The 57,671-nt window shown below is 65.4% G+C and carries 30 protein-coding genes (1 of these 30 cut by a window edge); 3 read left to right on the top strand and 27 right to left on the bottom strand.

Annotated elements, in window-relative coordinates; translation table 11 throughout:
• Nucleotides 1-347 precede the first annotated feature (347 nt).
• From RPB_RS11265 to RPB_RS11240, 6 genes are all read right to left on the bottom strand, one after another.
• Entirely contained in the window at nucleotides 348-1,682 is a 1,335-nt protein-coding gene (locus tag RPB_RS11265) for an HlyD family type I secretion periplasmic adaptor subunit (protein WP_011441135.1), read from the bottom strand.
• Between the two features lie 10 nt (nucleotides 1,683-1,692).
• Nucleotides 1,693-3,849 carry a type I secretion system permease/ATPase gene (locus RPB_RS11260; protein WP_011441134.1) on the bottom strand — a complete coding sequence of 719 codons (2,157 nt, stop codon included), beginning with the start codon at nucleotides 3,847-3,849 and terminating at the stop codon, nucleotides 1,693-1,695.
• A gap of 223 nt (nucleotides 3,850-4,072) precedes the next feature.
• The gene (locus tag RPB_RS11255) at nucleotides 4,073-5,647 is read right to left on the bottom strand and encodes a TolC family outer membrane protein (RefSeq protein ID WP_011441133.1); all 1,575 of its coding nucleotides are present in this window, start codon (nucleotides 5,645-5,647) and stop codon (nucleotides 4,073-4,075) included.
• A 312-nt stretch (nucleotides 5,648-5,959) separates the two neighbouring features.
• Nucleotides 5,960-7,516 (bottom strand): efflux transporter outer membrane subunit, encoded by a 1,557-nt coding sequence (locus RPB_RS11250; protein WP_011441132.1) that lies wholly within the window; start codon nucleotides 7,514-7,516, stop codon nucleotides 5,960-5,962.
• The gene (locus RPB_RS11245) at nucleotides 7,513-10,659 is read right to left on the bottom strand and encodes an efflux RND transporter permease subunit (RefSeq protein WP_011441131.1); all 3,147 of its coding nucleotides are present in this window, start codon (nucleotides 10,657-10,659) and stop codon (nucleotides 7,513-7,515) included. Before RPB_RS11245 ends, RPB_RS11250 begins: the two co-directional genes overlap by 4 nt.
• A gap of 1 nt (nucleotide 10,660) precedes the next feature.
• Nucleotides 10,661-11,956 (bottom strand): efflux RND transporter periplasmic adaptor subunit, encoded by a 1,296-nt coding sequence (locus RPB_RS11240; protein ID WP_011441130.1) that lies wholly within the window; start codon nucleotides 11,954-11,956, stop codon nucleotides 10,661-10,663.
• Between the two features lie 98 nt (nucleotides 11,957-12,054).
• On the opposite strand from RPB_RS11240, the gene RPB_RS11235 reads away from it, so the two are divergent.
• From RPB_RS11235 to RPB_RS11225, 3 genes are all read left to right on the top strand, one after another.
• The gene (locus RPB_RS11235) at nucleotides 12,055-12,741 is read left to right on the top strand and encodes a TetR/AcrR family transcriptional regulator (protein ID WP_011441129.1); all 687 of its coding nucleotides are present in this window, start codon (nucleotides 12,055-12,057) and stop codon (nucleotides 12,739-12,741) included.
• Nucleotides 12,742-12,948: 207 nt separating this feature from the next.
• A complete protein-coding gene (locus tag RPB_RS11230) occupies nucleotides 12,949-14,163 on the top strand; it encodes an efflux RND transporter periplasmic adaptor subunit (RefSeq protein WP_011441128.1) in 1,215 nt (404 codons plus the stop codon).
• Nucleotides 14,164-14,166: 3 nt separating this feature from the next.
• Nucleotides 14,167-16,131 carry a MacB family efflux pump subunit gene (locus RPB_RS11225; RefSeq protein ID WP_011441127.1) on the top strand — a complete coding sequence of 655 codons (1,965 nt, stop codon included), beginning with the start codon at nucleotides 14,167-14,169 and terminating at the stop codon, nucleotides 16,129-16,131.
• Nucleotides 16,132-16,413: 282 nt separating this feature from the next.
• Here the strand turns inward: RPB_RS11225 and RPB_RS11220 are convergent, their stop codons facing one another.
• From RPB_RS11220 to RPB_RS11120, 21 genes are all read right to left on the bottom strand, one after another.
• Entirely contained in the window at nucleotides 16,414-28,440 is a 12,027-nt protein-coding gene (locus RPB_RS11220) for a filamentous haemagglutinin family protein (protein WP_198135169.1), read from the bottom strand.
• Nucleotides 28,441-28,676: 236 nt separating this feature from the next.
• A complete protein-coding gene (locus RPB_RS11215; protein ID WP_011441125.1) occupies nucleotides 28,677-29,660 on the bottom strand; it encodes a FecR family protein in 984 nt (327 codons plus the stop codon).
• A 20-nt stretch (nucleotides 29,661-29,680) separates the two neighbouring features.
• Nucleotides 29,681-30,226, bottom strand: a complete 546-nt coding sequence (locus tag RPB_RS11210) for an RNA polymerase sigma factor (protein WP_011441124.1) — start codon at nucleotides 30,224-30,226, stop codon at nucleotides 29,681-29,683.
• The gene (locus tag RPB_RS11205) at nucleotides 30,223-30,837 is read right to left on the bottom strand and encodes an STN domain-containing protein (RefSeq protein WP_080507773.1); all 615 of its coding nucleotides are present in this window, start codon (nucleotides 30,835-30,837) and stop codon (nucleotides 30,223-30,225) included. Before RPB_RS11205 ends, RPB_RS11210 begins: the two co-directional genes overlap by 4 nt.
• Before the next feature lie 231 nt (nucleotides 30,838-31,068).
• Nucleotides 31,069-31,569 carry a hypothetical protein gene (locus tag RPB_RS25060; protein ID WP_011441122.1) on the bottom strand — a complete coding sequence of 167 codons (501 nt, stop codon included), beginning with the start codon at nucleotides 31,567-31,569 and terminating at the stop codon, nucleotides 31,069-31,071.
• A 5-nt stretch (nucleotides 31,570-31,574) separates the two neighbouring features.
• Entirely contained in the window at nucleotides 31,575-32,366 is a 792-nt protein-coding gene (locus RPB_RS11195) for a transglycosylase SLT domain-containing protein (RefSeq protein ID WP_011441121.1), read from the bottom strand.
• A complete protein-coding gene (locus tag RPB_RS11190; protein WP_157038809.1) occupies nucleotides 32,363-32,830 on the bottom strand; it encodes a hypothetical protein in 468 nt (155 codons plus the stop codon). Before RPB_RS11190 ends, RPB_RS11195 begins: the two co-directional genes overlap by 4 nt.
• 43 nt (nucleotides 32,831-32,873) lie before the next feature.
• Nucleotides 32,874-33,386, bottom strand: coding sequence for a YbjN domain-containing protein (locus RPB_RS11185; RefSeq protein WP_011441119.1), 513 nt, complete (start codon nucleotides 33,384-33,386; stop codon nucleotides 32,874-32,876).
• 60 nt (nucleotides 33,387-33,446) lie between these two features.
• On the bottom strand, nucleotides 33,447-34,499 hold the full coding sequence (locus RPB_RS11180; protein ID WP_011441118.1) for a peptidylprolyl isomerase: 1,053 nt from the start codon (nucleotides 34,497-34,499) through the stop codon (nucleotides 33,447-33,449).
• On the bottom strand, nucleotides 34,496-35,089 hold the full coding sequence (locus tag RPB_RS11175; protein ID WP_011441117.1) for a hypothetical protein: 594 nt from the start codon (nucleotides 35,087-35,089) through the stop codon (nucleotides 34,496-34,498). Before RPB_RS11175 ends, RPB_RS11180 begins: the two co-directional genes overlap by 4 nt.
• A gap of 2 nt (nucleotides 35,090-35,091) precedes the next feature.
• Nucleotides 35,092-36,963 (bottom strand): putative porin, encoded by a 1,872-nt coding sequence (locus RPB_RS11170; protein WP_011441116.1) that lies wholly within the window; start codon nucleotides 36,961-36,963, stop codon nucleotides 35,092-35,094.
• A 39-nt stretch (nucleotides 36,964-37,002) separates the two neighbouring features.
• Nucleotides 37,003-37,746: a TonB C-terminal domain-containing protein gene (locus RPB_RS11165; RefSeq protein ID WP_011441115.1), complete on the bottom strand. Its 744-nt coding sequence runs from the start codon at nucleotides 37,744-37,746 to the stop codon at nucleotides 37,003-37,005.
• Nucleotides 37,743-38,216 (bottom strand): hypothetical protein, encoded by a 474-nt coding sequence (locus tag RPB_RS11160; protein WP_245258345.1) that lies wholly within the window; start codon nucleotides 38,214-38,216, stop codon nucleotides 37,743-37,745. Before RPB_RS11160 ends, RPB_RS11165 begins: the two co-directional genes overlap by 4 nt.
• A 16-nt stretch (nucleotides 38,217-38,232) precedes the next feature.
• Nucleotides 38,233-38,637 carry an ExbD/TolR family protein gene (locus RPB_RS11155; RefSeq protein ID WP_011441113.1) on the bottom strand — a complete coding sequence of 135 codons (405 nt, stop codon included), beginning with the start codon at nucleotides 38,635-38,637 and terminating at the stop codon, nucleotides 38,233-38,235.
• Between the two features lie 4 nt (nucleotides 38,638-38,641).
• Nucleotides 38,642-40,657 carry a DUF2341 domain-containing protein gene (locus RPB_RS11150; RefSeq protein WP_011441112.1) on the bottom strand — a complete coding sequence of 672 codons (2,016 nt, stop codon included), beginning with the start codon at nucleotides 40,655-40,657 and terminating at the stop codon, nucleotides 38,642-38,644.
• Nucleotides 40,657-42,384, bottom strand: a complete 1,728-nt coding sequence (locus tag RPB_RS11145) for a ShlB/FhaC/HecB family hemolysin secretion/activation protein (RefSeq protein WP_011441111.1) — start codon at nucleotides 42,382-42,384, stop codon at nucleotides 40,657-40,659. Before RPB_RS11145 ends, RPB_RS11150 begins: the two co-directional genes overlap by 1 nt.
• Before the next feature lie 236 nt (nucleotides 42,385-42,620).
• Entirely contained in the window at nucleotides 42,621-43,607 is a 987-nt protein-coding gene (locus RPB_RS11140; protein ID WP_245258344.1) for a FecR family protein, read from the bottom strand.
• A 228-nt stretch (nucleotides 43,608-43,835) separates the two neighbouring features.
• The gene (locus tag RPB_RS24130; protein WP_011441109.1) at nucleotides 43,836-44,387 is read right to left on the bottom strand and encodes an RNA polymerase sigma factor; all 552 of its coding nucleotides are present in this window, start codon (nucleotides 44,385-44,387) and stop codon (nucleotides 43,836-43,838) included.
• A 113-nt stretch (nucleotides 44,388-44,500) separates the two neighbouring features.
• Nucleotides 44,501-45,208, bottom strand: coding sequence for an energy transducer TonB (locus RPB_RS11130; RefSeq protein ID WP_011441108.1), 708 nt, complete (start codon nucleotides 45,206-45,208; stop codon nucleotides 44,501-44,503).
• 21 nt (nucleotides 45,209-45,229) lie between these two features.
• Nucleotides 45,230-45,892 carry an STN domain-containing protein gene (locus RPB_RS11125; protein WP_245258343.1) on the bottom strand — a complete coding sequence of 221 codons (663 nt, stop codon included), beginning with the start codon at nucleotides 45,890-45,892 and terminating at the stop codon, nucleotides 45,230-45,232.
• A 472-nt stretch (nucleotides 45,893-46,364) separates the two neighbouring features.
• On the bottom strand, nucleotides 46,365-57,671 hold the 3' portion of the coding sequence (locus RPB_RS11120; RefSeq protein ID WP_011441106.1) for a filamentous haemagglutinin family protein. Its footprint extends 786 nt past the window's final position; 11,307 of the gene's 12,093 nt are visible here — the last part of the coding sequence; its start codon lies off the right edge, out of view — the gene reads right to left on this strand; the stop codon is at nucleotides 46,365-46,367.

Genomic DNA, 57,671 nt, shown 5'->3' with positions numbered 1-57,671 from the left:
TCGGATGACGGCCTTTTGGTTCGGGCGTCCGCCGGCGACGTACCGCCGAGCAGGGTCCCAACCGAGAGGGCAAGCGCAAGCCCCAGCGCGCGCGGGAAAACCCGCGGCTGATCGATCCGCAACATACCTGACGCCCCGTTTTGTCCGGAGCGTCGGCCGACGTCATCGCGTCGATCCCCGTCCCGGATCTGGTGGGATCAGGAATAAGGCCGGCACCGCTTCAACGCGGTTAAACCACGGCAAGGAATTGCGCCGAGTTGGGAACGCAACTAATCGCGTACCACCCGATCGCGTCGAATTTTACCGATTCAGGATTTGTTGACGATGCCGTCGCCGCCTGCGCTGCCTCAGCGTTCGCGGAGCGCTTCGTCTCGCAGGGTGCGCGCCGGCTTGATCAGATAGTCCAGCACCGACTTCTTGCCGGTGAGAATCTCGACCGTGGCCACCATGCCCGGAATGATCGGCAGCGGCTGTTCATTGGTGCCGAGATGGTTCTTCTCGGTCCGCACCATCACCCGGTAAAACGTCTCGCCGCGCTCGTTCTTGTCACCCTTTTCGTCGGTGATGGTGTCGGCGCTGATCCGCTCGACGCGGCCGTGCAGCGATCCGTAGACCGATGAATCGTAGGCGCTCAGCTTCACCACCGCCTCGTGATCGGGGCGAATGAAGGCGATGTCCTGCGGGCGGATGCGGCCTTCGACCAGCAGCGTGTCGTCGAGCGGCACGATTTCCATCAGACTCGCGCCGGGGGCGACGACGGCACCGATCGTGGTGATATTCAGCTTGTTGACGACGCCATGCACCGGCGAGCGCAGCTCGGTGCGGCGGACGCGATCCTTCGCCGACTTGATGTTCTCGTCCAGCACGGCGAGATCGCCGCGGGATTTGGCGAGATCGTCCTCGGCCTGGGCGCGGAACGCCGTGGTGATGTTGAGCCGGCGCGACCGCGCCTCCTGAACCGCCGCCTGGGTCTTGATGATGGTCGCCTGCACCACCGCGAGTTGGCCGCGCATGTCGGTGGCCTGCCGATCGGCTCGCAGCATCTCGATCTCCGGCACCACCTTCTGATCGTAGAGCTTGCGGGTCAGCGCGATCTCGCGGTTGAGCAGGGTCAGCGTCTCGGAGAAGCGTTTCTCGCTGGCGCGCAGCTCGTCGATCTCCTTGGTCTTCTGGATCTCCTGCTGCTGGACGACGTCGATATCCTGCGCCAACTTGCGGTTGTGCGCCTCGAACACCAGACGCTCGGCTTCGACCGCGCGCGGCGCGACCTGCATCAGTTCGGCGGGAAACACGACGCTGGCGCGGCCCTCGGTCTCGGCCTCGAGCCGCAGGACACGCGCCCCCATCGCGCCACGACGTTCGCGGATCTCGCCGAACTGTGCCGCGAAGTTGGTGTCCTCGATGCGCGCCAGCGGCTGATCCTTGTCGACGATCGCACCTTCTTGAACCAGCAGTTCGGCGATGATGCCGCCTTCGAGCGACTGGACCACTTGGGTTTGCCGCGACGGCACCACCTTGCCGTTGCCGCGCTTGACCTCGTCGAGCACGGCGAAATGCGCCCAGGCCAAGAAGGTGAAGAACAGCGCCAAAGATGCAGACAGCAACATCCGCGCCGTTTTCGGCGTGCGTAGCTCGACGGCTGCGCGGACGTCGTTGGAAAAGGCGAAATCGGTTTGCGCCATTTTTTCGCCCTCAGATTCGCCCGGCAGCGGCCGGAGCCGCGGCCGGTTGCGGACGCAGCTTCGTCAAGATCTGCTCGGTCGGTCCGTCGGCGACGATCTTGCCCTGGTCGAACACCAGGATCCGATCGACCAGCGACAGCAGTGACGGCCGATGGGTCGAGACGATGATGGTCATCTCGCCGTGCGCGAGCTTTTTCAGTCGCTCGAGGAATTCGCCTTCGCTTCGGACGTCGAAATGCGCGGTCGGTTCGTCGAGGAACAACACACGCGGCTTGCGGATCAGCACCCGCGCCAGACCGATCGCCTGCTTTTGGCCACCGGACAGGCTACGGCCGCCCTCGGCGATCATCATGTCGTAACCCTGCGGGTGACCGGCGATGAAGGTCTCGACGCCGGCCAGCCGGGCGGCTTCGAGCACTTCCGCGTCGGTCGCGCCGGAGCGGCCCAACGTGATGTTGTCGCGCAGCTTGCCGTAGAACAGATCGGTGTCCTGCAGCACGAAGCCGATGCCGGCGCGCAGGTCGGCCGGGTCGTACTGACGGATGTCGATGCCGTCGATCAGGATGGTGCCTTCGCTCGGCGGATAGAATGCGGTCGCGAGCCGACCGACCGTGGTCTTGCCGGAGCCGACGCGGCCGATGATGCCGATCTTCTCGCCCGGCCGGATCTGGAACGAGACGTTGTCGAGCGCCTTGGCCTGGCTGTTGGGGTACGAGAAGCTGACGTTCTTGAATTGGATCGCGCCCTGCTTGATCTCCCGGGCGACGTAGATCTTCTCGGGCGGCCGCTCGCGCTCCAGCGACATCAGCCGGTCGATCGAACGCAGCGCGGAGCTCGTCTGCGTGGCGCGGGTCATCACCCCGGCGATTCCCGCGATCGGACCGAGCACACGGCCGGCCAGCATGTTGGCCGCGACCAGCGCACCGACCGACAGCTTGCCGTCGAGGATCAGGAACACGCCCACCACCACCAGCAACAGGCTGCAGAGCTGGCTTGCGACGCTCGCCGCCGTCATCGCCAGCGACGCCCAGAACTGCACGTCCTCGCTCGAACGCGCGGTCGCCGCGACCGAACGTTCCCAAACCGTCTGCACCCGTCCCTCACCGGCCACCGCACGCACGGTCTCGATGCCGTTCAGCGACTCGACCAGAATGCCGTGGCGCGCCGCCGACTCCGCCTGCATCCGCCGCATCGCACGATCCAGCGGGCGCTGGATCAGCAATCCGATGATGATCATCACCGGCAGCATCGCCAGCGGAATCCAGCCGAGCGGTCCGGCGATCATGAACAGCACCGCGATGAACAGGATCGCGAACAGCATGTCGGTGGCGGACACCACGGTGCCGGATGTGAAGAACTCGCGCACCGAATCGAAGTCGCGCATCTGGTTGGCGAGGATGCCGACCGAGGGCGGCCGCTTATCCATCTTCAGCGCCATCACGTGCTCGAAGATCCGCGCCGCCAGAACCACGTCGACCTTCTTGCCGGTCATGTCGATGATGCGGCTGCGCACCACCTTGAGCAGGAAGTCGAATGCGATCGCGAGGGCGAGCCCGATGCCTAGCGCGACCAGCGACGGGATCGCGCCGTTCGGGATCACCCGGTCGTACACGCTCATCGTGAACAGCGGCGCCGCCAGCGCCAGAATGTTGACGATGAAGGCGGCGATCGCGACATGGGCGTAGTTGGCGCCGAACCGGCTGACGACCGACCAGAACCAATGCGACTTCGGCAGATCGCCGCTCGCCACCGCGCGCGGATCGGCCACGGTCGCCGGCCGCACGAAATACGCGAAGCCGGAATATTGCGCGGCGACCGCATCGAGGCGCTCGGCAGCCTCGGCATCGCCGCGCGAGGGGTCGACCACGACCAGACGCCCGGCGTCGTCGATGCTCAGCAGAATCCGGGTCGAGCCGTCGTGCAGCATCAGCACGCAGGGCAGCACCAGCGCCGGAATGTCGTGCAGCGGACGCTCTTCGAGCTGGGCCTCGAGTCCGGCTCGCTGCGCCGCGCGCTCGTAGAGCCCGACAGTGAGGACGCCGCGTTCGAGCGGCAGGCCGGACAACAGCGCGCTTCGGCTGAGCGCGCGGCCGTGATGCGCGGCGAGATACAGCAGACTGTCACTCAACGGGTCCGGGTGCGGCGCCGGCGCACTCGGAGGCGTCACGGGCGCTGCTCCAGTGAGATCGAAGTTCGAGGACTGAATGTTCACCGACGCCTCGGATGTCAGAGGGCCCGCCCCAAAGGCCCTCGCCAGCACAATCGCTATTTACCTGTATTAGCGGAAAATTGAGGTTTGCACCCCGTCTCGATCGCCCGGCGCGTGTCGAACTGGCGTTAGGGTAAATCGCGGGGTTTTCGCGTCCAGCAGGCCTGCGGCCTGCTGGCCCTTACTTGGCGCCGGCCTGCGCGCTGCGACCGTAGGTTCCGGCTGCAACGAACAGCGCGCTACTCTCGGCGACCTCATGAGACGCCCAGCGATCGTCGAAATTGATCACGGTCGGCAATTTCGGCGGGCCGTTGAAAAAGAACCCGAACAGCGGCACCGGCGGCACAGTGCTGAGCGGTTCCGGACCGGGCGACGGGGGCGCAAGCCGGATGGGCGCGAGCTTGTAGCCGATGAACCCGCTCGGATGCACGTCGACCAACTCGGTCTCCGGCGGATGACCGGTCTTCAGATAGTTCAGCATCTGCCCCATCGTGGCGAGAAGCTGATAGTCGGCGAACACCGCAACTCCGCGCGCCGAAACCAGCGACACATTGGCGTTGAAATACTGGTTCTGCGAGTTGAGCAGATCGATCAGCGTGCGCTGGCCGAGCTCGTATTCCTTATTGTAGGCGATGAAGGTCCGGCGCGCGGCCTCGACGTCGCGAACGAGCGCTGCGACGCGGTCGTTGGTGATGGTCCGCGCGGCCCAGGCCTTGTCGATCGATTCCAGCGCATCGCGCTGCAGCCGAGCCTGACGCTGCTGCTCCTCGATCATCCGCTGTGCAGCTTCTTCACGCTTCCAGCTGCTCTGGCCGCCGTTGAAGATATCCCAGGACGCCACCAGCTTGCCGCTGACCTGGTCGTACTGATTGTTGTAGAGGATCGACTCCTTGCCGCGCGAGGCGCGGCCTTCCAGCGACAGCGTCGGAAGGAACGCGCCGGTTGTGGCATCGAAGCCGCGCTTGGCCGCGACCACGTCGGCGCCCGCGGCGCGCAGCGTCGGATTGAACTTGTAGGCGATGTCGAGCGATGCGGCCTTGTTCTTAGGCAGATCCGCGAGACGGCCGGGGAAGCGCAGATTGTACGGCTCGAGGCCGACGACCTTGCGGAACTTGGCGCGCGCCGTCTCGAGGCTGAGATGGAACTCCGCCGCCACGGCCTGCGCTGCAGCGACGCGTTCTTCCGCTTGCTGCGTGTCGCCCTCGCCGGCCCGACCACCCTCGAAGCGCGCCAACACGTTCTTGCGCAATTCGAGATGGACCTTGAGATTCTGTTCGGCGAGTCCAACCAGCCGCGTGTAGCGCGCCACATCGATATAAGCTTCGGCGGCATCGAGCCCGATCAGTTCGGTGCGCTCCAACACCCGGAACGCCGCGGCGTCGACGCGAGCCGCCTGCCGCCAGACTTCGTTGATCGAGGCAAACCCATCGAACAGCAGCTGCCGAACCACGACACCGGCCTGACGTCCGCGCAGATAGACGTCGTTGTTGAGCGGCGCTGGAGACACGTATTGCTTCAGCATCTCCGGGCCAGCGCTGGCTTCGAGCCGAACCTGCGGTAGCAAGGTCCCCTGACTCTGCCGCAACTCGGCCTCCGTCGCGCGACGGTTGGCTGCCGCCTCGCCGACGCCGGGGTTGGTTTTCACCGCCTGGTTGATGGCGTCCAAAATCGTGAACGGCTCCGCCGCAAGAGCGGCGGGGCTCGAAACCAGCCCGACGACGGTTGCAAAAATGGCAATCTGAGCGCTTTTCAACATGGAGTAAGTGCTAACAAGCTTGGAACCCACACGCAATGGATGCGGCGGGGATGAGGCGAAATGAGGTCGAGGTGTGGCAAAAGCGCGACTCGCCCCTTCAAGCCATTGAGAGACATTATGAATTCAGAGCTCAAGGTGGATTGTGAAGGCGCTTTTATTCACCTTTGACGGGAAAAATGAGATCCCTGTTGGCCTCCAGCGCCGGGCTGTGACCATCTTCGCATCCGAACGGAACGCTCCTCCGCGGATCCCTTGACCCGAATCGCGTACTTAAAGGGCCAACACCGACTCAGCCCGCAGATCGCCTCGCCGTCAGCGGAGCCGCGCCCCGGCCAGATGCGGGCCGGTGTTGAGATCCACAACCTCGGGGACCGAGCTGTCGATCATGCCGTCCCAGCCGCCGCCGAGCCCCTTGGCGAGAGCGATGTAGCTGGTCGCGACCGAGACCCTGGTGTCGAGCAGCGAATCTTCAGCCGTGTAGAGCGAGCGTTCGGCGTCGAGAACGTCGAGGAAGCTCGACGACCCGGTTTCGTACAGCGAGCGCGACAGACGGGCCGCCTCGGCGTAGCGCCGCGCCGATTCCGACAAATTGCCGATCCGCTTGCGCTGCTGCGACAGCGAGACGATCGCGTTCTCGACATCCTCCAACGCCGACAGCACCGCCGCGCGCCAGGCGACATAGTACTGATCGCGCTGGGCTTCGCTGATCTCGACTGCGGCGCGCAATTGTCCGCCGTTGAAGATCGGCACGCTCAGGCTCGGCCCGATCGACCAGCCGATCGTCGAGTTCTTGCCGAGGTCGCCGATCTTCAGCGCGGTCGTCGAAACCGAACCGGTCAGACTCACCGACGGATAGAGCGCGGCTTCGGCCTTGCCGATCAACGCCGTATATTGCGCCAGTTGCCGTTCGGCCTTGCGCACGTCCGGCCGCATCACCAGCACGTCGGCGGGGATGCCCTTCGGCAACGGCAAACGCGGCGCCGGGATCGGCTTGACGCCGGCGAGCAGCGGCGACAGCGCAGACGGCTCACGGCCCAGCAACACGCCGAGCCGGTGAACCGATTCCGCATACGAGATCTCGAAGGTCGGAATATTGGCTTCGGTCGAGGCGGCCTGCGCCGCGGCCTTCGCGACGTCGACGGCCGACGAGGAGCCGGCGTCGAACTTGCGCTGCGTCAACGCTGCCGTCTCGCGTTGCGAGGCTGCCGTCCGGCGCGCCAGAGCGATGCGGGCCTGATAGCCGCGCGCCTGCGCGTAGTAGGACGTGACGTCACCGATCAGCGTCAGCAAGGTCGCGCGCAGATCGTCCTCGGCGACGTCGACGCCGTAAGTCGTCGCCTCGACGTTGCGGCGGTTGGCGCCGAAAATGTCCAGCTCCCAACTGGAATCGAACCCGGCCTGGAACTGGTTGTAGGTCGTGATCGCCGAACCGCCGGATGTGGAGCTCGCACTGACCTGATTGCGCGTCGCCGACCCGGACCCATCGAGCGTCGGAAACAACGCGCCGATCGCCTGTCGGCGGGTCGCACGCGCTTCCCGGATCCGCGCCTTCGCGCTGGCGACGTCGAGATTGCTCGCCACCGCCTCCTCGATCAGCCGGTTCAGCAACTGATCGTTCAAACGCCGCCACCACTCGCTCAATTGCGGGACAGCGGGCGGTGTCTTCGGCGGTCTGGCGTTGCGCCAGGCGGTCGGCAGCTCGATTCCGGGCACGACATAGTCCGGGCCGACGGCACAGCCGGACAGCGCGGTTGCGCACAGCAACAGCACTGCGATATGCGACGCCCGGCACCGAACAGGTCGCCGCGAGGTTTCACGACGCGTCGACGGCGTACCGACGCATATCGGAACGATCCGATCTGAACTCATCCCGTCGTCCCCTTCGCCGGATCGCTTTTGGAAGTCTCGTCCGTCGCCGACTTGCGATCGAACAGCCGGCGCACGCCGACATACAGCAAAGGCACGAAGAAGATGCCGAGCACGGTGGCCGCGATCATGCCTCCCATCACACCGATGCCGATGGAATTCTGGGCGCCAGAGCCCGCACCCGACGCGATCGCGAGCGGCGTGACGCCGAGGATGAAGGCGAACGACGTCATCAGAATCGGCCGCAGCCGCTGTCGCGCCGCTTCCAGCGTCGCCTCGACCAAAGGCTGGCCCGCAGCCTGCCGCTCGATCGCGAACTCGACGATCAGGATCGCGTTCTTCGCCGCCAGGCCGATCGTGGTCAACAGACCGACCTTGAAATAGACGTCGTTGGTCTGGCCGAACAGCAGCGCCGCCAGCAACGCGCCGAAGATGCCGATCGGCACCGCCAACATCACGCCGAGCGGGATCGACCAGCTCTCGTACAGCGCGGCGAGGCAAAGAAACACCACCAATGTCGAGATCGCATAGAGCGACGTCGCCTGACTGCCCGACAACCGTTCCTGCGCCGACAGGCCGGTCCATTGGTGGCCGAAGCCGGAGGGCAGTTGCTTGACCAGCGTGTCGATCTCGTCCATCGCCGTTCCGGAGCTGACGCCTGCGGCAGCCTCGCCCTGAATCTCGACCGCCGCCGATCCATTGTAGCGTTCCAGCCGCGGCGATCCGAAGCTCCACTGACCGGATGCGAAGGCCGAGAACGGCACCATCACGCCGGACGAGTTGCGCACGTACCAGCGGCCGATGTCATCCGGCTGCATCCGGAAATTCCTGTCAGATTGCAGATAGACCTTCTTGACGCGGCCGCGGTCGATGAAATCGTTGACGTAGTCGCTGCCCCATGCCGTCGACAGCGTGGTGTTGATATCCGCGAGGCCGACACCGAGCGCACTCGCCTTCTCCTGGTCGATCGTGACCGAGAATTGCGGCTCGTCCTCCTGCCCATTGGGCCGTGTATTCGCCAGTTGCTTGCTCTGGGACGCTGCGCCCAGCAACTGGTTGCGAGCTTCGATCAGTTTCGCATGGCCGGCGCCGTTGACGTCCTGCAGGTAGAAATCGAATCCGTTCGAGTTGCCCATGCCCTGGATCGCCGGCGGCGCCAACGCGAACACCATGCCGTCCTTGATCTGCCGAAACGCCATCATCGCGCGACCGGCCACCGCCTGCGCACTCAAGGCCGCCGACTTTCGCTGATCGAAAGGTTTCAACTTGACGAAGGCGATGCCGATATTCTGGCCCTGGCCGGAGAAGCCGAAGCCCGCCGTATAGAAGACGCTGTCGACGGCGTCCTTTTCCTTTGTCGCGTAGTATTCGCGAACCTGTTCGAGCGCGCGCAACGTGCGGTCCTGCGTGGCGCCGACCGGCAGTTGCACGCTGGTGATCAAGACGCCCTGATCCTCCTGCGGCAGGAACGAGCTCGGAATGCGCATGAACATCAGTCCCACGCCTACCGAGATCGCCACGAACAGCAATCCGAACCGCAAGGATCGCGCGATCACGCCCTGCGCGCCATTCCGATAGGCCTGCGCGCTGCGATCGAACGTGCGGTTGAACCAGCCGAACAGCCCTTTGCCGGTCGCATGGGCCTGCGGCGGTCGCAGGATCGTCGCGCACAGCGCCGGCGTCAGGACCAGGGCGGTGATCACCGACAGCACCATCGCCGTGACGATGGTCACCGAGAATTGCCGGTAGATCACACCGACAGAGCCGCCGAAGAACGCCATCGGGATGAACACCGCCGACAGCACCGTGGCAATTCCGACCAGCGCGCCGGTGATCTCGTCCATCGACTTGCGGGTCGCCTCCTTGGGCGACAGCCCCTCTTCCTGCATCACCCGCTCGACGTTCTCGACAACGACGATGGCGTCGTCGACCAGCAGCCCGATCGCCAACACCATCGCGAACATCGTCAACGTGTTGATCGAATAGCCGAACGCCGACAGCACACCGACCGTCCCGAGCAGCACGACAGGGACGGCGATGGTCGGAATCAGAGTGGCACGGATGTTCTGCAGGAACACGAACATCACGACGAACACCAGCGCGATCGCCTCGATCAGCGTCTTCACGACCTCCTCGATCGACAGTCGAACGAACGGCGTGGTGTCGTAGGGATAGACCACCGAGACGCCCTGCGGGAACGTCGCCGACAGCCGGGAGATCGTCGACTGGACGTTCTTCGCGGTATCGAGGGCGTTGGCGCCGGTCGCGAGATTCACGCCGAGACCGGCGGCCGGCATGCCGTCGAAGGCGGCCGTCGTCGTGTAGCTCTCGGCGCCCAATTCAACGGTGGCGACGTCGTTGAGGCGCACCAGTGAGCCGTCGGTCGTGCTCTTCAGGATGATGTTGCGAAACTGCTCGGGGGTCTGTAGCCGGCTTCGCGCGGTGACCGTGGCGTTGAGCTGCTGCCCCTTGCGGGATGGAAGACCGCCGAGCTGGCCGGCCGAGACCTGGGTGTTCTGAGCCTCGACTGCAGTCGCGACGTTGCTCGGCATCAGCGCGTATTTCGCCAGCTTGTCCGGATCGAGCCAGATCCGCATCGCATAGCCGGAGCCGAACAACTGGGTGTCGCCGACGCCTTCGATCCGCTTCAGCGTATCGTTGAGCGTGCTGTTGACGTAGTCGGCGAGATCGATCGATGTCAGCTTGCCGTCGGTCGAAACGAAGGCGATCACCATCAGGAAGCCGGTGGAGGACTTCGTGACCGAGAGACCGGTGTTCTGGACGATCTGCGGCAGAAGCGCGGTCACCAATTGGAGCTTGTTCTGCACCTGCATCTGCGCCACGTCCGGATCGGCCGCGGCGGTGAAGGTCAGCGTGATCTGCGACTGCCCGGTGGAGGTCGAGGTCGAGGTCATGTAGTCGAGATGGTCGATCCCGGTCATGCCCTGCTCGATCACCTTGGTGACCGAATTCTCCACCGTCTGCGCGTCGGCGCCGGCATAGGTCCCGGTGATGCGCACCGTGGTCGGGGCGATCTGGGGATATTGCGCGATCGGCAGCGTCTGCAGCGCAAGCAGCCCGCCGAGCATGATGGTGATCGCAATCACCCATGCGAACACCGGCCGTTCGATGAAAAAACGCGACATGCTATTTCCCGACCACGCCGGCGTTCGGATCGGCGTCGCGATCGGCCAACCGCACCGGATCCGGGGTCGACAGCGATCCCTGCTTGCGGTCGCGGACCTGACCGGTGTTCTCGTCGATCGTCACCTCGACGGCGGTCACGTCCTGCCCCGGACGGACCATCTGAATGCCCTCGACGATCACGCGATCGCCATCCTTGACGCCAGCGCTGACCAGCCAGTTGTTGCCGACATTGTTGCCCACCGTCAGCACGCGCTGCTCGACCTTCCCCTCCGCCGTGACGATCGTCGCGACGGCTTCTCCTTTGGTGTTGCGCGTGACGGCCCGCTGCGGGACCACGAAGCTGTTCTCGGCGATCCCCTGCTCGATGATGGCGCGGACATACATGCCGGGCAGCAGCAGACGTTTGGGATTGGGAAACTGCGCGCGCAGCGCGAAGGTGCCTGTGGTCTCGCTGACGTTCGATTCGACGAAGGCGAGCTTGCCGGTCAGCGGATAGGTCGTTCCATTGTCGAGCTTCAATTTGATGCTGACATCCGGGCCGGTCGCTTTGATGCGACCGGCATCGACCGCTTGGCGCCAGTTCAGCAGGTTGGTGCTGGATTCCGTGACGTCGACATTGATCGGATCCAGCGTCCGGATCGTCGTCAGCAGCGTGGTCTGGCCCGCCGTCACCAGCGCTCCGGGAGTGAGAGACGATTTGTCGATCCGGCCGCCGATCGGCGCGACGATCCTGGTGTAGTCGAGATTGATCCGGGCGGTCGCGACGCTCGCCTTGGCGGAGGCGACGTCGGCCTTAGCCTGCGCCAGCGTCGCCACGGCGTCGTCGTAGTCCTGCTTGGACACCGCGTTCTGTTTCACCAGGCCCTGATAGCGCTCGACCTTCGCCGCCGCGCTCGGCACGGCGGCTTCGGATTTCTCCAGAGCGGCCACAGCGCTGTCGTAGGTCGCCTGATAGCTCGCCGGGTCGATCTGATACAACGCATCACCGGCCGAGACTTCGCCGCCCTCTTCATACAAACGCGACTTGATGATGCCGCCGACCTGGGGCCTCACCTCCGCCGTCAGCGACGCCGTCGTTCGCCCCGACAATTCCGAGGTGATCGCCACCGACCGCGGATGCAGCGTGACGACGCTCACCTCCGGCCGGGGAAGACCCGCGTTTTTCGGCGCCGCGGCCTGATCCTGCCCGCAGCCGGCGAGCAGCAGCGCCGCCACCAAGGGGACGCCCAGGATCGCCAAGCGTGCGCGTTTGAACGGCCATTCCTGCCGGCTCGGGGCCGCAAATGTCGCAGTCAAGCGATCCTCATCATATTTACAGTACGCATCGGTACTGTTATTTCCAGATCGGATCGGATGTCAAATGAACATTTGCGGTTGGACCTGAATTGATCGACATGGCGACGACCGCCAACAGCGAGCAATGCCCCTTGAGCACCACCGACAAGACGCCTCCGCCGCAGTCTGCTGCGCCCCGCGGGCGCCCGAAGTTGCAATCCGACGAGGAGCAGCGCGCGCGGATTGCCGACTGCGCGATGCGGCTGTTTCTGAAGAAGGGCTACGGCCGCACCACGACGGAAGATATTGCCGCGCATTGCAGGATCTCCAAGCAGACGCTGTATCGACTGTTTCCGGGCAAGCCGGCATTGTTCGCGACGATCGTCGATCGCCACCGGCACAGCATGCTCGCCTTGCCGGGCGACTACGATGCTCTGCCACTGGACCTGGCGCTGGAGCGGATCTTCAACATCGACATCGAGCCAGCAGCGCACGACGAGCGCATGGCTCTGGTCAGGCTCGTGATGGTCGAGGCCCATCAATACCCCGAACTGAACGAGATCCTGCGCCGACACGGCGCCGAGCGATCCCATGCCGAGCTGGCGGGATGGTTGAAGCGTCGATCGAAGCAGGAGGCCATCGACATCGGCGACGCAATGCACTCGGCCTGGCTGCTCATGGACATGATGTTCGGCGCATTGGCCTTCAAGCCTTTCAACGAATCGAGCCAATCGCGGACTGTCGACCTCGCCAGACACATTCGACGCTTCATCTCGGTGTTTCTCAACGGTATCCGTCCACGCTGATCCGATCTAGCTGGTACGATCCCGACTATTCTTCGTCGTCGGAAACAATCAGCAACAACCAGAATCAACAAACCCGATTTCGACCACAACGCCCCCCTTTACTAAGCCGCGTTTTCAGCCATGAAGTCTCGCCGCAGCGGCCCGGTTCACGAAGCCGGGCGGTGCGGATATTTCACCAGGGCCGCCGGCCCGAGGGATCGACCACCGATGTTCACAGTGAAGCGCGTCGCCGTTGCCGGCGCGGTGTTGATTGCATTGATTGCGGGATGGCTGATCAAGGACAGGCTGTCTGGGAGGCCTACGGAGACCCTGACGACGGCGCCGGTGCAGATCGCGGATATCGAAGACACCGTACTGGCCAGCGGCACCTTGAAGCCGATCAAGATGGTGGCGGTCGGCGCGCAGGTCTCCGGTCGAGTCACATCGCTCAAGGTCCGGGTCGGCGACAGGGTCAGGCTCGGCGACCAGATCGCGCAGATCGATCCTGTCACCAAGCAGAACGATCTGCGCACGGCGGAAGCGGCGCTGCAGAACATGCGCGCGCAGCGCGCCGAGAAGGAAGCGACGCTGGCGCTGGCAGAGGCCTCGCTGGCGCGGCACAACGTCACCTTCGCCCAGAAGGCGACCTCGCGCGCCGACTTCGAGAGCGCGGAAGCGACCGTGAAACAAACCCGCGCGCAGATCGCGGCGCTCGACGCACAGATCACGGAATCGATCGTGTCGGTCGAGAACGCACGCGTCAATCTCGACTACACCAGGATCATCGCGCCGATCGACGGCACCGTGCTCGCCGTCGTCACCCAGGAAGGCCAGACCGTCAATGCGGTCCAATCGGCGCCGACCATCGTGATCCTCGGTGAGGTCGGGACGATGACGATCCGCGCGGAGATTTCCGAAGTCGACGTGATCAAGATCAGGCCCGGCCAGGACGTCTATTTCAACATCCTCGGCGACCCCGACCATCGCTACGATGCGCGGCTCGATTTCATCGAGCCCGCACCGGAATCGATCAAGAACGACAGCAGCTTCAGTTCGACCAGCACGACGTCGAGCAGTTCATCGTCCTCGAGCAGTTCGACCTCAGCGATCTACTACAACGGCATCTTCAGCGCGCCCAATCCGGACGGCCTGCTGCGCACCTACATGACCGCGGAAGTCCATATCGTCGTGGCGCAGGCGAAAGGCGTGATGACGATCCCGTCGGCGGCGCTGACCCAGCGCAACCCGGACGGCAGCTATCAGGTCGAGGTCAAAGACGCCGCCGGCGCCGCAGCGACGCGCGCGATCCGGATCGGCATCAACAACAAGCTGACGGCCGAGGTCCGCTCCGGCCTCTCGGTGGGCGAGGACGTCGTGGTGCGCAAGGCCGCGCCCGAAACGAAGCAATCGTCGGGTCCCCCCGGCCCGCCGCCCGGAATGTGAGCGATGGCCGGTTCGACCATCGAGTTGCGCGGCCTGCGCCGCGAATTCCCTTCCGGCGAGGCGACGGTCGTCGCGCTGCAGGATCTCGATCTCACGATCGAGCCCGGCGAGATGGTCGCGATCATGGGAGCGTCCGGATCGGGCAAATCGACGCTGATGAACATCCTCGGATGTCTCGACCGGCCGACCTCCGGCAGCTACCGGATCGCCGGCCGCGAGACCTCGTCGCTCGAAGCCGACGAATTGTCGGCGCTGCGGCGCGAGCATTTCGGCTTCATTTTCCAGCGCTATCATCTGCTGCCGGCACTGTCGGCGCTCGGCAATGTCGAGATCCCGGCGATCTACGCCGGCCAGCCGGGAGAGGCGCGACGCGCCCGGGCCGGTGAACTACTGGCGCGGCTCGGCCTCGCCGACCGCAGCGGCCATCGCCCCAATCAACTATCGGGCGGCCAGCAGCAACGGGTGTCGATCGCGCGCGCCTTGATGAACGGCGCCGACGTGATTCTCGCCGACGAGCCCACCGGCGCGCTCGACCAGCGCAGCGGCACCGAGGTGCTGCAGATCCTCGACGAGCTGAACCGCGACGGCAAGACGGTCATCATCGTCACCCACGACGCCTCGGTTGCCGCGCGCGCCAAGCGGGTGATCGAACTGCGCGACGGCGTCGTGGTCGCGGATCGCCTCACCTCGCCCGAAGCGGCCCGCCGCGCCGGCGACGCGCCCACCCGACAGCCGCCGGCGACGCCGCGTTGGAATTGGCGGCGCGAATACGACCGGATCTCCGAAGCGACGCGGATCGCCGTGCTGGCGATGGCGGCGCACCGGCTACGCAGCTTCCTCACGATGCTGGGCATCATCATCGGCATCGCGTCGGTGGTGTTCGTCGTCGCCGTCGGCGACGCCGCCAAACGCAAGGTGCTGGCCGATATCAGCAGCCTCGGCACCAACACCATCGAGATCTTTCCCGGCAAGGACATGGGCGACGTCCGCTCCTCGAAGATCAAGACCCTGGTCGCCGCCGACGCCCGGGCGCTGGCGCAGCAGCCTTACATCGACGGCGTGACGCCCACGGTCTCGACCACCAGCACGCTGCGCTACGGCGGGCTCGAGGCCAACGCCCTCGTCAACGGCGTCGGCGATCAGTACTTCGACGTCAAGGGCACCAAGCTCGCCTCTGGCCGATTCTTCGACGCGAGCGGGCTGCGTGACATCGTGCAGGACGTCGTGATCGATGAGAAGACCCGGCAGACATTCTTCGCCGACGTGGCCGGCGGCGCCGTCGGCAAGGTGATCCTGATCGGCAAGGTGCCGTGCCGGATCGTCGGCGTGATGCAGCAGCAGCAAAGCGGCTTCGGCTCCAACCAGAACCTCTCGGTCTACCTGCCCTACACCACCGTACAGGCCCGTTTCCTCGGCAATTCGTCGCTGCGCAGCATTCTGCTCAAGGTCAGCGATACGGTCGCGACCGCAGACGCCGAACAGGACGTCACAAGGTTCCTGACGCTGCGGCACCGGGTCAAGGATTTCGTGATTCTGAACACCGACGACATCCGCAAGACCATCACCAGCACCACGGGCACGCTGACCCTGATGATCGCCGCCATCGCGGTGATCTCGCTCGTGGTCGGCGGCATCGGCGTCATGAACATCATGCTGGTGTCGGTGTCCGAACGGGTCGGCGAGATCGGCGTGCGCATGGCGGTCGGCGCGCGGCGCAGCGACATCCTGCAGCAGTTCCTGATCGAGGCGGTGGTGGTCTGCCTGATCGGCGGCGGGCTCGGCGTCGGCGTCGCCTTCGGCCTCGCCGCGCTGTTCAACCTGGTGGTGCCGATGTTTCCGCTCAGCCTGTCCGGCACCTCGATCGCCGCCGCATTTGTCTGCTCGACGGGAATCGGCATCGTGTTCGGCTATCTGCCGGCCCGCCAGGCGTCGTTCCTGGACCCGCTGGCGGCGCTGTCGCGGGACTAGCCTTGTCGGCTGACGGGTCGGTCGATCCGCCCGCTCACGTCCGCCCGGCTGTCGAATAGTCTATGATTTCAACACCTGCCGACCTCATCGCCCGCCAAAGTCGGCAGTCTCGTCCCCCGAACGCATGAATTCCTCACCCTGAAGGATGACCGGCGAGGCAGGATCGCGAAGACGCACAGCTTGGCGGAGCTCGGATCGAGGCGGCTCCTCGCGCCGCCGCCTCGCTCTGAAGTTGTGCCTGTTTAGAACCTTAGTTTAGATTTGATCGAAAGCGACGCTGCTCTAACGCACCAGTCGTTGACGCTCCTCCGGCCTCAGCCGTTCCATCGCCGCCTGATCGAGTGAACCGGCGCCGATGACCTGAACGGGGCTGCTCGGATCCTGCGTCGCCCGTTCGTCAGGCTTGGTTTGGGATCGGCGACGCTCCTTGTCATCGTCGCCATCTCGATCGCCGCCTCCAAAGCCGAGGAATTCGACGATGATGACCGACCGCGGCTCGTTGCCGGCGCTCGTCGGCGCTGCCGATTGCTGCGTAGCCGACGTTGCATTCGTGCTCGCGAGTCCTGCCGTCATATTCGGTGCCTGCACGGTTGGAAGGCCGGTCGCGGTGCCCTGCACATTGATGTTCGCCGCATTGACGATCTGCAAGGCGGCCAGGTTGATGTTACCGGACGCGCGGATGCCCGCTTCGCCCGCATCGATCGTGCCTAGCGGAGCTATCAGGTCGATATCGCCCGCGGGAACCTGGGGAATCGGGCTCAAGGTGGCGATACCCGCCCCGGACGACGGCGTCTGCGGCGACAAGGTCACGTTGCCGTAATCGTCGTAGACACGCAGGGGCGGCGTGAACACCAAGCTGGTTTTCGCACCGCGGCCGGCGTTGATGTCGCCGACTTCGGACCAGACCAGGATGTCGCCGCCAAACGTGGTGAACACGCGGCTCAAGCCGAGCAACACGCTGTCGCGGGTGAAGACCTGGATGTCGCCGGCACCTTGAGTCAGCAAACCGGTGGTCGACGGCGGCACCACACCCTCGACCCCGAGCGTCAGGCCGCCGGCCGGCGCCAGCACCTGGACATCGCCGCCGCGTTCGGTGTGGATGCCGGCACTGTTCAACAACGTCACCGAACCGGCCCCGGTTGCCTGCGCCGGAAACAGCGCTGCGATCGCTGCACGGCCCCTGACATAGCTGCCGGACCGCGGCCCCGTCGGATCTGTGTATTCGCGACCACCCGCCTTCAGCTCATCGAAATACACCATCCTCACAAAGACGTTCTGCTGGTCGATCGGCAGCGCCCAGAAGTACGCGAGCGCATCAGCCGCGCTTCCCTGATAGCCGAAGCGCTCGCGCAGCCACACTTGCAGCTCCGCGTCGTAGGTTTTCACCACCTTTCCGGCATTGGCTGAACTGAGCAACGGCAAGGCCGGATCGGCGAGATTGCGTGGATCGAGATAGCGCGCCGCGAAATCGGCATAAGACGGCCCCTGCGGACCCGCGCCTGCGGTCAGCAAAATGCCGGCGCCAGGCTGCCGGTCGCCGGACACGATCGGCCCATAGCTGTTGATCGTGCTGTCGAGCTGATCGATCCGAACGATCTTGCTGCCGAGCGCCTGATAGATGTTGCGTCCGGCAGAGACCTGCAGAAGTCCCGGCCCCCAGATCTTCAGCGTCGTGTTCAGCAGGTCGCGACCGGCCGCGACGTTGGAAATATCGTTGGGCGAGGTGTTCAGGATGAAGCCGCTGGCGAGGACGTCGCGCCCCGCCCGCATGTCGACCGGTTTGGCGGCCACCAGCGTGAACAGATCCGGATTGCTGTACGGATCGGTCTGGATGACGCTGCCGATCTGCATCATGACGTCGCCGCGTGCGTAGGCGCGGATCGGGTCGGACGCGTCGGCGTGGAGATTGGTGGCCGCATCAAACGCGAATGCGAATAGCGAGAATCCGACCGTGCCACCCCAGACGTTCGTGATCTGGAAGCCGTTGCTTGTAGTCGCGGCAGGCGAGCTGGCCCATGCCAGATCGCCTTCGACCCACAGCGGCTGGAACGGCATCGCCAGCGAACTTGCCGCTCCGCTGGACATCGAAGCCTGTCCGAACAGGCTGCCGCCGGCAAACAGTTCGAGCGTTCCGGCGCGGCTCGGGGCAAGAACGATCTGCGTCGTGATCGACCCCGCGGGCGCGATCGCTGTGAACTGACCGGGATCGTACAGTCGGAAGGCCGTCGTGGTCGACGACAAGGTGCGCGGCACCTGCACGATGTCGCCGCCGCCCGAGAACACCGTATAGCCGCTGCGGTCGGTCCACAGCGAGAATGCCGTGTTGCTGCCGAGCGTCGGATCGCCGGCATCGTTGGTCGCGGTGCCGGAGCCCAGCGGGGTCTGCCGTCCCGGATCGGTCGCAGTCAACAGCCCAAGGTCTCCGCGCGTGGTCAACGAGATCGCGCCGTCGCCGACCGCCAATCCGAGCGGCGAGAACACCACGCGGTCGCGAGGTCGCGTCACGTCGGGCGCGCGCGGATCGCCGGCAGCGACCACCCCGTAGCCGGTCTCGCCCACCTGACCGATCGATCCTGCCGTGACCCGCGTGTCGCCGCGCAGATTGACCACGCTTCCTGTCGCAAGCTCGGTGTCGTTCGACAATCCAGTGTTGATCCATCCGCCGACATCGAGCCGCAATGCGCCGCCGCCGAACTGCACGAGATTGCCGTCGGCGGTCACATAGCCGCTGCTGCCGACCACAACGGAAAACGACTGGTTCGACGTCAGCGCCGGATCGGCCAGGAGGTTGAAGTTCGTGGTCGAGCCGGCGTCACCGCCGGCCGTCACCCGCACATTGCCGCCGCCCAACGTGCCGATGCCCGCGAAGCCCGACATCGTCACGCCGCCGGATCCGTAGTTCAGCGCCCCGTCGAAACGATACTGACCGAAATTGATCCCCCACGCCGCCGTCTCGCCGCGCGACGCGTTGCCCTGCAACCACAGCCAGTTGCCGATCTCCCCGCTCGACGAGCTATTGCCGTAGCTGGTGAAGCCGCGCAGCTCGCCCTGCGTCGTCAGCGTCAGATCGCCGCCGTGATCGGCGAAGTACATCCGCTGCGGATTCAGCGTGTCTTCGTAGGCCGAATTGCCGGCGCCGAGAACGGTGCCGTCGCTGCTCGGCGCGCGGTCCAGATTGTACGCGTCCGTCCCGGCTACCGATGTCCCCGCCGTGTAGATGCCGAACAGTGACTGCTGCTTGAAGTCACTGCCGGCGAGCAGCTCGAGCGAACCAGTGCCGGTGCGGATGACCGCGATCAGCGGGCTGGCCATCTCGGGACCGGCGAGTCCCGGCGCATCCAGCACCATGTCGCCGCGGCCGTGCAGCGCGGAGGCCGCGCTCAACGTTCTGCTGCTCGCCGACCCGAGGTCCGCGCCGCTGACCAGCCGGATCGACCACGACTGCATGCCCGGATCGAGCATCGGAGCCACTGCCCAATTGCTGCCCGCGCGCGGCTCTCGCTGGGTGATCGTCGCGTTGGCAGGATTCCGCGCCGACAGCGTGGTGCCCTGTGTGATCGTGATCTGGCCGTACAGGACGCCGAATTCAATGACGTCGCCCTGATAGTACGTCCTCGTCGAATCGGTGATCGATCCGCTGACGACGACCGGCCAATCCGGATTGTTGAATTCATTGGCGCTCGGGAACACGTAGACGTTGTCGAAATAATTCGGATCGAACGGCGGCGTGAAGGTCACGTCTGCCGTTGCGGCCAGGCCCGGGCGCACAACGGTGTTTGGCGTGTACCAGTTCCCGTCGTCGGGCGTGACCGAGGGCGGCGCGAAGCCGTCATTGATACTTCCGTTGACGGTGAGCGACCCGCCGGCGCGGATGACCAGCGTGCCTGCGTCGCCCGATCCTCGGACGCCCGTCGTGATGTTGCCGTAGCGATAGCCGGACAGATCGAGATCGCCGGTGATGATCAGATTTCCGTCCGACGTCGCGCTGCGGATTTCAACGCCGGGTCGCAGCCGGAACGCATCGCCATAATTCGACAGCCCGGTCAACCGCGCCGCCAGCGCGGCGTTGCCGCCGGCCGCCGCCATGAACGCCGTACTGTCGCCATGGATCAGATCGAGCAACCCCTGATCGATGATCCCCCCGCTCGGCATGTAGCTCGTGAAGGCGTTGAGAGAAATGCTGGCAGCGCCGCGCACCGTCAGGCCCGCGGCAGCGTCGATGCCGACGTCGTCGCTGCCGACCCGCGGCGCGTTGATTTCCAATTGCCCTCGGGCGACGCCGTCGCCCGCCCGAAGGTCGATGATGCTGCCGCTGCCGATGCGGACCACGCCGGCGACGCTGGTCAGTTCGACGACGGCCCGGTTCGACGCGTCGATCGCGACACCGCGGCCGTCGCGGACGACGCTACTGCCGTGCGCATCCAGAACGGCGTTGTTGGTGAGGATCAGATCGTCGCGGGCGGCCAGCGAGATCGTTCCGACGCTGGCGCCGGACGCATCGAGCCTGCCGTCGATGGTCAGCGCACCGCCGTCCAACGAAACCGAGATGCGGTTGGCGCGCACTTCGTTGCCGATCACGAGGTCGCCGGTCTTGATGACGAAGCTGCGCGCGTCGAAGAAGCCGCCGGCGTTCAGACTGGCGTTGAGGCCGGCGAAATCCGGCAAGCTGGTGACGCGAACATCGAAGCCACCGGCGACGAAGCCGTCGCCGCCCTGGCCCAGCAACCTGCCGCGAAGATCGACAAGCCCGCTCGCACCGGTCGCGGTCGCTTTGATCGTGCCGGCATTCGCGTGGGTCGCCGAAACATCGATCAGCGCATTCGGCCGCTGCACGATGGCGCCATCGGTCACCTCCATCACAAGGTCGCCGCCCCAGCTGTACTTCGTCACGTCGAAGAACTGGACGGCGCGACCCGACAGATCAACCACCGCGTGTTGGTCGAGTACGATCGATTGCGCCGCGGTGATCGCGAAGCGGCCGCTCGGAAGCGCCACCGCGGTGTCGATCATCACGCTGGCACCGTTGAGCTTGATCTCAGCGCCGAGCGCCGCGACCGCAGCAGTGTTCGTTGCCCCGCTCGCAGGAGCCGTCAATGTGATGCGGCCACCGGCGGTGTAGCTCATCGCCGAGCCGGCCTCCCCGGTCAGCAGCGGCGTCAACATGTTGAGATCGCCGCCGGCGTAGGTTTGAGAGGATGTCCCGGACGCATAGACAGACAGCGTGCCACGGCTGTTGGCCGTGATCCGATCACTTGCGACGAGATCAACGGTCGTGAAGCCGAGCGCCAATCGGTCGAGCGCGGTCTGGGTTTGCGGTCGTGTGCCCGGGCCATAGCCGAACTCGATGTGGCTGGCGCTGATCGTCAGATTGCCGGAACCGGTCCCCGCGCCGCCCGGCGCCACAGCCCCGGGAGCAACGCTGACGTAGGGACTGCTCGCCGAGCCCACGCCCGTGGCGAGACCGTTCCACACCACCGTGTCGGCGGAGATCGTTGCGCGATCCGTCGACGCGCCCCAGCCGTAGATCGCGGGGGTGTTGAGCACCAGAGTCGGAGTGGCACCAACCTGCCCGAGCAGGTTCAGCGTGGCGTTGCCGAACAGATTGATCGAGCTGCCGCCAGCCAGCGTCACCCGCTCGACGGGTGTCGCCGAGGTGAGGAGCCGATCGATCAGATGCTGGGTCAAACGCACGCCTGAGCCACCGCCGGCGACGATATCCGCGTCCGTTCCGACATCGAAGGTCGACGCCGCGAGCGCGACGTAGCGCGCCGCAAGGTTGACGTCGCCGAGCTGCGGCGCGCCGCTGCTGGACAGGCTGATCGTGCCCTGCGTGAGCAACGACGCGCCATCACCGACCACGATCGTGTTCGCGGGCTGGTTCGAGCCGCCGGTGGGTCCGAGAAAATCCAGGCGTCCATTGCCGACGCCGAGCACGGCGCCAGAGCCTGCTGCGAAGACATAGCCGAGCGCTGAATCGATCACATCGTTGCTGCCCGCTCGCGTATCGACCACGCCGCCGCCCTCGACCCGGACTGACTGTCCGACCAGAAACACCTGACCGGCGCTGATGACGGCGCCGCTTCGCACCACCGTGTCGTTGCCCGCACTTAAGAAAGCCACCTGGGGGCCGAGCGCGACACCGGCACCGTCCAGCGCCTGAACGAGGCTATAGAGGCCGCCGATGACCAGCGCGCCGGCGTTGAATCGGTTCAGGTCGTCGGCAACGATGGATGCGTAGCCGGCCGCCGCCGCATCAGAGCTGATTGCACGAACTTCGATATTGGCACGGCTCGAGACGAACAGCGTTCCGGACCTGCCTCCGGCAGCGGGGGCGAGATCGGCGACGCCGCGGAAATCGAGCACCTGGCCTGTTGCCGGGCCGAAATCGAAATGGATCGCGGAAGCGTCACGTTCGAGACGCGGCCGCACCGCACCGAACAGATTGGCATTGGCGATCGCGAAATCAGCGTAGCTCGTTTCGTTGTACTGTGAATAGGTGCGAACGGTCGCCGCCGGCGTGATCGTCAGCACCGTCGGTAACGCATCGCGAACCGCGGTGTTGGCGGTCCCGAGATAGCCGCTCGCACGGTACGAACCGTTCTCCAGCCGGGTCACATTGACGCCGATGCTCGTCTCGGCGCCTAGCTCGATCCGGTACGCTCCCGGCAGCAACGCGTAGGTTGCCGGCATCAGTGTGTAGGTTCCGGCCGGGAGATCACCGACTGCTCGATCGAGCGTGACCTGTTGGCCGATGGCGGGAGCACTGACATCGGGCGTCACCGGTGCGTAGCCGGCCGCCGCAGCGCCCGGTACCAGCGCATAGACCTGCGCGCCGCTACTGCTGAAGATGTTAGCCGGATTGGCATTGGCCAGCGCGGTGCGGAGCACGTCGATGGATCCGCCACGCCCGGTGAAGAAGCCGGCGCCCGTCAAACGGCCGCCGCCGGACGCATCCAGCCGCGCCCCCTGATCGGCAGTCAGAGTCGCCTGTCCGAACACGATGCCACGATTGATCGTCGTCTCGACGAAATTGTTGTTGCTGTTGAAATCGGCGAGATCGACAAACGCAACGCTGTGTCCGTTGTAGAGATAGGCCAGCCCGTCCGACGTGCCGCCATAGGGCATCGTCAGCCCATCGGCGCTCACCGACGTGATACTTCCCGGTTTCAGCGACACCTCAGAAAGATACTGAGCGGTGGTCCCGAAACTGCGAGGCACGACGCCGAACGTGATGAGACCGAGCGGCGCACGCACGATGCCGCCCTGATCGATGGTCGGAGCTGTCAGCGTGAGCGAGCCGAATACCGAGAGTGGAACCGCCGGCGCATCGCCGAGGCCGCGAATGGTCAGGGTCCAGTCCGGATCGCCCGGCAGCGGACTGCGCAGCGGGCCCACGCGCACGTTTCCTGTGGCGCCTGTGGTCGGATAGAGCTGCGACGCGGTGATGGTCAGGTCCGGCCCGTTCGAGATCAGCTCACCGTTGGTAAAGCGAACGTCACCCGAGCTGTTCACCGCGACATGGGCGAACCCCGGAACCTCGACGGTCTCCGAGGCGCTCAGCGTGAACACTCTGCCGACCATGCCGAACTGAACCGAATTACGGACATCGACGAGATCAGCCGTGAGCGTCAAATGGCCGACATTGGTGGCGGCGAAGTCACCCAGATAATCATTCAGTCCCAAGCCGGGCGGGATCGCGCCGCCATCGACCAGGTTCGGCGTCTTGCCGTCGAGCAACAGATAGGGCGCCGAAAGCCGAATGTCGGGCGCGCCCGCCGCAGCGGCGACCGTGAAGACACCGCGATGGATCAGCAGCGCCTCGCTCATCTGGAGCGAGACGTCGCTGCCGAAGGCGAGAACATCGCGCGCCCACAGATCGAGTGTACCGAAACCACCGGCCGTGATGTCCGCCGCGGACAGCCGCGCGACGCCGACCGGCAGTCGGCCCATGGAGGTGGCGGTCGCGTCCGACGGCAGTCCCGACCCGACGTGTTCCTGCGCCAGAGTGATGGTGCGCAGAACACTCGCCTGATCGGCGAGCGTCGAGTTTTCGAGTGCGATGTTCAAGGTTCCGCCTGCGGCCTGTAGGCTGCCGGCGCGCGCCTGCAGCGTTCCATCGAGCAGAATGCTCGCAAGCGATCCGATCCGGATCAATCCGCCGTCGCCCCCCACCAGGGTGGCCGACCGCGAGAAGTCTGGGCCGTCAGCGCGATCGGCATCGATGATCGCGCTCGCGCCATTGGCGAGCAATCGCGCGCCCGGGCGGATGACGACGGGCGATGCCGTGGCGGCCAGATAGCCGTTGCTGGCCGGCGTCGCGTCGGCCAGCCCGATCAACAGCGATCCGCCGTCCTGCACCAGGCCATAGCGGAAACCTCGCGAGTCGCGCGCGGTGACGGCTTCACCAGAAACGTCGAGAACCGCATCGCCTCCGATCCAAAGCGAGCCGATCAAGAACCGACGCTGCAGATCGGGCAGCAGCGCGATCCGGCCGCCATGCGCGATCAAGGAGCCGTCGACGGTTGCTTGGTTGGTCGTCAGGCTGATGGATTGCAGCGGATCGACCTCGATGACCGCCCCCCGGCCGAGCGCCATGCTGGCCCCCGCCAGTGCGATGCTGGCACCGGGGCGCTGCGTGATGACCGCGTCGTTCGGGGAGTCGAGATAAACCGACGGCTGCCAGCTCTCGAGCGCGCGAGCCGGATCGGTTCCGCTGGCTGCAGCCGCGCTGCCCTCTGACAGCCGCAGTGTCGGAACGATCGGCCGCAGCGCGACGCCGTCGCCGATCGCGATGCCGCCGAGACTGGCGATGCTGTAATTCGAGAATCCCGTCGCCAGGATCGCCGGATCCAGCGTCAGCGCCGGTTTGAACGAGATCGCCTGTGTCAGCACCGCGCCTTGCGGCAGAATCTCGCCGGCTTCGAAACGCACCGCCTTCAACAAGCGATCGCCCGGCATCAGGGTCGCCGTGTAAGGCTGTGCCGGCAGTCCATTCGGAAACGCCGAGGCCGGCAGCACATAGCCGCCCGGCATGCTGTACAGCACGACCGACGTCCCCGCCGGCATCACCCGTCCGGCGACGAGCGGAGTGTTGCCGTTCGCGGTGCCGCCCACGCCGACCGGAACGGTCCAGCTATCCGCGAGGATCGTCGGAACGCCGTTCAGCGGCCGTGCGCCCATCGGAATCGGCGCGCCCGGCGCAAACACGTCGAGCGTCCGCGTCGCCGCGAAGGTCATCACCGTTCCGGCGGGCAGCACAAAGCCTTCAGTCAATTGCACCGAGGCCGGCAACGGCACGCCGGGCGGCAGCACACCCGAGGCGAGGATCGCATTTCCGCCGAACGTCACGGCCTGCGGCGCGCGCAGAGTCAACGTCCCGCCACCAACGACGCCCTCGGCCCGGATCGTTCCGTCGAGCACGAGCTTTGCCGATGCCGGAATTGAGTCGGAGACGCCCTCGACGATATCGGCTCCGGCGACCAAGCTTACGCTGCCGCCACGACCACCGATCAGTCTGCCCTTCGACGTCAGCGTTGCGCCGGAGGTGACGTCGATCGTAGTCCCGGATTCGACGACGACGGAGCCGTGCGTCATGCGCACGTCAAGGCTACCGCCATCGACATAAGCGGCCTGATCGGGCTCGTCACGCTCGAGCGAGCTGTTGGTCCAAACGCCGCGGAGGTCGATCGTGGCCGCATTGGCCAAAGTGAAGTTCGCGGTGCCATCGACGAACAGCGGCGTCGCAGCGCTCGAAGCCGACTTGGACACCGGGGCGACGTTGCCGATAGACACCGAACCGCTGCGCGCCGTCACGTTGGCGTTGATGCCGACATCCGGCGCGATCAGTTGCAACGATCCGCCATCGGCGAGAGTTAGTGGAGCTGCAACCGTTATGGAGCTGGACGAGGTCAGCCTCAGCAAGCCGAGCCCAAAACTGCTGAGCCGGGCGGCATCGAGCTGGATTTGATTGGTCGCCTGAGTCGAAAGGCTGGCATCGGCGGTCAGCTCCGAGGTGGTCGGGCCGACCTGGGCGAGAACGATCGGCGTGCCGAAAGCACCGTCTTCATCGATCCCGTTGCTGCGGCCGATCACCAGGCCGCCCGCCTGCGCAACGGTGGTCTGCGCCGCCTTGTAGCCATCGGCGACGCCGGCGCTACGTTTGCTCACCTGCCGGTCGCCGACGATGGTATCGGCAACGATGTCGCCATCCAGCAGCACGGTGGGCGAGAAAACGGTCAGCCGGCCTGCATCGCGGCCGACGCTGTATCCTTCCTCCCAACGATACGAATCACGCCCGCGCCCCGAGACGGAGCCCCAGATTTCGGTCAGGCGGTTGTCCGTTTTACCCTGGATGCTATGGCGGCGCGAGAAACTTCCGCCGAAGCTCGTGAACGTCAGGTCGCTGGGCGCCTGATCGATGCTGTAGCTGCGGCCGTCGCTTCCGATCAAGTTTGTCGAACGGATCCAGCCGGCCGCGTAGTCCAGCGAACCGCCCGAAATATCGACCAACGATCCTCTTTGTGTGATCACTTCAGCGGAGGCCAGCGTGATGCTGCCGCCGAGCGCCGACCACTCGCCGATGCTGTGGGCGGTGGTGCCGAGATAACCGCCGACTTCGAGCAGGCCGCCGGCCGTGTAGTAACGGTCCGACGCATAGCCGCCGGTGCCCGCCGGCACCAGCGTGAGGTCTCGGATGTCGATCCAGACGTCGTTGTTCTTGAGCACTTCAGAGTCGCGATTCTGCGGACTGTCGCGCAGCTCGTTGCCCTGGACGTTGACCTTGATATTGTTCGACGCCATCGCCACCGCGACGTGGCGGACGCCGGAGACGTCGAGCGCGGCGCCGTCCTCGACGAAGATGCGCTTTCCCGCGCTCGCAGCGATCTGGCCGCCTTGCGCCGCCGTGTAGGAGCCGTTCTTGAAGTTGATCGTCCCGCCGGTGACGATCTCGATCCGGGACTGATCCTGACGGTCGGCGAGACTGGAAAGATTGTCGAACACGCCAGTGGCGCCGCTCGGCCGCGCGAGGTTTGCGGCGGATGCGGCGATCAGCGCGTCGCGCTGGGCGTCCAGCGCCGTGTCGGTGCTGACGAGCTCCGGCAGGATCGCGCTGAGGCTGCCGCCCGCGAGCGTAACAGTTCCAGTATCGTCGCTGGCCGAATTGAGCAGATGAATGGTTCCGCGACTGTTCACCGAGGTCGTCGACACCAGCGCCCCGGCCTGGGTAATGGTGCGACCGGTCAGCGTGATGTCGCCTTGTTGGGCCACGATCAGCCCGCTATTGACGACGCCGCCAGCGGTGCCGCCCTGTGCGATCACCGGTGCGATCTCGATGCCGCGTGTCGTCGATGTGACGTTACTGTCGGTGCCGAAGCCGGGGCGCAGGATGAAGCTGTCGCCTGCGGCGAGCAGAGCCTGACCGTTCGGCGTGCCGATCATGCCGGCATTGGCGACCTCGGAGCCGATCAGCAGTACGAAGCCACCGCCGGAGGTCACCGAGGCCGGTGCATGTGTGCTAATCGTCGCGCCAGTTTCCAGCACCACCTTGCCGCCGGAGGCCGTGAAGCTCGGCGCGTAAGCTCCGCCGCTCTGGCTACTGAAGATGCCCTTGGTGAGAAACTGGCTGTCGGTGATGCCGGCAGCCGACGCGATCAACGCCCCGACGTTGACCTGGCTGCCACCGCCGAAAATGATGCCGCTCTGATTGATCACATAGACTTGGCCGTCGGCCCGGATATTGCCGAGGATCAAGCTGGGCGCCGTCGCGCTGTCGACGCGATTGAGCGCGACCCAATTCGCGTTGCCCTTCTGGTCGAACGTCAACGTCGTCCGCGCGCCGACGTTGAAGCTTTGCCAATTCAAGATCGCTCGCTGCGACGTCTGTTCGATGCCGACCTGGGTCCGGCCATCTGCGTCGACGCTCTGCGTCGGCGTCTTGGCTCCGCTCCATCCGGCCGAGACGTTCGGCAGCAGACCTCCCACGCCAAGCCCGTTCGGGACGACCGCAGATGCCTGTGCGACGGCTGCAGCCGCGCGAGCCGCCGCCTGCGCTGCCTGCATTTCCTGGACAGCCCGTGCGGCACGCGCCAGCGAGTCCCCGGTCTGCCGCGCAGCCGCCGCCGCCTGCTGTGCCGCCTGCGACGCCGCGTCGGCTGCGACATTCGGCGCCGATTGGACTTCGGAACCCGCGCCATTCAGCGATCGGGCCTGACCGGCCGCGGGAAGCAGCAACATCGCGACCGCGCTGACCGTGGTGAGCCATACTCCGCGACGCGAGAAAGTCCTACGCAGGTTGCCGTTCGACGCCATCATTGTTCCCCTCACGGCACGACGAGAGCCGCGCTGCATCTGCCTGATCGAAGGAACCTCAAGGGACGACATCGCCTCGCACGCTGCTGTCGATTATAGCCGACCGCCGCCACGAAGGACTGACGCACCTGAACCTGGTCTCTTCTTGTGAACGATGAGACGGTCGACCCGGCGCCCGACTGAACCGCGTCATGAAAATTTCATCGAGGAGCCGGCCGACCGGAACTCCGCAGCCGTCATGAGATGAGGACGATTGCACCCGGCAGGGATATCACTTTGGCGCCATAGGCCTGCTGAATCAACGCGATCAAACTGTCGACGCGATCAATCGGAATTTTGGCATCGACCAGACGACGACCGAGCGTCTCGTTCATCAGAACGATACGGCCGCTGCGGTAGCGATTGACCTCGTCGACGGCCTCCGCCAGCGGGGTCCGCCGAAACACCAACTGACCTTCGCGCCAAGCCATCACTGCAGCGGCCTCGACCGCGATGACCGGGCCGACCCGGCCGTCCACGTAAGACGCCTGATGCCCCTCTCGGACGCTGACGGATCGTCGAGCATAGTTCAGCGACACCACGCCGCGTCGACAGGTGACGATCGATCCTGCCGCATCGCTGCGAATGTTGAATTGCGCGTCCGCGGCTCGCACCACGCCGCCGCCCGCGAGCACCGACAGCACCGTCTGATGCGGACACGAAATCGCCGCCTCGCCGGCAATCAGCTCGATCTGCTGCCCCGACTGGCCCGCGACGATGTTCAGGCTACTGCGTGTGTTGAGTTCGATTTTGACACCGTCCGGCATCGCAATGTCGCGACGTTCGGCGGTTAAAGTGCGATAGTCGGCGCCGAGTTCCGGCAACGACGGCCAAAGTCCGAACGGGGGATCGACGGCGAAAGCGCCCGCCGCCGCTGCAGCGGATGCCGCCATCGCGCCGAGGACCCAGCGCCGCGATTGGGGTGCTTCGCCCCGGACCGCGATTTGGGACGACGCGGCGACCGACGGCAAATGCGCGGCCACCTCGACGTTATCCCAGAGGAGATTGACCTCGGCGAAGGCGCGTGCATGCGACGGGCTCTGCGCGCACCAGCGCTTCAGGGCGTCGGCGTCCACGGCCGTGGCCTCGCCGGAGGTGATCCGAACCAGCCAGCGCCGCGCTTCGAACCGCAACGTCGGATACCCCGCCGCATCTGCCACCGGATTGCCGTCCTCTTCCATATCTGATCGCGAGCCGGACACTATGACGGCTTCTGCGAGCGAGGACCGAACCGACGGACGACTTTTCTTTCGAGACGTCGCGCGCAATGCTCCAAGGCCTGGACGAGCTCCTTCTCCACCATGCGCGGCGAGATCCCGAAATGAACCGCAATGTCGGTGTGTTTCATCTCGTGCACGCGTGCGAGCAGAACGATGGCCTTGCGCCGCGGCGGCAGTTCGTCGAGGGCCGCCGCGAGCTGCGTGACCTCCCGACGCGCCTGCGCAATCTGCTCGGGATCCAGCATCTGGTCCGACATATGACGCAACGTTTCGATCTCGGCCGCCGATAGCTTGCGCGCATCCGCTTCGCGCCGGTCGCTGGCCTCGTTCAGGGCCATACGGAACAGGTAGGCCGCGGGCTTCTGCACCGCACTGGCGTCGCCGATGCGGTCGAGCCGCAGCCAGGTGTCGTGCAGCACTTCCATCGCCATCGCGTCCGAGCCGAGCCGGCGCCGCAACCGCAGGCGAAACTGCTGATAATTGGCCTCGAGAAGTGCCCGCAGACGAAGCTTCGAAACAACGCTCATGGCGGGCAGGTCGTCACGTCTTCGGTGATATGCTGCAGCAGCAGCGTCACCGGCTGCGGCAATCCGATCGGCGGCGGCGGCGCCCTGACCGTGGCGATCGCATCGACGATCTGAGCATCGTGCCGCGCATCGCCCGCCGAACCGAGCGCGTGGACTGCGTCGATTTCACCCGTCTGCCCGATCCACACTTGAACCGCCGAGCGATATCGCGTCGCGCGAAGATCGGCGTTGACGCACAGCGACTGCACCACCACCGTTTGAAGGCGCGCGAAATAGCCCTCCAGGCCAGCGCCGCCCCGCGGCCCCGCCTGATGGACGTAGTCCGGCTCCCGTGTGTTGGGTCCGACCGCAAATCCGGCCTCGCCGACCCGCCTGAACGATAGGCCGGTACCGGCGAGCAGAATTCGCAAGGCGTTCGCCGGCGTCAGAGTTCCTCGAACGGCCGAGGACGTCTTGCCCCTCGCTGTTTCGGAATCGATGAGTGCGGCTATCCCTGTCCGATCCGCAAAGTCGACGAGCGCTTCCGCGAGGGGCCGCGACGGCATGTCGAACTTCTGCGGATCGTCCGCGGCGCGCGCAGGACTGTTCGAGAGCAAGATGACAGCAAGCATCAACACGCGAAGGATGACACCTTGATCAACCACGGCGAGCGATAACTTGTCGTTCTCGGTATTGCATTGATGCAGCCGATTTCCTCAAGCAAATGCCTATGGGATGTTTGCAACACTCATATGTCCAGGCGAATCACCGATCGGGCGATCGGCTCAGGTTTCCGCCGCGTGCCTCGGTCAGTCAGCACCCGCGCTGCATCGTTCGACAGCGTCAGCCTGCGTCGAATGTCGTCACCGCCCGCGAGGCGACGGAAAGCTCAAATTCGGGCGATACGGCACAACCGAAATGCCGAAATTGCTTCCGTACTGCTGTTGCACCGCCGGGATGTTCACCGTGCCGACCTTGAGGTCCGACGATCTCGCATCGATCGGGGGTGTGTTCATCACCGGGTTGACCTGATCGACGGTGCGCTTGAGCCTCTGGTTGAGGCAGCTCAACGCGCGATCGTTGCCGACCGCACCATCGCCGCACCGCTCTGGACCACCCTGCCCGCCAGCGCCGCGCCCGGCGATGCCCAGGTCGAGCGCGGGCGGCGCAGTGACGGGGGCAGCCGGCAGCAGAGAACTCGGTGGCGGGGGTTCGATCGTGACCGGCGGAAGCCTGTTCGGGATCGGCGCCTGCGCCAGCGCCGAGGTCGAAGCGATCGCCAAGGCGGCCACGACCGCGACAACAGCCGTCGCCGGGTTCGCGCCTTTGCGAGATGTCGTCCGGCGATATGTCGCTACCGGCATTTGCTTCACCTCCCGGCGCGGACCTGCACCACCAGCGTATTCATTTGCGCGTTCAGCGCGGCGAGGTTGACGCGTCCGATCGTGTTCCCCGCCAAACAGCGACGCCCGCAGTTGCCTGCGCCGATCCCACCCCTACCCGGGGCACCGAAGGTTGCGACCGGGACCTGACCCGTCACCGGAAACCCGAGCGCAGCCAATTTGGCGCGCACCGCAACGCAATACTGGACGGACAGCTGAGAGAACCGCGTCTCACCATGGCCGGCGCGATACTTCATCGTCGCGGTGCAGATATCACCACCGGCGAGGCGCCACGCCTGCGCCAAATAGGTCACGCCGTATTTGATGTTGGTTTCCGGAACCGCGAGTTCGGCATTGCTCCCGGCGAAGCCGAGCATTCGCGCGGTCGGCGGCATGACTTGCATCAATCCGATCTCACCGGAACTGCCGACGGCGTCGGGATTGAAGCCGCTCTCGACGTGCATCACTGCCTCGGCGATTGCCGGCGCGAGACCGTGCCGCTCGGCCTCCCTGACAATCAGCGCGCGATACGCCGAGTTGCCGTTCAGCCGGACGGCCGCAGCGGTTGCCCCCGATGTCACCAGCGCCGGCGGCGCTTCCGCCGCGGCCACTCTGGCTGCGGCTGAATTGGGCGCGCTGGCGGCACCCGTCGCCGATGTCCCGGCCGCAGCCGATGCGACTGGCTCAGCGCGGGCCGAAACGACGATCAGGACGCCGAGCGCCGCTGCGGCGACGCCGTATATGCGCAATCGCTTGCGTCGATTTTCAGCCCGATTCACGGAGACGTCTCCGCCGACTTCACGAGGAGGCGCATTCGCAGCGGCTGCGGCATGCCAGCCGGCACCCGCGCGACGTCACCATCGTTTCCGAGCGCGACCGTCAGCCCCCTGCAATCCAAGTCGCCTTCCAAGTCGCCTTGCATCCCTTCAGCCTCGACGCACTCGACGCGGCCACCGGGACCGACCCAGACGCGTAGCGCGATCGTGGGCGGAGCGCCGGTCTCGCTGGCTTGGCTCCACATCGCCGTTTGTAGCCGGGTTGCGACTGCATCGCCCGAGTTCAGGCGGAGCTGGATCCGCTCTTGTAGCAGGGAGGCGAACTCGATCCAGTCCGGTGGAATGACGGACGATCCTTCGCGAACGGCGATCACCCCGTCCGGAGATCCCGACGAACGGACGGCCGCTGCGAGCGGGCGGCCGAGCCATCGCGCCACTCTGGAACGCCATTCGCCGCCGAACCGCATCGCCCGTCCTCCAGCGATCATCGCGTCTGCCGGTCGCTGATACTTACTGCATCGTCGCCGCTGGCGACGGGCCGGGCTCAACCGCCGGCGAAGCGGCAGCGCCACCGCCATTGGCGTTCGTCGGCTGCGCCAACCCGGCGAGCTCCTCGCGCAGGAACACGATGAGTTGCTGCACCAGGTGATCCCAGATCTCGATCTCGGCACGCAGGTGATCACGGCTGACGCCACCAGCGAGCAGCAGGTCGAGCGACAATGCCAGGAACGGGCCGCTCAGTTGCAGCCGCCCGAACCGCCGCGACGCGTTCCAGCGGTTGACGATGGCGAGCGGCAGTTCGCCCTGCACCTGAATCACGGCGACCAGTGCGATATCGATGATGCCCTGTCCGTCCGAAAGACGGTTACCCGGGCGAATGTCGAAGGCAAGGCCGTTCGTGGCAGAACGCAGATAAGTGAGGCTCGCGACCGGATCAGACGCGGTCTCGACGCGATAGCCCGCGGCCTGAAACAGTTCGCGCAAGCCATCAAGATCGAGCTTGCTGATGAGGGTGTCGGACATGAGAATACTCCAATTGCAAATCGGACATGGCGGCGCCGGGCCGGTGGCTCCGGACTTCGATTAGCGCGCCGCCGGGCTACGCTCGTTCAGCATTCCCGCCAAGGCGAGTTCGTTGATCACCGGAGGCTGCTGCTTCAACAACTCGGCGAGATACGCCCGGCGCAAAGCGGCGGCGCGTTCTGTCCGGATCTGAGCGATCAGCCCGTCGCGAACTTCCGGCAGGGTCCGCGTGTAGGGAGCCTTGGTGTCCAGCACCTTGACGAAGTGCCAGCCGTCATCGAGCTTGATCGGATCCGACACGGCGTTCTTGGACAGTTCCATCACCTTGGCGCGAATTTCCGGCCTGATCTGGCTCTCGGCCACCCAGCCCAACGCGCCGCCATTGGCGTTGCCCGCCTCGGCCGCCACCGCCGCGAAATCTACGCCGGGCGCCTTCAACTTGCGTTGGATATCCTCGACGCTCTTCTTCGCCTTGTCCTCCGCGGCCTTGTCGGCGTCCTTCGGCAACGCCACGAAGATCTGCGCCAGTTCGAACTGGCGCGGCATCAGCAGCGCGGCGCGGTTGGCGTCGTAGACTCTCTGCAGATCGTCTTCGCTCGGGAACCTCTCCGGCGGTGTCGACACCGTCTGCAGATACAATTCGACCGCGGCGCTCTCGCGGACCCGATCGAGCTTCTCGGCGACACTCGGCTGCTGATCCCACTTCTTGGCGGCGATTTCCTGCATCACCAGGCGATTGGCCAGCATCATCCGCACCGCCTGGCTGAGCAGGTTCGGATCCTGACGCAGCGCCGCCAGATCGCGCTCGCCGAGGGCGGCGACGTAGCCGCGGATTTCCTCGGCGGAGATGTTGGTCGATCCGACACGCGCGATGATGTCGTCGGCCTTTCGCGTATCCGGGATTCTTTCGGCCGCCCGAGCGGGCCTCGTCGTCGCCGTCGGCGCGGCCGCCTGAGTCGCCGACGGTTCCTGTTTGGCCGACCGCGGTGCAGCCTGCGGAGCTCTCTGCACGGGCGGATTCGGCGCAGTCTGGGCTACCGCAACCAAGGGGACCAGCGTCGCGACGCCGACAAGTGCCGCCTGTCGGATGCGATCGACGATGCTGTTACTCATGGGCTCACCTTCTGATCGAGAAATTTATCGCCGGTCTCTTGAATGCTGTTCTGGATTTCCACGCGTCTGAATCCGAGCACCGACTCCTGCGCGACAATTGCATCGCCGATGGTGACAGTTTGATAACGATGCAGCAGTTCCTTGCCCGCCGTGATCAGCTGCTTGTTCTTGACGACGCAGCTCTTCGTCGAGGCCTTGTAGGCATTGGCCTCGCCTTCGAACTTGGCGCGTGCCGCATCCTTGTCACGCGCGACCGTGGCCGCCTCTTCGTAAGCGACCTTCCACTTCTCGAGCGTCTCGTCGCGCTCGGCGAGGCGGCGGTTGAACTCGTCGACCGCCTCGCGATACTGCTTCTTCGCCTCCCTCGTCTCCGCCTTCGCGGCATCGGCGACAGCCTTCGCAGCAGCCTTCTCGCGCTCGGCCTCGGCAACTTTGGCTTGCAACGCGGCGCGCTGATCTTCCAGTTGCCGCGTCTGCAGCGTCGCGGCGCGAAGCGCCTCGCGCAGCTTGTCGGTATCGCTGTCGGCCGACGCACCGGTCGCCGAGCAGGTCAGCACGCCCATCGTCAGGAGCAGGATCGAGATCTTCATGGTCAGAACTTCGCGTTGAGGTCGACGATCAGCACGTCCACCGCATAGGGCAGACCGGCGATACTGTTGGCGCTCAGCCAGCGGACGGAGGTCCAGACGTTGTCGCTAAGTCCGAGATTGGCGCCCATGAAGTAACCCTTGAGGTTGGTTCCGCCGAGGCCGAAATCAGAGTCGGCGAAGGCGTCGAGCGTCGCATCCGATTCCAGATATTTGTAGCCTGCGTGCACGTTCCAATCGCCCAGATGCTTGATCTCGCGGTTGCCGACAGTGACACGCCCCATCCAACCCTTGTCGCCGCCGTCATACGCACCCAGCGTCCCGTCGGATGTCGGACCTCGGTTGTTGTAGACATAGCCGCCGACATTGCCCGGCAGACTCGTCAGGCCGACACCGTTCATGGCGAGCGAGCGGTTGAACGCGGTGTTCCAGACGAATTCGCCGTCGAGCACGATATGAAAGGGATGAAACTCGCCGAGGTCGAGCGATCCGGAGACCACCAACGGTCGATATTTCTGCACCAGGCCGAAGTACTGATACTGCAGTTCCGCACCGAAATTGTTGCTGGTGCCGAGCGATCCGAGGTTGCGAAGCGACATATAGGTATTGCCCTTCTGGGCAAACAGCGGGCGGGTCAGATCGGTATTGCAGCCGTTACTTGAATTGGCCACGTAGCACGTCTCCGAGGTCTGGCCCTGCACGTTCTGGAAATCGTAGATCGCTGTCGCGAATCGGAACTCGCTGACCGGCGCGAAGCGCTGCGCGAAGCCGAGCTGAGCACCGAACAGCCACCTGTCGTGGCTGGGGAACTTCGACTGTTCGATCGCAAGGTTGGTCCCGGCATTGAAGTCGGTGTTGAAGATCGGGAACGCGCCGGCGACGCCGAACACCGAGAAGTCCGGAGTTACCGAATATCGGCCCTGCGCCGCGAAACCGTCGAATGCGAGTTCGCGATACCAGACCAGATCGGTCGGCGACCAGAACGGATTGTCGAAACGGCCCGCCGACAGCACGATGTCGCGCTCGAACGCTTCGTATTTGAGATAGCCGCGGTCGAGCCAGATTGAGTATTTGGAGAAGTTCGAGCCGCTGCCGCCCTGCGTCTGATTGGTGGACACCGGGGAGTTGCTCTCACCCGTAGCGACGCGGATGCCGGCGTTGAAGCCGTAGGCGAGATCGGCTTCCATGCCGAGCCGCGCCCGCAGCCGCACCTGATTGCGATCTTGCGTGCTGTTGTAAGTGGGCCAATTGTACGGATTGGTGACGCTCGACAGGTCGTAAGGCGAGCCGCTGTTGATGGCGTTGAAGTTGATCGCGTCGGCCTGGGCGTTGCCCTTCGGGAAAAAGCTGCCGTGATAGCGGCTGCGGACGTCGCCGTAGAAGCGGATGCGCTGTGCCCATTCCGGATACGCGCCCGGCGATGCCCAGTTCTCCTTCTGCGCCTTCGCCATCACTTCCTTTTTCAGTTCGTCGCGGATCTGCCGCTTTACCACTTCCGGCACGTAAGTGACGTGGCGGGTTCCCGGCGGATTGGCGGCGGAGGCGGCTTCGGAGGCGACCTTGGCGGCCTCGTCGGCCTTGACGCGCGCGTCCTTGGCGGCCTGCCGCGAGACGTAGGCCTCGGTGTCGGCCTGCTGGATCAGACTGTCCGCCTCGTCTTGCGTCAGCAGCTTTCGCTTCACCATCAGGTTCAGGAGGTTGACGGTGGCGTTCGGCGCGACCGGCTTGGCATTCGACACCCTGGGCCGCTGGGCCTCGCCCTTGTCGGCCGTGCGATCCTCGCTTTGGCCGAAAGCCGGCGCTGCGGTCGCGAGCGCAGCCAGCGAAACGGCGAGCAGATATGCGCGCCGGCGTGCGTTCGGATTGAAGTCAAACATCGTCCCCTGTCCTTCTACTCGTCGTCGTTGTCAGTTGTGTCAGCTCGGCCGACGCGCGGTCACGCGCGTCACCATCGGCATCGGCATGTCTTTGGGCGGAGGCTCGCGCAACGTCAGGCTGCCGAGCACGTCGTCGCGGATGATGCGGTCGAGTTCGGCGTCGCCGGTCGACGACACCAGTTGCACGCGACTGATCTTGCCGGTGCTGTCCGCCCACAAGCGGATCTGCACCTGGAGTACCGCCCGCTGCGTCCGCTGGTTCCCGCGCAGCGCGCTTTCGATCTGCGACTGCACGATCGAAGCGTACCAGCCCCAGCGGCTGCCTCCGCCGCCCCCACCGCCATAAGGGTTGCCGCCGGGCTTGCCGCCAAGGTTGAACAGGTCGCCGGGGCCGGTCGGCTTGGCGTCGAGCGACAGCGGTCCGGGTGGCTCACTGTTCTTGGCTTCCTTGACCGGCTCGTCCTGCGGTTTCTCGATCGGCTGCTCCTCTTTGAACTCCTGCTCCGCCATCTTCGGCTGCTCGATCATCTTCTGCTCGGGCGGCGGAGGGGCCGGAGGCGGCGGTGGCGGCGGCGGCAGGTTGACGATGGTGATCTCGTGGACCTGACGCGGCGGCGGCAGGTCGTCGCCATCAAACAGAAAGCGGTAGCCGCCGACGAAAAGCACCGTGAGAATCGCCAGCGCCGCCCCGTAACGAAGCGCTGACCGCCTGCCCGATCGGCCGACGACGTCATCCTCGTCAGCCGCCTGACCACTCTTCCAATCGTCACCGAGCTTGCTCACGACGCGCTCCCGCAGGGTCCGCGAGCGGCACTACGCTCGACGCGATATTGCGAGACGAACTTCACCAGCATGGCGAAATCGGTCGTCTCCAGTGTCAGGCGCGACGGCGCCGTGTCGATCCTGAGCTGGAAGCTGGCGTCTTCGGCATGGTATTCGACATAGGCGTCGCGATCGATCGACAGCCGCAGACGCCGACCGCTCGACAGTGTCAGACAGAACGGGTCGTCGGCCTGCCCCGCCGCCGCCGGCCGATCGCGCAGCATGCGCGCGAGATTGACCAGCAGCGCCTCACCGCGGATCGGAAACGCCAGCACGTCATTGCCGTCGGTTTCGTTCCGCTCCGGAACGACGTTGTGAGCGATCGGCGGCTCCGCCGGCCGTCCGGCCCACCGCAGCAACGCGTCGCGCATCTGCACCAGAACGCCGTCCTGAGCCGCCGAAGCGGCGCGGGCCGCGATTGGAAACGACATGAGCATCATGACCTCGTCACTTCACCAGCGGCTTGGTCGCAAGACCAACTTGGCTGAGACCGATCCGGCCCAGAAGATCGAGGACATCCATAACGCTCTGATACTGGGCTTGCGCGTCGCCGCGCAGCACTACAGGAAACTCGGGGGTGAGAGCCTTCTGCTGCACGAGGCGCTGTTCCAATTCCGACAACGTGACCGGCACGGTATCGAGAAAGAGCTTTCCGTCGTTGCCGACGGTGATCGCCTTGGTGGTCTGCGTAGCCAGACTCGGCGCCGCGGAAGCCTTCGGCAGATTGACCTTCTGTCCTTGGACCGTGGCCGTGGTCATGATGATGAAGATCACCAGCAGAACGTAGGCGAGGTCCAACATCGGCGTGATGTTGATGTCGTCGTACGGCTTGGAGTCGTCTTGGACCTGCATCTCCTTACTCCGCCGCCTGATCGCGGCGCAGCGGCGCCGGCAGGTCTGAGGTGTAGAGTTCGGCGATGCGCGTCACCACGTCGTCGACGAACACCTGGACGTCGGCGGTCAGGTTCTTGATCTGGGAGATCAGGTAGTTGTAGCCGAACAGCGCGGGGATGGCGACGCCGAGGCCGGCGACGGTGGCGACCAGCGCGGCGGCGATGCCGGGTGCGATGGCGTTGACGTTGACGTCGCCGGAAGCGGCGATTGCCGCGAAGGTGATCATCACGCCCACCACGGTGCCGAGCAGACCGAGGAACGGACCGCCGGAAATCGCGATGGTCAGCATCACCATCAACCGGTTGAGGCGCTGCGATTCACGAACCACGCCGCCGTCGAGCGCCGCCCGCATCGCCGCGACCGAGTTCGAGGAGAGTGTCGGCACGCCGCCCTGCCCCGACCGACGCCGGATCTCGTCGGCGGCGATATGGTAGATTCGGTACAACGACGACGACCGCATCAGCGCTGCGTCCTTGTTGTCGAGCCGCCCTCCGAGCGTCGCCACGTCTTCCGGCGAGCCGTAGCCCAGCAACCGGAGGTCGAAATCGACGGCATTGTAGCAAGCCATGAACCGCGCATTGGCCCGGGCCTGACGCCGCAGATACGACGCACGGTCGACCATCACCATCCAGCTGATCACCGCCATCACCATCAGGATGGCGATCACCACCCAACCGTCGAGGGTCACCGATTTCAGGATCACGGCGAAATATCCCGACAACCAGCTGCCGGACTCTTCGTCGACGCTGAACGCCAGCAACTTGCCCTTGTCGAGCCCCTGGCCGATCGCCGCGACACGGACGAACCCGGCCGGTCGAGACACCTTGCTGATTTCGAGTTCGTCGATATCTCCGGTGAACCCGGCCATCGCCGCCGGGGCGGCGGCCACCGCGGCATCGGCCGCGGGTGCATCGCCCGTCGCCGCGCTCGGAGGAGTGCTTTCGTCGGCCAGCGGCACCGAAGTTTGGGCAGGCGTCGCTGTTGGAGGCGCGCTGGAGGCAAGTGCGTCCCCACCGACGAAAGCAAGGGTGTTGAGCGCCGGAAGAGCGGCGTCGAGGACGGCATAAGCGTTGCCGTCGAGATACAGCGTAACCCGGCCATTGCCGGCGACGACAGCGACATGATGCCAGCTGTTGGGCGCGACCGGCGCGGCCGTCGCGGTGCGCTGAACTGCGCCCGCATTGGCGACCTCGACGAACGGCGCGCCGTTGTCCAGACCGATCACCACCGCGTTGCCACCGTCGCGCCGGCTGTACAAAGCGGTGTTGGGCTGCGACGACGCCGGCTTTACCCAGGCCGACCAAGTCCAGCCGCCGCTACCGGCCAGCGCCAGCGCCGACGATGACGGCAGGGTCAGCGGCGCACGCCCGTCGAGGCGCAAGCCCGTGCCGATGATAGCTCCTTCGGCGGGTTGGCCGACGCTCTGTGCGTTGTTGGCCCAGACGGTCGAGTCGAGCGGCACGGTGCCGCGCTCGCTGAAGTGATAGACGAGCTGGGTGTCGGCGTCGTAGGTGCCCTTCGAATCCGCGGTCGCCGCCGCCTTCTTGTTGCCGTAGTACAGCCACAAATCGGTCTTGGCGCCCGGCTGCAGATCAGGAACGGAGACCCAGACCAACGCTTCGCCGAGCAGCGCGTCGAATTTCTCGACGTGATACTTCAGCGGAGTCTTGTCGTCGCCGGCAACGAAGCGCAGATCACTGCCGTCTTCCTTGGTGGTATTGAAGCGGAAGTTGCCGCTGTGCAAACGGACCAGAACCGGCGTGGTGCCGATTGGATCCGTGATGTTGGCGCCGGCGGCGCTGGTATCGATCGTGATCTTCTTGCGCAGTTGCCAATCGTCGTTCCACCACGCGTTCGCCGGCGTCGCGCTCAGCAACATGCCGGCGAGCGCAGCAAGCAAGCCGACTTTGGTCAAAGCCTTGGTGCCTCGCGACCACCTCCGTCCGGCGCCGCGCACGTCGTCTTTCTCGATTGTCATCAGAATTCGCCCCAAACACGGAAATTGAAGCGCGGATCACCCGCGCGGGTGTAGGCTTGGTCCTTCATCGGCACCGACAGCACGACGACCCCGTTAATCGTGCTGAACACTTTGAACCGGGAGCCGACGCCGTAGCTCCACAGGTCGAACGACGAGATCTGGTTGGGCAACGGCCGCTGAACGTTGGCGTGGCCCGCGTCCGCGAAGCCGAAGACCCGCCACTCGTTGAACGTGGTGAAGCGGGGTGTTCCCTGCCCGGTCTCGTCCTTCATCTCCTTCTGCAGCCAGGCACCGATGTCCGGACTACGGAGTTCGAAATTGCCGACGACGCCGTCGTCGCCGAGCGTTTCGGATTCGAGATAGCCGCGCACGGTGTCCATGCCGCCCACGCTGATCTGCTCGCTCGACACCAACGGTCCGTCCGCGACCTGCGACGCGACCTTGCCCCAGAGCTGCAATCCCTCAGGCAATTCCTGGGTATGCGACACATCCGCGTTGAAATGGGTGAAGCTCGGCGATGCGAAATATCTCTTGGCGTCGAAATCGGCGGCGCTGCTCGACAGGGTTCGCAGATTGTAGGTGACCGAGGCGTTGAACTGCGTTGTGTAGTTTTCGCCCTGGAAGGTCGCGCCGTAGCTGGCGACTGCCGGATAGTAGGTGACCGGCGACGAGAAGGCGTCTGCGCCGAGCGCCACCGTCTGGTCGAAATGCTTGTAGTCGAGGCCCGCCGACAGCGTGTGAAAGAAGCCGTCGCGCCCCGGCAACGTCATTATCGCACGCGTGCCGATGATCTGGCCGGGACCGACGATGTTGGTACCGCCGACGCTGGCGACGCTGCTACTCGACGACACGCCGTAGATCAGCAGGTTGATCCAATCGAGATTGGGCAGCCGCGCGAGGTACGAGCCGGAGAACACCTCGGCATCCTGCCGCCGCTCCGGCGCGACCTGATAGGTGAAGCTCGCCGAATGCCCGAGCTGCCAGAGATTGTCGTAGTGGACCGTGGCGTTCAGACGCGTCGCCGTGGTGCTCGGCGACTGGCGATTGTTCACTTCGACGGAAGCGTGGATCGGCGCCTTGTCTTCGACGTTGAGGTCGACGTCGACCGTGCCCGGTGCGACGCCGGCTCGCAGCGCGGGTGTGACCCGGCGGTCGGGCCACTGGTTGAGCGCGACGATGTCCTTGGTGACGTCCTTGAAGTTAGGAACCGTGCCCTCCTTCAGCGACGGCGCCGTCTGCTTGATCCTGTCGACGTCGAAATAACGCGAATTCTTCACCCGCAGCCGGCCGACCTTCATCTCGGTGACCTTCAGGACCACCACCTTGCGCCCGACATTCTGTGGAGGCACCGCCACACTGACGGTCTGAAATCCCTTGTCGTGATACGCCTTCTCCAGCGCGGCCCGCGCCTTCTCGACGTCATCCGCCGTCTTGTTCGGTCCGAGAAACGGATAGACCGCCTCTTCGATCTCGATCTGCGGCAACTTGTCGGCGCCCTGGATTGCGAAATCATCGATGTCGAAGCGTTGCGCCGGCTGCGGTTGAGCGGCCGGATTGGACGGCTGCGCCGCGGCCGGCTGCGCTGCGGCCGAGACGGCAACCTCGCGGGCGTCAGCCGGCCTCACCAGGCCGACTGCGGCCAGTCCGACCGTCGCCGATTTCAGGCAAAACACCGCCGCGCGCGCGGCCGTGGAGCCGCGACGCTGATAGCTAATTTCGAATCGCACGGGTTCGCTCGTCTCCCGGACACGCACATGACGACACGGCGGGCGGCCGCGTTCACGGTATCTCGATTCAGAAGACGACTGGCTCGGCCGGACACTGAATCATATATTAAGAAATATTCTCTCGGGGCAGGAACAATGATTTGCCGGGCCGATCGCGCGACGGCGCCGCCGGGGTGAGAGGCCCGAGCATCAGTTCGGTCCGACGACCTCGCTGAAATGGAAAGACGATTACCGCGTCAGCTCAGCAGCAAAATTCCGCCCGGTAGCGTTCGCGCAGTGGCGCCGAACAGTCCGTGGACCTGCGCGACGAAATCGTCGAGATGGTCGAGATAGAACGTCCCGGAGATCATGCGGCGACCAAGATTGCTGTTCATGATCACGATACGACCGGGCCGATAGCGGTTGATTTCGGCGACCAATCGGTCGACCGGCCAATCGTGAACCAGCAACAGGCCGCGCTGCCACGCCGTGGCCTGTTCGGCATCGGCAGGCGCAACCGCCGTGAGGCCGCTCTCTTCGGAATACGTCAGTTGCTGAGACGCAGCCAGCACCGCTCGCCGGCCCTCCCATTCGACCTGCACGTCGCCAGTGAAACACGCCACCGAGACGCTCTGGTCGACGCATCGGACGTTGAAGCTGGCCTGCTGCGCCTCGATCCGTCCTCCCGCCGCGTCGATCACCATCGCCCCGACATCACGGCTGACATCGACCGCCGCTTCGCCCGAAATCAGCGCGACGCGAGGTGTCGCCGATGCGGACCGCACCGACACCGCGGTCTGCGTGTTCAGAGTCATGACCGCATTCTTGGCCACCTCGATCTTGCGGCGCTCGCCTTTGCCGGTGCGGTGGTCGGCCGCAAGCTCCTCGATCGAAGGCCACAACCCGAGCGGCGGATGCTTCGAGACGTAGATGCCGCCGAGTGAAGCGGCTGCGGCGACGCCACCACCGATCAGCAGCCGGCGGCTGAGGACCGGCCGCGACCGAACCGGAGGCATCGCGCGCGCCTCGTTCCGGCCGACCAATTCGCGGGTCGCCTCGCCGAAAGTTCGCCAAAATTGGACTGCCTCTCGAAATGCATCCTCGTATTCCGGCCCGCGCTTGCGCCACAGCGCCAATGCCGCAGCGTCGTCCGACGTCGCGCCGCCGGAATTCAGCCGGATTACCCAGGCGAGCGCCTGACGCTGCACGGCATCGAGCTCGGGCATCTGGTCGGCAGTGCTCAAGATCGGTCGCTCACTTCGACTATCTCCACCCGCGACCTGCTCGCCCGCAGGCACGCAGAACTCGCGTTGATCTTAAGACGATTCGCGATGCTGGAGACCGAATCGGATCGTCGCGCAATCCCGACAACCTTCGGTTCTCGTAAGTAAGTTCAAGCGACGTGACCTGCTTTCAGGCTGCCGGCGGTAAATTCCGCCCGGCAGAAACGCCCGGATCCAAGCGATCTGCGGCTAGTCGACCGCTCGCGGTTTCGGGCGGGGACCGTAGCGACGAACCACCCGGCGGCCTAGTCGGCGGCTCAAATACTCCATGGCGTGCTGAATGTCGAATTCGACAGTCCGAATATTGATTCCGAAACGTTGGGCAATATCACGATGCGGGATCTGCTCGAGATGAGCAGCGATGAAAACCTCACGCCGACGCTGCGGCAATTCGCCGAGCGCTTTCTGGAACTCGGCGATCTCCATGCGAGATTCAGCCACAATCGCCGGATCGGGCCGATCATCGACAACGTCCATGATCGCGGCGACCTCACCGGCGCTCAGCAGATGCCGATCCTTCTTGTTGCGATCTTTGGCAACATTGAGGGCGATGCGAAACAGATAATCCACCGGACTGCGGATTTCCACGGCGTCCGAGACCCGATCTACCTTGAGGAAGGTCTCATGCAGCGTTTCGTGGGCGACGTCGGCAGAGCCCAAACAGCGGGTCAGCCGTTTCGCAAGTCCCTGATAGTCTGCCGCCAGTGCCTCACGGAGCGATTTACTGTTGCGATCGAACACTTTTTTACGCTGCCCGCACTGACGTGCTTACAAACTGCCATGAATGACCGCATCGGTAGGTATCGGCGGTCAGTGACAACCTCGTGACGGTTGTTTGTAGAGCCTTGCACGATTCAGTACGACAAATCGAACGCGACCGGCACAAGAATATTCAGGTTGTCCGGCAAGTCATCCGGAATTCTCGGCAGCGGCTGCGCTCTTCGCAGCGTCGCCATCGCCGCGCCATCGAGGATCGCGGACCCGGAGCTGGCCCTGATCGTGATGCGGCCGACGCTGCCGTCACGCCGCATTGCGAACAGCAGTCGCACGACGCCCTGGGTCTGACTGCGCTTGGCCGCGTCTGGATATTCGCGGAACCGGGCGATATGCGACAGCAGCGTCCGCTGAAACGTGGCGGCCTTCTGTTCACGGGCGATGCGCGAGACCGGGGGTGCGGTCGCCCGGGTCCGCGGGGCTTGCGCCGGGTCGACCTGCTCGGCGGGCGCTGGATCCGGGATCGATGCGACTTCGGGCAGCGGTCGCGCTGGCGAGTCCGCCGGGGACTCTGCCTGGGCCCGTTCTGCCGGCGCGGCTTGGGGTCGTTCCTGGTTCAAAGGTCCGGCGTTTTGCGGACCTATCAACCGGACCTCGATGAGATTTTCGTCGCCGCGAAGATTGGGACCAGGCGGCAGCCGGTGCAACCAATACACGCCCGCGGCGAGAAGCAGCGGCACGGCCACTGCGGCGACAGCGAACCAGCGCAGTTCGAGCCCGGTCGCAGTCGCGCGCCAATCGGGGGCCGCACTGGACGGCGGCGCGGCACGGTTTGGACTGTCCCACATGGCGATCGTCGACCTTCGTGACTACAGCGTTTTGATCGAAACCAAGAACCGGATCGGCCGCGGCACGTTCGGCGGCGGTTGACGGCTCAGCGTCATGGTGTGCAGCAGATCGGCGATCCTGGCATCTCGGGCGGGGTCGCCGGTCGAGCCGTCGAGTTCGGCGCGAGCGATAGCGCGCGACGCTGGATCGACCCACAATCGAACCGCAAATCGGTATTCGCCGCCTTGGGCCCGGTTGACCCGTCTCATCGCCTTCTGGATGTCGGACTGAACCGACGCGACGTATTCGCCCAGCCGGTTGGCGTCGGCGGCGTCGCGGCCGCCGACATGCAAGGTCTCGAGTGCCAAATCGGTGGCGCCGAGCGAAAGCGGTGGCGGCAGATCGGGATCTGGGGCGGTGACCGGCGCCAGCGTGATGGCGCGCGACCGGCTGTAGCGGATCTTGAGATCGGTGTCCGCCAGCAACAACCGCAGTGCCATATCCGGCGTAAACTCGCCTTCGACCGAAGGCGCGTTGAAGCCGGCCGCGGCCGCGGTCTCGAACATCACCTGCACGCCGCTCTGTTGACTGAAAGCTTGCAGCGCTCCGATCAGCGGTTGGGCTGGAATCCGGAACGTCATCGGGCCGGCGGGACTTGCAGCTTCTTCGCCGGTCGCCACGGCCACACTCAGCATCAACGCCATCGCAGCGATCAGTCGGCCGACCGGCAACCAGCTCGATCGCCCCATTAACCCTACACTGACACTCGTCAAACTGGCCTCACTCTACGTCGCTCCGCAGCCATGTCGCCTCGGCGCCAGCCCCGGCCCCACCGCCGTGTCCGACGCGTCGGTCGCCAGAGCTCCATTGTCGCTTCCTATGTCAGTTCGATGACATTCAAGAGACAACGGTCGGCCGACCACGTCTGCGCCGGACGGCGGCGGTCGATCGACCGCTATTGTGGCCCTGCATTTAACCGCAAGAGCCGACACTGCGATGTCAGTTGGATGCGCCTCGTTGGGGATTTGTGCATCACGAACACATGCGGGCACAATCAACTCGGCACGCACTGACCGCGCGAAGTGTCCGTGTGGCCATCAACGCGGGGTTGCCCGTACGGGCTTGGGGCGCGACGGACGTTCCGATGGATGCGCCGGGCGCGAAGGCGACCGGCGGTCAGCGCACCTCCGCCCGCGTCATTAACTCGTCGAGCTTGGCGCGTTCCCGCGCAGTGAGTTGACTGCGTTGCTGTTCAGTCAGGCGGCCATGGCCGACTGCGCGAAATGCGCTGTCAGGGTCGTAGCTCTGGCGATCCTGATCGTTGCGGCGATCTCGCGGCAGCGGTGGCGCGGGCTGGCTGCCGCCGTCTCCGCCGCCGAAGCCCAGAAACTCCACCAGGATGATCGACGGCCGGTCGTTGGCCTGGGCTGGAGCAACAGCCGCCGGGGTGGCGGCACCAGCGACGTTGCCAGCCGCAGTGAGCGCAGCGACCGGGGGCGCCTGAACGGTCGGCAGCCCTGACGAGGTCCCCTGCACCTGGATATTGGCGGCATTGACGATCTGCAGCGCCACCAAGTTGATATCGCCCGAGACCCGGATGCCGGCCTCGCCGGCATCGATGGTGCCGAGCGGCGCGATCAGGTCGATATCACCCGCCGTAGTGCCGGGCACCGGGTTGAGGGTGGCGATGCCGGCGCCGGTCGACGGGACCTGTGGTGCCAGCGTGACCTTGCCATAACGATCGTAGATACGCTTGGGAGGCGTATAGACCAACGTGGTTTTGGAGCCGCGACCGGCGTTGATGTCACCTTCCGCCGACCAGGCCAGGATGCTGCCGCCGTAAGTCGTCATGATGCGGCTGAGGCCGAGCAGGATCGAGCCCTTGGAATAGAGGCTGATGTCGCCTTGTCCCTGGGTGATGACACCGGCGGTGCCCGCGGGCACCTTACCCTCGACGCCGAGGACCTGGCGGCCGCCCGGCGTCAAGACTGTGATGTCCCCCCCGGCGATGGTGCGCACACCGCTGTCGCCGAACATCACGAAATCACCGTCATAGGCGATCGGCTCGCCGCTTGCGTCGCGGTCCGGAAACAGCGTCGCGATCACCTGCCGGCCGCGGAAGTAAGAACCGTAGCGAACGCTCGCCGGATCGTTGTATTCTCGGCCCGCCACCTTCAACTCCGCAAAATACACCTGGCGCAGGAAGATCGCCTGCTCCTCGGGGGCGCGGTTGCCGAAATAGACGCGGGCATCGGCGTCGCTGGCGGCGACGTAGCCGTAGCGTATGGCCAGCCATTGCCGCAGCTCGGCCTCGTAGGTCTTGGCGACCCTTCCGGCCTGATCTGCGAGCGGCGTGCCGCTCACCGCGCGATTGGCAGGGTCGAGATAGAGCGTTGCGATCGCCGCGTAGTTCGGCCCCGCCGCGCCGGCACCGGCGAGCAGCCCGATCGACGCGCCCGGCCTCTGGTCAGCCGCATAGGCCGGTCCAGTGCTGACGATGGATCCGAGATCTCCGAGGAAGATGTCGCTGTCGGCGGTGATCGACACCTCACCGGGCCCCTTCGCCGTGATACGCGGATAGATGATCTTTCCGCCGGCCGTCACCGTCGAGACGTCAGTGGCGTTCGCATGGGTGATCGTCAAGCTGCTGGAGAGTTGCGAGTCCTTGGTCATCACGATGTCGCCGCCGGCCGCCATGTCGAGCCTCTTGGCGGTCGTCAGCCAAAGTCCGACGATGTCGCCATTCGCGGCGTAGATCCGCACCGGCTCGGGATCGCCGGCGTGAACGTCGGAGGTCGGCTGGTCGGGGGCGAAGGCGAACAGATCTCCCCTCTTTTGGGAGGTCGCATTGGTCAAGAAGACAGAGTAGCTCCGCACTTGCGCAAAGGCGGGATGGAACGGCGTCGGCAGCAGCGCAGGATCGGCCGCCGACATCACGATGCTGCCGTATCCGTAGATCGAGCCCTGCGCCAGCAATTCGAAGCCGGCCCGTGCCGCGGGCACCTGCTTGCTAGCGGCGCTGGCGTAGATGTTGCCGCTGAGCGCCGCCGCCGTGAACTGCGGCGGCAGATAGAGGCCGTCCCCGGAATTCGCCGAAAACGGAGCCAGATCTCCGCCGAGTGACACCATGTCGACCGCCGTCGAGGGCTGGAAGAGCGAGAACCAGGTCACGATCGAAGTGTTGGCCGGACCCGCCACATCGCCATATGCATTCGGGTTCATTGCCTGATTAATGCCGATTTCGCCTACCGAACCGAGCCAGGCGGTCCCAAGCGTGCGGATGCTCGCTGCGGCGTCGCCAAGCCGCAGCGACGGACCGGCGAACGAATAAGCGATGTTGGCGCCGCTCGTGAACTCCGCCGGGCGCGGATCACCGGCGATCGACGTCGCATAGACCTTGCCTCGACTGCCAATCTCCGCCGCTTGTAGCGTGATGCTGCCGCGCAGATTGGTGATCTGGCCGCCGTCGCTGAGCGGGTTCAACCGCCCGCCGACCTGGATGGACAGATCGCCGCCGCCGGTCTCGATCAGCGTGCCGTCGGCCAGCACGCGGCCAGTGGCACCGACCGCAACCGACAGGCCGGTGGTCACCCGATTGGCCGCATAGATATTTGTCGTGGTGATGCCACCGGCAGCGCCACCGACGACCACGGTGGCATTTCCGCCGCCATAAGTTCCGAAGCCGAGAGGCCCGCTGACGTAAACCGCGCCTTTGTAGTTGCCGAAATTGACGGACCAGCCGGTGGCCTGTCCGAGATCCGGCGCACCCTGCAGCATCAGCCACTCACCGCCGTCGCGCATCAGGCTCAGCTGGGCGTTGTAGCCGGCAAGATTGCCCTGGACCGTCACTCGCAGATCGCCGCCGTGATCCGGGAAGTAATTCGCGCGATCGTTGAAGGTGGACTCGAGCCCGGTGCCGCTCGGCAACTGGATCGAAGGCTGGTTGATGATGTAGGCGCTGTTGCCGCTGGCGAGATCTTGCTGCGTGCCCGCCGTGTAGACCGCGTACAGCGAGCGCTCGGTCAGTGAGCCACCGGCCAGGAGATCGAGGTCGCCGGTGCCGGTGCGGATCACGCTGGCGATTTCGGTTTGTCGCACGTCCGCTCCCATCTTGGTCGGCGAGTGGGTGTGGTAATCGTCCAGCACGATATTGCCGGAGTTGCCAAGCCGATCGGCGGGCAGCAGCGCGCGGCTGTCGCCGGAGGCGAGATCGGCGCCGCCGACCAGGCGGATCGACGCTGACATGGCGCCCGGCGCCAGCATCGGCGCGATCGCATAGATCTTGCCCTGCGACAGACGGACGATATCGGCGGCTGCCGGCACAAGCTGATCCCCGCCGAAGTAGAAATAGGTGTCACCGGTCCACAGAATTTTCGTTCCGGCGGGAATTAGGTCACCCGAATAGAAGTAACCACGGTCGGTACTGACATACAATCTGGATTCGCCATCGTACCAATAATAAGGGAGCACCCAATCCTCGCCGAGAGTCATATCTTCTGTCGGCGTGTAATCATCGTAAGGCGGGGCATAGGCCGGAATCACCGTGACGACGCCGTTCTGCGGCCGGTCGCGGAAATTGACCTCGTCGGGGCTCGATTTAGGCTCGGCGAATCCGTCGGTGATGCTGCCCTTGATGGTGAGGTTGCCACTGGCGCGGATCATCAGCGCGAGCGGCTCGCCGAAGCCATAGGTCGCCGAGGCGGTGTTACGGTCGGCGTTCGGTCCGTAACGAAAGCCGGCGAGATCGAGGTCGCCGACGACCGTCAGTTTGCCACCCGACGCCGCGCTGGAGACGATCTCCACGCCGGGTCGGAAGTGATAGGCGGCGCCGACGGTCTTCAAGCCGGCAAGCCTCGCCTGCAAAGCGTTATTGCCGAGCGCATTGGCGTAGAAGGTCTGGTTGGTCGCATCGATCTGCGCCAAACCAACCGCGCCGGACACCACGCCGGCCGCTGTATCGTCCTGCACGATGGTTCCGTTGGCATCGGTCGGGCTGTAAGTCCAATAGCCGTTGACAGCGAGGCTGGCGATGCCGCGCAGGTTCAGCGGCGACGGCGCATCGATGTTGACATCGCCGCCGGTCTCGGAGCTGCGGCGAGCGTTGATCTCGACCCGGCCGCGCGAAATGCCGTCCGGTGACGACGTGTCCAATGTCGCGCCGCCGCCGATCCGGATCCAGCCCTGGCTGGTGCCGAGCTCGATCGAGTTGCGGTTGGAGGCCTCGATCGCCTGGCCGTAGCTGTCGACGACGAGCTGAGTGCCGTGCACGTCGAGCACCGCATTGCCGGTCAGCACGACGTCGTCGCGCGCGGCGAGCCGGATCGCGCCGCTGCGCAGACCGCTGGCATCGATTCGACCATCGACCGTCAGGCTGCCACCGTCGGCCGTGATCGTCACGTTGCGAGCCTTCACGTCGCTGCCGACCGCCAGGTTGCCGCTGCCGAACACAAAGGCGCGGCTGTAGGCGAATCCCTCCGCATTCAGCCTCTGGTTCAGCGCGGCAAAGTCGGCGCTCAGATTGCCGCCGCCGAGCGAATCCGCGGCGAGATCGAAGGCGCCGTCACGGGCGCCGTTGCCGCCGCCGCTCGCCAGCAGCGCGCCGGCGAACCGCGCCGCGCCGGCGGCGCGCAGCTTGAACGTGCCGGCGTCGCTACCGTCGGACGACAGGTCGACGATCGAGCCGGCCGCCAACGTGACGTTGCCGTTCAGGCTCACCAGCGTCACATCGCCGGCCCAAACCTGGCTAACCGCCTGGCCGATGGCGACGGCGTGCCCGGACAGATCGAGCCTCGCCCGAGAATCGATCAGCAGATCCTGCCGCGCCGTCAGCGTCAGCGCGCCGCCCGGCAGCAGCACGGCGGTATCGACCCGCAGCGTGTCGGCAGTGACGGACAGCGTCGCGCCGAGGCCGCCGGCGGGACCTGCCACGGCTCCGGTTTGCGTGAGCGTCACCGCGCCGCCGTAGATCGCGAGGTTGGCGCCGGCATCGCCAGTGATCGCAGGCGTATTGAAGACGAGCGTGCCGCCGACCCCCTGGTAGCTGGCCGGATCGAAGCTGCCGCCGATCGCGGGGCCGCCCGCATAGACCGACACTGTGCCCTTGTTGTTCGCCGTGACCCGTTCGGCCGCGTTGAAGACCGCGGTATCGAAGCCGAGCATCAGGCGGTTGAATACGAGATTGGAGTCGGACTGCGCCTCGGCCGGATAGCCGAACACGACTTCGCGGGCATCGACCACCAAGGCTCCGCTGTTGCCGAGACCGGCGAGGCGCTCGGGAGGCGTCGCGCTCTTGAACTGCGGGGTGCTGCTAGGTCCGGTGGCAACGGGATCGAACACGCTGCCGCCGGTCCACACCAGCCGGTTGGTGGCGAGATGCACGCTGTCCGAACCGGAGCCATAGCCGTAGATAGCGGGGCTCGCCAGAACCAGCTCGTCCAGCCGCGATCGGCCGGTGAGCGGATCGAAGGTCGACAGATCGCTAGAGCCGAAGAAGTTGATCGACTGGCCGGCCGTCATGACCAGATGCTCGACCGCCGGCGCCCCGGCCGCGCCGCCGCCCGACAACAACGTATCGAGGAAGCCCTGGTCGAACCGCAGCCCGACCGGAAGGTTGGGCACAGCGGCAAGCGCCTCTGCCGAACCGATGTTTAACGAGGCAACGCTGAGCGCCAGGTTGCGGGTGCCGAGCTTGATGCTGCCGCTCGTCTGCAGCCCGGTGGGCGCGTAGAATCCGATCGTGCCTTCGGAGTAGAGCGCGGCGCCGTCGTTCATGACGATTCCGCCGCTGCCGAGGCCAGTATTGGCGTTCAGGATGATCGAGCCGTTGGAGACGACCAGCAGGGTGTACAGGCTCGGATAAGATTGCGGCGCAGTACCGAACGCAAGTCCCGAGCGCGAATCGAGACCCGAGAAGCCGCGGCCGAGCGTGTTGATTTCGGCCCCCGCTTGCAGGGTAATCGTGGTCCCGGCGAAGGCCAGAACTTGCGAGGCGGACACCCGGACCCCGGCTTCGATCGTCAGCGAGTCGACGAGGGCAAGATTGCCGCTGTCGACACTCACATAGGTGTTGTTATCGTATGGCCGTCCGCCAAGCACGAGGTTCGGTGCGCCGACGGCGGCGAGCGTGCTGGAGCTCACCGTGGTCCTGCTCGCGGTGTTGGCGGTCGCGCTGCCCGGTGCCGTGATCACCAGCGCGCCCTTGTGCAGCGCATCTCCGGTGGTCAGGAACAACGAGCCGTCGATGCCGCCTGCTGCGGCGGCAAAGTCTATGATGCCGTTGACCTTGAGGGCGCTGTTCGCTGCGACCGTCGCATCGAGCCCGAGGTCGATCGTGAGGAACTTGGCATCGGCCTCGACCATCGTGCGCCGCGTGCCGAACTGCGCGGCCGTGCTCAGCACGAAGTCGCCGTAGCTCTGTTCGTTGAACTGCGCATAGTTGCGCACGGCATCGGCCGGCGTGATCACCAGCCGGGTTGCAAGCGCATCCTGTATATTGGTGTGGGCCACGGCCTGATGGCCTGTCAGGACGTAGGAGCCGTTGGCGAGCGCGACGGGGTTGACGGCTTGATCCGTCCTGGCGCCGAGTTCGACCCGGTAGGCGCCCGGCAGCAGCGCGTAGTTGGCCGGCAACAAGGTGTAGGTGCCGGCCGGCAGGCCCGGTACGCCGGCCGGGATGGTGATCTGCTGGCCGATCGTCGGTACGCCGCCCGTCCAAAGATTGTTGTATCCACCGGCAGCCGGCGCGGTGAAGGTGCCCGGCACGATCGCATAGACCTTGTTGCCGGCACTGCTGAAGCCGTGGATTCCCGCATTGGCGAGCGGCGTCAGCAGCGGATCGACCGACCCGCCGCGCCCGGAGATGAAGGCCGCGCCGGCGAGCGTGCCGCCGCCCGACAAATCGATCAGCGAGCCGGCGTCGGTCTGAACGGATATGCCGGCGACGCCGACGCCGACATAAAGGGACGTCGATCCCGATGCGCCGGTCCTGTACAGGCCGTTGACCAGGGACGGCGTCACCGGAGCTCCGCCATCAACCGTGTAGCGGATGCCGTCGGCCGTGCCACCGTAAGGGACGATCAGTCCGTCGGCGCTGACCGAGGTGATGCTGCCGGGCATGAACTCGATAAGACGCGTGGTATTGACTGCCCGGCCGGCGGGCGTGGCGAAATCGCCGAACTGAATTTGCCCCATCGGGGCGCGAACGACGCCGCCCTGCTCGATCGTCTCGGCGAGCAGCGTCAGATTGCCGAACACCGAATATGGCATGTCGGGCACCGCGCCCGTTCCATGCACCGTCAGCCGCGAGCCGGCATCGTTGAACCTCGTGAATCCGAACGTGTCGCCCGCCGTTTCGATGCCGCCGGCGGCAGCGAGCGCGACCGCGCCGGAGGCCGGATAGATCTGTGCCGCCGTGAGATCGAGATCGCCGCCCGCCGCGAGTATCGTGACGTAATCGACAAGGCGGGCGTTGGCGCGTTCCGTGGCTTTCAGGAAACGGATGTCGCCGGAGCTGGCGACGCTGGCCATTTCGTAAGCGAGGGACGCCAGGTTGCGGATATCGACGAGGTCGGCCGACACGGAGAACGAAGCTCCCTTCGCATAGACCGGCAGCCGATCCGCGAACATCGTCGTCCATTCCGGATGCAGCGTGTTGGCCTGAAGCGTGTGACCATCGATGAATACATAGGGCGCGGCGAGCGTGACCTTGCCTGTCGCGGCGGTGTTGACGATTTTACCCTGCTGCAAAACGAGGCTGCGGCCGAGCGACAGATTGACATCACCGTCAAAGGCGATCGCGCTGCGTCCCCACAGCGAAAGCGAGTCGAAGCCGCCGGCCTTGACCTGCGCGGCACTGAGGCGGCCGCTGCCGAGGACCAGCCCGGCGTCCGCGACGCCGGGCGCGAGACCGTCGGTCAATCCGGTCGGTGTCGTGTCCTGGGTGATGGCGATCACGCGACCGGCCGTCGCAGCCTGGACGAGAGTCGATGAGGCGCCAGCGCCGATAGCGACGATCGGCGATTCCAGAGTCAGCGAGAGCGATCCGCCGCTGGCGCCAACGCCCCCGGCCGCGGCCCGCATCGTCCCGTCTATAGCAAACCCCCACAGGCTGGAGAGTCGAATCGATCCGCCGTTGCCCGCGACCAGCGCCGGCCCCTCACCGAGCACGTCGAGGACTGCGCTCGCGCCCGACGCATCGATCAGCGCGCCGGGACGGATGACCACGAACGCGTTGCCCGAGTTCATCCCGTCGGTGGTCGGCGTCTCGTCGGTGCCGAGCACGATCGAACCACCATCGGTGACCGTCCCGTAGCGTCGGCCACGACTGTCGGTCGCCGCATGGGCGATGCCCGAGACGTCGAGCACCGCATTGCTGCCGATCCAGACCGAACGTCCGAAGCTGGAGTTGGCCGTGAGGGGAGCGGATGGCGTGAGATTGAACGCGCTGATCGAACCGCCGCGCGCAGTGATTTCGCCCTCGATGGTTATCTGATCGTCGCCGAAGAGGCTGACGCTACGGCCTGGATCGACGCTGATCGACGCTCCGCTCCCGATCGTGATCGGAGCCGCGGCATGCTCGTTGGCAAGCGCTACGCTGGAGTACAATCCCGCTGCGCGCGCGGTGAGAACCAGGTCGGCGCCGGGCCGCTGGTTCAAGGTTCGACGTAGCGCGTCCTCGGCGAACAGCGGCGCCAGCGCGAGCGATGCCGCCGTGTCGACCCTGCCGCCGGTCGGCAGATCGACCAGCGCTCGGGAGAACTGATAGGTTGGCTCAACGACTTCGATTTGCAGCCCGGGCTGGACCGTAATGCCGAGCCCGCTGCTGATTGCGTAGGAAGAGAAGCCCTTCTGGAACAGAGATGGGTCGAGCGCCAGCACCGGCGCCACCTCGACCGACTGCGGCAGAACCGCTCCGGCCGGCAGGACGTAGCCCTTCGACAGAACCGCGTCATAGGCCAGCACACTTCCGGCTGCGAAGTTCACGTTGATCGGAGAGAGCCTGAGCGGGGTCGTGAAGGAGTTCGGCGGAAGCACGTAGCCGCTGCTGAAATTGCCGGCCATCGTCTGCAGAATGGTGCCGGCCGGCACCGTGCTGCCGGGGTAGTAATAATGGAAGGTGGTATCCATGGCATAGAAAATGCCGGCCGGGACCGTCCATCCGGCGCTGCCGACGGTCACCACGGCGGTGCTCGAGACCTGCGCCTGGGCGCCTGCCGGCACCAACTGTCCGCCCGCGACCGAGGTAATCGTCATGGTGATCGAGAACGGTGCAACCGTGCCCCTGGCCAGTGTCACAGGCGACGCCAGCACCAGCAAGACCGGTGCCGCCTCGCCGGCCGCCAGCGTGCCGCCGGGAAGCGGCGACGGGCCGATCACCATCGCGCCTGACGTCGACAGGGCCAGCTTGCCACCCTTGCCGAAGCCGTTCGAGACCACCTCGCCGTTCAGCGCCAGCGAGTTTCCTCCCAGCGTGATGTCACCCCCATTGCCGCCGGAGAATTTCCCGGTCGACAGGATTGCGCCGCCGGCCGAGGCGTCGAGCCGCACGCCCGCAGGGATCACCAGATCGTAGCCGTTGAGCGGGCTGCCGCTGACCGTGATGGCACCGCCATTGCGGTAAGCAAGCCCCGACACGCGCGTCGGGTCGAGCAGCGCATTGGTCCAAAGCCCGCGGGTGTCGACAGTAACGCCCGGATCAAACGAAGACACCGAGAGGGTGACACTGCCGCCACGCGCGGTGATGTTGCCGCCCAGATGGTTGACGCTGAGCGACACGATCGCTCCGGGCGCGAGCGTCAGATCGCCCTCGATTTCAGAGCTGCCGAAAACGCTCAGCCCGCCGAGCCCCATGGCGCTGATTTCCGCCGCATCGAAGACATGGCTCGGCGCGGTGACTTGTGTGGCCCCGGGTCCGGCGAACAAAACGATGCCGCTCGTCTGCGTGCCGCCGTTTCCAAGTCCGATATCGACAGTTCCCACCAGAAGCTGTCCGGGCAAGCCGGGTTGCGTCTGAGTCAGCTTGTAGCCGTCGGTCTTGGTGGACGGCCGCGATGTCGTCTGACGCTCGCCCGTATAGACGGCGGCGTCGATATCCGCCTTGAAATCCGACGTCGCCGCGAGGATCTGCAGCAATCCGGCGTCGCGGCCGACGCTGTAGGCGTCTTGGTGGAAGCTGCGCACAGCGCCGTGCGCGGGAGCGCCCCAGGTTTCCTTCTGCCCCCAACGGGCGTGGTCGCGTGTGAAACCGCTGCCATAGCTGATGATCGGCATGTCTGCCGGCGCGTTGCCGATGCTGTAGATACGGCCGTCGGCACCAATCACCATTGTGGTGAGGAGGTCGCCCGCCGCATAGTTCACCATGCCGCCGGACAGATCGATCAACGCGCCGCGTTCCGCGATCACTTTCCTGCCGGCTGCCAGCGTCACGGTGCCGCCGACCGCGGTCCACTCGCCGATGGTGTGACCGGTGTTGCCCAGATAACCGCCGACTTCGAGCAAGCCACCTTTGGTGTAGTAGCGGTCGGATGCGTAGCCGCCGGTGCCGGCCGGCACCAGCACGAGGTCCCGGATATCGATCCAGGCGTCCTTGCTGACGAGCACGCCACTGTCGCGGTTGACCGGGCTGTCGCGCATCTCGTTGGGCTGGATGTTCACCTTCAGATTATTGGCCGAGGCCGGCAGTACCGTGCCCGTGGTGCCGGAGACATCGAGGGTCGCCAGCGTTTCGACCCGGATGTCGCTCACCGACGACACCGCGATCTGACCGCCCTGCGCCAACGTCAGCGAATTGCGCCTGAAGGTGACGAGGCCACCCGAGACGATCTCGACACGCGACTGATCCTGGCGGTCGTCGAGCCGGCTGAGATTGTTGAATTGTGGCGCGTCGTTCGCAGCGGCGGCGCGGCCGGAGTTCTGTTTCGTCGAATCGGCGATCAGCGCGTCGCGCTGGCTGTCGAGCGCGGTGACCTTGCTGTCGAGCTCGGGCAGAACGGCAGTGAGCGCGCCATCCGCCACAGTCACACTGCCGGTGGGGTCGGTGATTGAATTGAGCAAGTGCACGGTGCCGCGCTGATCGACCGAAGTGGTCGCGACCAGGATGCCGTCCTGGGTGACGCTGTGACCCGCAAGCGTGATGTCGCCCTGCTGCGCGAAGACGAGGCCGCTGTTGCCCACGGCGCCGCTCTGACTGTTGCTGGCCCGAACCGGAGCGACTTCGACACCACGCGTCGTCGACGTGGTGTTGCCGTCGGTGGCGTAGCCCGAGCGAAGAATAAAGCTGTCGCCGGCGGCCAGCACGGTCTGGCCCTTGGGCGTGGAGATGGAGCCGGCATTGCGCACTTCGGTGCCGAGCAGGATCACCGAGCCGCCGCCGCTGGTGACGGTCTTGGGCGCCGCGGTGGCGATCGACGCGCCGGCCTCGACCACGATGGTGCCGCCGGCCGCCGTGAACGACGGGTTGTACACTTTGTTGATGGCGGTCGAATA

Origin of the sequence: Rhodopseudomonas palustris HaA2 (genome assembly GCF_000013365.1) — a bacterium.
Classification (GTDB): domain Bacteria; phylum Pseudomonadota; class Alphaproteobacteria; order Rhizobiales; family Xanthobacteraceae; genus Rhodopseudomonas; species Rhodopseudomonas palustris_J.
Note: the sequence above shows the minus strand (reverse complement) of the source record. Positions and strands in the feature narration are given on the sequence as shown.

Excerpts from the sequence above, each read along its gene's own strand:
- RPB_RS11180 (WP_011441118.1), bottom strand. The coding sequence starts at position 34,499 with ATGAGTAACAGCATCGTCGATCGCATCCGACAGGCGGCACTTGTCGGC.
- RPB_RS11265 (WP_011441135.1), bottom strand. The coding sequence starts at position 1,682 with ATGGCGCAAACCGATTTCGCCTTTTCCAACGACGTCCGCGCAGCCGTC.
- RPB_RS11205 (WP_080507773.1), bottom strand. The coding sequence starts at position 30,837 with ATGCTTGCTGTCATCTTGCTCTCGAACAGTCCTGCGCGCGCCGCGGAC.
- RPB_RS11235 (WP_011441129.1), top strand. The coding sequence starts at position 12,055 with ATGGCGACGACCGCCAACAGCGAGCAATGCCCCTTGAGCACCACCGAC.
- RPB_RS11250 (WP_011441132.1), bottom strand. The coding sequence starts at position 7,516 with ATGAGTTCAGATCGGATCGTTCCGATATGCGTCGGTACGCCGTCGACG.
- RPB_RS11125 (WP_245258343.1), bottom strand. The coding sequence starts at position 45,892 with ATGGCGTTGATGCTGAGTGTGGCCGTGGCGACCGGCGAAGAAGCTGCA.
- RPB_RS11130 (WP_011441108.1), bottom strand. The coding sequence starts at position 45,208 with ATGTGGGACAGTCCAAACCGTGCCGCGCCGCCGTCCAGTGCGGCCCCC.
- RPB_RS11215 (WP_011441125.1), bottom strand. The coding sequence starts at position 29,660 with ATGGAAGAGGACGGCAATCCGGTGGCAGATGCGGCGGGGTATCCGACG.
- RPB_RS11220 (WP_198135169.1), bottom strand. The coding sequence starts at position 28,440 with ATGGCGTCGAACGGCAACCTGCGTAGGACTTTCTCGCGTCGCGGAGTA.
- RPB_RS11155 (WP_011441113.1), bottom strand. The coding sequence starts at position 38,637 with ATGCAGGTCCAAGACGACTCCAAGCCGTACGACGACATCAACATCACG.
- RPB_RS11185 (WP_011441119.1), bottom strand. The coding sequence starts at position 33,386 with ATGTCCGACACCCTCATCAGCAAGCTCGATCTTGATGGCTTGCGCGAA.
- RPB_RS11230 (WP_011441128.1), top strand. The coding sequence starts at position 12,949 with ATGTTCACAGTGAAGCGCGTCGCCGTTGCCGGCGCGGTGTTGATTGCA.
- RPB_RS11245 (WP_011441131.1), bottom strand. The coding sequence starts at position 10,659 with ATGTCGCGTTTTTTCATCGAACGGCCGGTGTTCGCATGGGTGATTGCG.
- RPB_RS11210 (WP_011441124.1), bottom strand. The coding sequence starts at position 30,226 with ATGAGCGTTGTTTCGAAGCTTCGTCTGCGGGCACTTCTCGAGGCCAAT.
- RPB_RS11255 (WP_011441133.1), bottom strand. The coding sequence starts at position 5,647 with ATGTTGAAAAGCGCTCAGATTGCCATTTTTGCAACCGTCGTCGGGCTG.
- RPB_RS11190 (WP_157038809.1), bottom strand. The coding sequence starts at position 32,830 with ATGCGGTTCGGCGGCGAATGGCGTTCCAGAGTGGCGCGATGGCTCGGC.
- RPB_RS11225 (WP_011441127.1), top strand. The coding sequence starts at position 14,167 with ATGGCCGGTTCGACCATCGAGTTGCGCGGCCTGCGCCGCGAATTCCCT.
- RPB_RS25060 (WP_011441122.1), bottom strand. The coding sequence starts at position 31,569 with ATGCCGGTAGCGACATATCGCCGGACGACATCTCGCAAAGGCGCGAAC.
- RPB_RS11160 (WP_245258345.1), bottom strand. The coding sequence starts at position 38,216 with ATGTCGTTTCCAATCGCGGCCCGCGCCGCTTCGGCGGCTCAGGACGGC.
- RPB_RS11175 (WP_011441117.1), bottom strand. The coding sequence starts at position 35,089 with ATGAAGATCTCGATCCTGCTCCTGACGATGGGCGTGCTGACCTGCTCG.
- RPB_RS11170 (WP_011441116.1), bottom strand. The coding sequence starts at position 36,963 with ATGTTTGACTTCAATCCGAACGCACGCCGGCGCGCATATCTGCTCGCC.
- RPB_RS11150 (WP_011441112.1), bottom strand. The coding sequence starts at position 40,657 with ATGACAATCGAGAAAGACGACGTGCGCGGCGCCGGACGGAGGTGGTCG.